Source organism: Laceyella putida, from assembly GCF_042665195.1.
Classification (GTDB): Bacteria; Bacillota; Bacilli; order Thermoactinomycetales; family Thermoactinomycetaceae; genus Laceyella; species Laceyella putida.
Genome location: NZ_JBHTBW010000031.1, coordinates 1 through 55184, shown reverse-complemented (window position 1 = coordinate 55184; position 55184 = coordinate 1). Strand labels below are relative to the sequence as shown.

At 50.5% G+C, this 55184-nt stretch carries 54 protein-coding genes, 12 tRNA genes, 1 rRNA gene, 2 pseudogenes and 1 riboswitch (1 of these 70 running past the window's edge); of the genes and pseudogenes, 55 read left to right on the top strand and 14 right to left on the bottom strand.

The annotated features are described in order from the left end of the window. From ACFQNG_RS10860 to ACFQNG_RS10815, 10 genes are all read left to right on the top strand, one after another. Positions 1–391 carry the 3' portion of a hypothetical protein gene (locus ACFQNG_RS10860; RefSeq protein ID WP_379864951.1) on the top strand. The gene continues 41 nt to the left of window position 1, outside the view, so the window shows 391 of its 432 coding nt (coding positions 42–432); its start codon lies off the left edge, out of view; it ends in the stop codon at positions 389–391. Then, entirely contained in the window at positions 372–1565 is a 1194-nt protein-coding gene (gene alr, locus ACFQNG_RS10855) for an alanine racemase (RefSeq protein WP_379864949.1), read from the top strand. Before ACFQNG_RS10860 ends, alr begins: the two co-directional genes overlap by 20 nt. A gap of 242 nt (positions 1566–1807) precedes the next feature. Then, positions 1808–2059, top strand: coding sequence for a CopG family ribbon-helix-helix protein (locus ACFQNG_RS10850; RefSeq protein WP_181735445.1), 252 nt, complete (start codon positions 1808–1810; stop codon positions 2057–2059). A gap of 5 nt (positions 2060–2064) precedes the next feature. Then, entirely contained in the window at positions 2065–2415 is a 351-nt protein-coding gene (locus ACFQNG_RS10845; protein ID WP_054095634.1) for a type II toxin-antitoxin system PemK/MazF family toxin, read from the top strand. Positions 2416–2583: 168 nt separating this feature from the next. Next, a complete protein-coding gene (locus ACFQNG_RS10840) occupies positions 2584–3588 on the top strand; it encodes a PP2C family protein-serine/threonine phosphatase (protein WP_379864948.1) in 1005 nt (334 codons plus the stop codon). 26 nt (positions 3589–3614) lie between these two features. Then, positions 3615–3947: an STAS domain-containing protein gene (locus ACFQNG_RS10835; protein WP_379864947.1), complete on the top strand. Its 333-nt coding sequence runs from the start codon at positions 3615–3617 to the stop codon at positions 3945–3947. Then, complete coding sequence (gene rsbW, locus ACFQNG_RS10830; protein WP_379864945.1) at positions 3944–4432, top strand: anti-sigma B factor RsbW; 489 nt, start codon at positions 3944–3946, stop codon at positions 4430–4432. The genes ACFQNG_RS10835 and rsbW overlap by 4 nt, the downstream gene beginning before the upstream one ends. Beyond that, positions 4395–5183 carry an RNA polymerase sigma factor SigB gene (gene sigB, locus ACFQNG_RS10825; protein ID WP_379864943.1) on the top strand — a complete coding sequence of 263 codons (789 nt, stop codon included), beginning with the start codon at positions 4395–4397 and terminating at the stop codon, positions 5181–5183. Before rsbW ends, sigB begins: the two co-directional genes overlap by 38 nt. A 191-nt stretch (positions 5184–5374) precedes the next feature. Further along, positions 5375–7537, top strand: coding sequence for a Tex family protein (locus ACFQNG_RS10820; protein ID WP_379864942.1), 2163 nt, complete (start codon positions 5375–5377; stop codon positions 7535–7537). A 156-nt stretch (positions 7538–7693) separates the two neighbouring features. Next, positions 7694–8089 carry a cupredoxin domain-containing protein gene (locus ACFQNG_RS10815; RefSeq protein WP_379864940.1) on the top strand — a complete coding sequence of 132 codons (396 nt, stop codon included), beginning with the start codon at positions 7694–7696 and terminating at the stop codon, positions 8087–8089. Positions 8090–8154: 65 nt separating this feature from the next. Here the strand turns inward: ACFQNG_RS10815 and cmpA are convergent, their stop codons facing one another. After that, entirely contained in the window at positions 8155–8271 is a 117-nt protein-coding gene (gene cmpA, locus ACFQNG_RS10810) for a cortex morphogenetic protein CmpA (protein ID WP_379864938.1), read from the bottom strand. Between the two features lie 77 nt (positions 8272–8348). On the opposite strand from cmpA, the gene ACFQNG_RS10805 reads away from it, so the two are divergent. The 3 genes from ACFQNG_RS10805 (at position 8349) to ACFQNG_RS10795 (ending at position 10389) form a co-directional block, all read left to right on the top strand. Continuing rightward, positions 8349–8798 carry a SprT family protein gene (locus tag ACFQNG_RS10805; protein WP_379864935.1) on the top strand — a complete coding sequence of 150 codons (450 nt, stop codon included), beginning with the start codon at positions 8349–8351 and terminating at the stop codon, positions 8796–8798. Positions 8799–8830: 32 nt separating this feature from the next. After that, positions 8831–9388, top strand: coding sequence for a thioredoxin family protein (locus ACFQNG_RS10800; protein ID WP_379864981.1), 558 nt, complete (start codon positions 8831–8833; stop codon positions 9386–9388). A 98-nt stretch (positions 9389–9486) separates the two neighbouring features. Beyond that, positions 9487–10389 carry an NAD(P)-dependent oxidoreductase gene (locus ACFQNG_RS10795; RefSeq protein ID WP_379864933.1) on the top strand — a complete coding sequence of 301 codons (903 nt, stop codon included), beginning with the start codon at positions 9487–9489 and terminating at the stop codon, positions 10387–10389. A gap of 63 nt (positions 10390–10452) precedes the next feature. Here ACFQNG_RS10795 and ACFQNG_RS10790 read toward each other — a convergent pair whose 3' ends face one another. Further along, positions 10453–11490 (bottom strand): ThiF family adenylyltransferase, encoded by a 1038-nt coding sequence (locus ACFQNG_RS10790; RefSeq protein WP_379864931.1) that lies wholly within the window; start codon positions 11488–11490, stop codon positions 10453–10455. Positions 11491–11604: 114 nt separating this feature from the next. On the opposite strand from ACFQNG_RS10790, the gene ACFQNG_RS10785 reads away from it, so the two are divergent. From ACFQNG_RS10785 to ACFQNG_RS10735, 11 genes are all read left to right on the top strand, one after another. Further along, positions 11605–11928, top strand: a complete 324-nt coding sequence (locus tag ACFQNG_RS10785; protein ID WP_379864929.1) for a hypothetical protein — start codon at positions 11605–11607, stop codon at positions 11926–11928. A 191-nt stretch (positions 11929–12119) separates the two neighbouring features. Continuing rightward, positions 12120–12821, top strand: coding sequence for a Bax inhibitor-1/YccA family protein (locus ACFQNG_RS10780; RefSeq protein WP_379864927.1), 702 nt, complete (start codon positions 12120–12122; stop codon positions 12819–12821). 203 nt (positions 12822–13024) lie between these two features. After that, a tRNA-Asn gene (locus ACFQNG_RS10775) sits at positions 13025–13099 on the top strand. Between the two features lie 4 nt (positions 13100–13103). Continuing rightward, a tRNA-Ser gene (locus tag ACFQNG_RS10770) sits at positions 13104–13196 on the top strand. Between the two features lie 15 nt (positions 13197–13211). Continuing rightward, positions 13212–13285: transfer RNA gene (locus ACFQNG_RS10765), tRNA-Glu, on the top strand. A 7-nt stretch (positions 13286–13292) separates the two neighbouring features. Beyond that, a tRNA-Val gene (locus ACFQNG_RS10760) sits at positions 13293–13368 on the top strand. A 15-nt stretch (positions 13369–13383) separates the two neighbouring features. Then, positions 13384–13460: transfer RNA gene (locus ACFQNG_RS10755), tRNA-Asp, on the top strand. 11 nt (positions 13461–13471) lie between these two features. Further along, positions 13472–13547: transfer RNA gene (locus tag ACFQNG_RS10750), tRNA-His, on the top strand. A gap of 3 nt (positions 13548–13550) precedes the next feature. Further along, positions 13551–13625, top strand: a tRNA-Gln gene (locus ACFQNG_RS10745). A gap of 12 nt (positions 13626–13637) precedes the next feature. Next, positions 13638–13713, top strand: a tRNA-Lys gene (locus tag ACFQNG_RS10740). Between the two features lie 288 nt (positions 13714–14001). Beyond that, complete coding sequence (locus tag ACFQNG_RS10735; protein WP_379864979.1) at positions 14002–14490, top strand: SgrR family transcriptional regulator; 489 nt, start codon at positions 14002–14004, stop codon at positions 14488–14490. Between the two features lie 64 nt (positions 14491–14554). Here ACFQNG_RS10735 and ACFQNG_RS10730 read toward each other — a convergent pair whose 3' ends face one another. The 4 genes from ACFQNG_RS10730 to ACFQNG_RS10715 all read right to left on the bottom strand — a co-directional run bounded on the left by ACFQNG_RS10730 (position 14555) and on the right by ACFQNG_RS10715 (position 17879). Further along, positions 14555–15529 (bottom strand): glycerophosphodiester phosphodiesterase family protein, encoded by a 975-nt coding sequence (locus ACFQNG_RS10730; protein ID WP_379864924.1) that lies wholly within the window; start codon positions 15527–15529, stop codon positions 14555–14557. A gap of 249 nt (positions 15530–15778) precedes the next feature. Further along, complete coding sequence (locus ACFQNG_RS10725) at positions 15779–16375, bottom strand: hypothetical protein (RefSeq protein ID WP_379864922.1); 597 nt, start codon at positions 16373–16375, stop codon at positions 15779–15781. A 648-nt stretch (positions 16376–17023) separates the two neighbouring features. After that, positions 17024–17308: a DUF4183 domain-containing protein gene (locus tag ACFQNG_RS10720; RefSeq protein ID WP_379864919.1), complete on the bottom strand. Its 285-nt coding sequence runs from the start codon at positions 17306–17308 to the stop codon at positions 17024–17026. A 79-nt stretch (positions 17309–17387) separates the two neighbouring features. Next, positions 17388–17879 carry a DUF4183 domain-containing protein gene (locus ACFQNG_RS10715; RefSeq protein WP_379864917.1) on the bottom strand — a complete coding sequence of 164 codons (492 nt, stop codon included), beginning with the start codon at positions 17877–17879 and terminating at the stop codon, positions 17388–17390. Positions 17880–18407: 528 nt separating this feature from the next. On the opposite strand from ACFQNG_RS10715, the pseudogene ACFQNG_RS10710 reads away from it, so the two are divergent. Then, a pseudogene (locus ACFQNG_RS10710) lies at positions 18408–18878 on the top strand (IS5 family transposase); the annotation flags it as partial. A gap of 129 nt (positions 18879–19007) precedes the next feature. On the opposite strand, the gene ACFQNG_RS10705 reads toward ACFQNG_RS10710, so the two are convergent. After that, complete coding sequence (locus ACFQNG_RS10705) at positions 19008–19502, bottom strand: hypothetical protein (RefSeq protein WP_379864915.1); 495 nt, start codon at positions 19500–19502, stop codon at positions 19008–19010. 707 nt (positions 19503–20209) lie between these two features. After that, positions 20210–21490 (bottom strand): right-handed parallel beta-helix repeat-containing protein, encoded by a 1281-nt coding sequence (locus tag ACFQNG_RS10700; RefSeq protein WP_379864913.1) that lies wholly within the window; start codon positions 21488–21490, stop codon positions 20210–20212. Between the two features lie 306 nt (positions 21491–21796). Here ACFQNG_RS10700 and ACFQNG_RS10695 point away from each other — a divergent pair. From ACFQNG_RS10695 to ACFQNG_RS10655, 9 genes are all read left to right on the top strand, one after another. Then, a tRNA-Leu gene (locus ACFQNG_RS10695) sits at positions 21797–21880 on the top strand. A 10-nt stretch (positions 21881–21890) separates the two neighbouring features. After that, positions 21891–21976: transfer RNA gene (locus ACFQNG_RS10690), tRNA-Leu, on the top strand. Positions 21977–21984: 8 nt separating this feature from the next. Further along, positions 21985–22061 (top strand) — tRNA-Pro (locus tag ACFQNG_RS10685). Between the two features lie 23 nt (positions 22062–22084). After that, positions 22085–22158, top strand: a tRNA-Gly gene (locus tag ACFQNG_RS10680). Between the two features lie 212 nt (positions 22159–22370). Next, a complete protein-coding gene (gene tsaE, locus ACFQNG_RS10675) occupies positions 22371–22829 on the top strand; it encodes a tRNA (adenosine(37)-N6)-threonylcarbamoyltransferase complex ATPase subunit type 1 TsaE (protein WP_379864912.1) in 459 nt (152 codons plus the stop codon). Then, positions 22826–23560: a tRNA (adenosine(37)-N6)-threonylcarbamoyltransferase complex dimerization subunit type 1 TsaB gene (gene tsaB, locus ACFQNG_RS10670; protein ID WP_379864911.1), complete on the top strand. Its 735-nt coding sequence runs from the start codon at positions 22826–22828 to the stop codon at positions 23558–23560. Before tsaE ends, tsaB begins: the two co-directional genes overlap by 4 nt. Continuing rightward, the gene (gene rimI / locus ACFQNG_RS10665) at positions 23544–24056 is read left to right on the top strand and encodes a ribosomal protein S18-alanine N-acetyltransferase (protein WP_379864910.1); all 513 of its coding nucleotides are present in this window, start codon (positions 23544–23546) and stop codon (positions 24054–24056) included. The genes tsaB and rimI overlap by 17 nt, the downstream gene beginning before the upstream one ends. Then, positions 24004–25026 carry a tRNA (adenosine(37)-N6)-threonylcarbamoyltransferase complex transferase subunit TsaD gene (gene tsaD, locus ACFQNG_RS10660; RefSeq protein WP_379864909.1) on the top strand — a complete coding sequence of 341 codons (1023 nt, stop codon included), beginning with the start codon at positions 24004–24006 and terminating at the stop codon, positions 25024–25026. Before rimI ends, tsaD begins: the two co-directional genes overlap by 53 nt. A gap of 348 nt (positions 25027–25374) precedes the next feature. Beyond that, entirely contained in the window at positions 25375–25623 is a 249-nt protein-coding gene (locus tag ACFQNG_RS10655) for a hypothetical protein (protein WP_379864908.1), read from the top strand. Between the two features lie 29 nt (positions 25624–25652). Here the strand turns inward: ACFQNG_RS10655 and ACFQNG_RS10650 are convergent, their stop codons facing one another. Continuing rightward, positions 25653–27569: an ABC-F family ATP-binding cassette domain-containing protein gene (locus tag ACFQNG_RS10650; protein ID WP_379864907.1), complete on the bottom strand. Its 1917-nt coding sequence runs from the start codon at positions 27567–27569 to the stop codon at positions 25653–25655. Between the two features lie 150 nt (positions 27570–27719). On the opposite strand from ACFQNG_RS10650, the gene ACFQNG_RS10645 reads away from it, so the two are divergent. The 4 genes from ACFQNG_RS10645 (at position 27720) to ACFQNG_RS10630 (ending at position 30341) form a co-directional block, all read left to right on the top strand. Then, complete coding sequence (locus ACFQNG_RS10645; RefSeq protein WP_379864906.1) at positions 27720–28292, top strand: 5-formyltetrahydrofolate cyclo-ligase; 573 nt, start codon at positions 27720–27722, stop codon at positions 28290–28292. A gap of 88 nt (positions 28293–28380) precedes the next feature. Continuing rightward, positions 28381–29046 (top strand): redox-sensing transcriptional repressor Rex, encoded by a 666-nt coding sequence (locus ACFQNG_RS10640; RefSeq protein WP_379864905.1) that lies wholly within the window; start codon positions 28381–28383, stop codon positions 29044–29046. Between the two features lie 33 nt (positions 29047–29079). Continuing rightward, positions 29080–29841 (top strand): twin-arginine translocase subunit TatC, encoded by a 762-nt coding sequence (gene tatC / locus ACFQNG_RS10635; RefSeq protein WP_379864904.1) that lies wholly within the window; start codon positions 29080–29082, stop codon positions 29839–29841. 131 nt (positions 29842–29972) lie between these two features. Then, on the top strand, positions 29973–30341 hold the full coding sequence (locus ACFQNG_RS10630) for a hypothetical protein (protein ID WP_379864903.1): 369 nt from the start codon (positions 29973–29975) through the stop codon (positions 30339–30341). Between the two features lie 175 nt (positions 30342–30516). Here ACFQNG_RS10630 and ACFQNG_RS10625 read toward each other — a convergent pair whose 3' ends face one another. Genes ACFQNG_RS10625 through ACFQNG_RS10615 form a run of 3 tightly spaced genes read right to left on the bottom strand, consistent with a single transcriptional unit; the run spans position 30517 to position 35825 of the window. Next, entirely contained in the window at positions 30517–30762 is a 246-nt protein-coding gene (locus ACFQNG_RS10625; RefSeq protein WP_379864902.1) for a hypothetical protein, read from the bottom strand. Positions 30763–30783: 21 nt separating this feature from the next. Beyond that, the gene (locus tag ACFQNG_RS10620) at positions 30784–31038 is read right to left on the bottom strand and encodes a hypothetical protein (RefSeq protein WP_379864901.1); all 255 of its coding nucleotides are present in this window, start codon (positions 31036–31038) and stop codon (positions 30784–30786) included. Between the two features lie 26 nt (positions 31039–31064). Then, the gene (locus tag ACFQNG_RS10615) at positions 31065–35825 is read right to left on the bottom strand and encodes an HAD-IC family P-type ATPase (protein ID WP_379864900.1); all 4761 of its coding nucleotides are present in this window, start codon (positions 35823–35825) and stop codon (positions 31065–31067) included. 147 nt (positions 35826–35972) lie between these two features. Between ACFQNG_RS10615 and ACFQNG_RS10610 the strand changes: the two genes are divergently transcribed. From ACFQNG_RS10610 to ACFQNG_RS10570, 9 genes and pseudogenes are all read left to right on the top strand, one after another. Beyond that, a complete protein-coding gene (locus ACFQNG_RS10610; protein WP_379864899.1) occupies positions 35973–36365 on the top strand; it encodes a hypothetical protein in 393 nt (130 codons plus the stop codon). Further along, the gene (locus ACFQNG_RS10605) at positions 36343–36726 is read left to right on the top strand and encodes a glycine zipper domain-containing protein (protein WP_379864898.1); all 384 of its coding nucleotides are present in this window, start codon (positions 36343–36345) and stop codon (positions 36724–36726) included. The genes ACFQNG_RS10610 and ACFQNG_RS10605 overlap by 23 nt, the downstream gene beginning before the upstream one ends. Before the next feature lie 182 nt (positions 36727–36908). Beyond that, positions 36909–37193 carry a co-chaperone GroES gene (gene groES, locus ACFQNG_RS10600; protein WP_379864897.1) on the top strand — a complete coding sequence of 95 codons (285 nt, stop codon included), beginning with the start codon at positions 36909–36911 and terminating at the stop codon, positions 37191–37193. Positions 37194–37261: 68 nt separating this feature from the next. Next, the gene (groL, locus tag ACFQNG_RS10595; RefSeq protein WP_379864896.1) at positions 37262–38899 is read left to right on the top strand and encodes a chaperonin GroEL; all 1638 of its coding nucleotides are present in this window, start codon (positions 37262–37264) and stop codon (positions 38897–38899) included. Between the two features lie 179 nt (positions 38900–39078). Continuing rightward, complete coding sequence (locus tag ACFQNG_RS10590; protein ID WP_379864895.1) at positions 39079–40119, top strand: murein hydrolase activator EnvC family protein; 1041 nt, start codon at positions 39079–39081, stop codon at positions 40117–40119. Positions 40120–40302: 183 nt separating this feature from the next. Then, positions 40303–41325, top strand: a complete 1023-nt coding sequence (locus ACFQNG_RS10585; protein ID WP_379864894.1) for a murein hydrolase activator EnvC family protein — start codon at positions 40303–40305, stop codon at positions 41323–41325. 160 nt (positions 41326–41485) lie between these two features. Next, complete coding sequence (locus ACFQNG_RS10580; protein ID WP_379864893.1) at positions 41486–41926, top strand: hypothetical protein; 441 nt, start codon at positions 41486–41488, stop codon at positions 41924–41926. Further along, positions 41904–42254 carry a hypothetical protein gene (locus tag ACFQNG_RS10575; RefSeq protein WP_379864892.1) on the top strand — a complete coding sequence of 117 codons (351 nt, stop codon included), beginning with the start codon at positions 41904–41906 and terminating at the stop codon, positions 42252–42254. The genes ACFQNG_RS10580 and ACFQNG_RS10575 overlap by 23 nt, the downstream gene beginning before the upstream one ends. Continuing rightward, positions 42227–42355 (top strand): annotated as a pseudogene (locus ACFQNG_RS10570) (M23 family metallopeptidase); the annotation flags it as partial. The gene ACFQNG_RS10575 and the pseudogene ACFQNG_RS10570, both read left to right, overlap by 28 nt. Before the next feature lie 62 nt (positions 42356–42417). On the opposite strand, the gene ACFQNG_RS10565 reads toward ACFQNG_RS10570, so the two are convergent. Beyond that, positions 42418–43371, bottom strand: a complete 954-nt coding sequence (locus ACFQNG_RS10565) for a phosphotransferase enzyme family protein (protein WP_379864891.1) — start codon at positions 43369–43371, stop codon at positions 42418–42420. A 245-nt stretch (positions 43372–43616) separates the two neighbouring features. Between ACFQNG_RS10565 and ACFQNG_RS10560 the strand changes: the two genes are divergently transcribed. Beyond that, positions 43617–44516 (top strand): cation diffusion facilitator family transporter, encoded by a 900-nt coding sequence (locus ACFQNG_RS10560; protein ID WP_379864890.1) that lies wholly within the window; start codon positions 43617–43619, stop codon positions 44514–44516. Between the two features lie 109 nt (positions 44517–44625). Here ACFQNG_RS10560 and namA read toward each other — a convergent pair whose 3' ends face one another. Beyond that, a complete protein-coding gene (namA, locus tag ACFQNG_RS10555) occupies positions 44626–45645 on the bottom strand; it encodes an NADPH dehydrogenase NamA (RefSeq protein WP_379864889.1) in 1020 nt (339 codons plus the stop codon). Between the two features lie 240 nt (positions 45646–45885). Between namA and ACFQNG_RS10550 the strand changes: the two genes are divergently transcribed. From ACFQNG_RS10550 to ACFQNG_RS10520, 7 genes are all read left to right on the top strand, one after another. After that, on the top strand, positions 45886–46860 hold the full coding sequence (locus ACFQNG_RS10550) for an AAA family ATPase (protein ID WP_379864888.1): 975 nt from the start codon (positions 45886–45888) through the stop codon (positions 46858–46860). Between the two features lie 10 nt (positions 46861–46870). Then, positions 46871–48043, top strand: a complete 1173-nt coding sequence (locus tag ACFQNG_RS10545; RefSeq protein ID WP_379864887.1) for a DUF58 domain-containing protein — start codon at positions 46871–46873, stop codon at positions 48041–48043. Continuing rightward, positions 48030–50234: a transglutaminase-like domain-containing protein gene (locus ACFQNG_RS10540; RefSeq protein ID WP_379864886.1), complete on the top strand. Its 2205-nt coding sequence runs from the start codon at positions 48030–48032 to the stop codon at positions 50232–50234. The genes ACFQNG_RS10545 and ACFQNG_RS10540 overlap by 14 nt, the downstream gene beginning before the upstream one ends. Before the next feature lie 25 nt (positions 50235–50259). Further along, positions 50260–50361, top strand: a riboswitch (purine riboswitch). A 119-nt stretch (positions 50362–50480) separates the two neighbouring features. Next, complete coding sequence (gene guaA, locus ACFQNG_RS10535) at positions 50481–52019, top strand: glutamine-hydrolyzing GMP synthase (RefSeq protein WP_379864885.1); 1539 nt, start codon at positions 50481–50483, stop codon at positions 52017–52019. A gap of 44 nt (positions 52020–52063) precedes the next feature. Further along, positions 52064–53362 carry an NCS2 family permease gene (locus ACFQNG_RS10530; protein WP_417498501.1) on the top strand — a complete coding sequence of 433 codons (1299 nt, stop codon included), beginning with the start codon at positions 52064–52066 and terminating at the stop codon, positions 53360–53362. Positions 53363–53464: 102 nt separating this feature from the next. Beyond that, the gene (locus ACFQNG_RS10525) at positions 53465–54598 is read left to right on the top strand and encodes a peptidase MA family metallohydrolase (RefSeq protein WP_379864883.1); all 1134 of its coding nucleotides are present in this window, start codon (positions 53465–53467) and stop codon (positions 54596–54598) included. Positions 54599–54942: 344 nt separating this feature from the next. Next, positions 54943–55184 (top strand): 16S ribosomal RNA (locus tag ACFQNG_RS10520); the annotation flags it as partial.

Here is a 55184-nt window from a genome sequence, read left to right as displayed (position 1 = left end):
AACGTTACTGTATCGTAAGAACCGTTTGCTCAGGCTGCTGGAATCGGGTGTTTTTGCGCTTGAACTGCTGATTGTGTTAAGCGTTTTTCCATTTCGTAGCCCGGGATTCATTGCTGGAATGATTCTATCTGCCATTCTTGCGATTCTCATCGTGCCCGCGTTGTACTTGTGGTGGGCGAAGCCAAGCTATGAGCTATACCAGGATCGCTTGCTTGTCAAAGTGGGCGGGAAAGAAGAAAGCATTTGGTTGCATGAGATAGAGAAAGAATACGACTTGCCGTATATGATCAGAGTCAAAGGGAAACGAATTCCACTCTTGGTCAGTGATTCGTTTCTGGAAGAAATAAATGCCCGGCTGGAAGTGGTGCGACGTGGTTGGAAGAAGTCTTGATTGGATCTATGGTCGAAATACGTGGATTGAAGTAGATATTGAAGCGATTATGAATAACGTCAGAGAGTTTCGGCGTTATTTGCCGCAAGATACCAAGGTCATGGCCGTCGTCAAAGCCAATGCCTACGGCCATGGTTCGGTGCCCGTGGCCCGTGCGGCCTTAGAAGCCGGCGCAAGCCATTTGGCAGTCGCTTTTGTCGATGAAGGAGTGGAACTTCGCCAGGCAGGAATAGAAGCGCCGATCCTGGTGTTGGGATACACGCCCCCACATGCCGTCCCTTATGCCCTGCAGCACCGTTTGACGCTTACCGTTTACCGACCCGAGAGCTTGCCGGAGGTGGAGCGGGAAGCGGCTCGCTTGGGGATGGTGGCGCAGGTGCATATCAAAGTGGATACCGGAATGGGCCGGTTGGGGTTATCGCCTGAGGAGGTTCAACCCTTTCTTGCACAAATGGCGAACCTTCCACATGTGGAAGCGGAAGGGATTTTCACCCACTACGCGACGGCGGACGAAGCGGACGAAGCGTATGCGCGCTTTCAATTGGAACTGTTTACCGAAGTGGTCCGACAAGCGAGGACACAACATGCCATCCCCCTCGCTCACATCGCCAACAGCGCCGGAGCGATTCAATTAGCAGAGGGCGCGTTCGATATGGTGCGCATTGGCATCAGTTTGTACGGCTTCTATCCGTCCGCGGAAGTGGACAAAAAAACCGTTGCCTTGCGACCCGCCCTTTCGTTGAAAACCCGCATTGCCCATGTGAAACGGCCTCCGCGCGGCATGGGGGTAAGTTATGGCAAGACTTACACCGTGTCCGGGGAAGAATGGATTGCCGTCCTGCCGATTGGCTATGCGGATGGAATCAACCGCCACCTATCCAACTCAGGGCAGGTGCTGGTAAAGGGAAAACGGGTCCCCATTGTGGGAAGAGTCTGCATGGATCAGTTAATGATCGATGTGACGGACGTGATGCCCGTTGAGGTGGGGGACGAGGTGGTCATCTATGGAGAACAGCTCGGGGAGCGGATTTCCGTGGATGAAGTGGCTGAGCGACTGAAGACGATTCACTATGAAGTGGTTTGCAATTTGAGTCAGCGATTGCCCCGTTTTTATGTGAAAAAGGGTGAAACCGTTGACTTTATTAACCGTCTTCAATACCATCCACCTGAATAGAAGAACAATCGGGGCTGGACAAGCGTGAACAATTTTAGTATTACAATTGAAAGAGAAGGAATTTAAATGAAGGGGACGAATACATTTAACTATGTCTGTTCGATTCCTTCTCTTTTGAGCTCATATAGCTTATAAATAAGTATATTTTTGCAACATCCACGACATAATGGTAGTATTGATTGGGAGATGCTTACGGTGATGATTGGTTGGGGGTGCTTCATTTGTCCGGTACAAAGAGAATTATGATCAGCCTGCCAACAAATTTGCTTCAAGAAGTAGATGGTATGGTGGCGAGGGATAATTCCAATCGCAGCGAATTTATTCGCCAAGCGATGAAAATGTATCTCCAAGAGCGGAAAAAACGTCTCATCCGCGAAATGATGCAAAGAGGCTATATGGAAATGGCTCGCATCAATCTCAACATCGCTTCTGAAGCATTTGTAGCGGAAGAAGAGGCTGAAGATACTTTGGATCGATTAGTTAGCGGGGTGTAACTGATTTGATTGTCAAGCGTGGCGATGTGTATTTCGCAGATCTTTCCCCTGTGGTCGGATCCGAACAGGGTGGGGTTCGGCCTGTCTTAGTGATACAAAATGATATTGGGAATCGGTTTAGCCCCACCGTTATCGTCGCCGCGATTACAGCCCAAATCCAAAAGGCCAAGTTACCTACGCATGTGGAAATCGATGCCAAGGCGTATGGATTTGACCGTGATTCTGTTATTTTGTTAGAACAAATCCGGACCATCGATAAACAGAGATTGACCGATAAAATCACGCATCTCGATGATGAGATGATGAATCGAGTCAATGAAGCGTTGATGATTAGCTTGGGTATGATTGATTTTTGATAGGGAATGGTATGTGATGCCATTCTCTTTTTTTGTTGAGCTTATTCAATTCTGTGTCCTTCTGTGATATTTTAAATTTGAAAAAGAGGCTCATAACAATCAGGTTCTAATAGATTGCTTTTGAATATTGGAGCAATTCAATCGGGCTCTAGCAAGGAGAACTTTCATATGGACATTCATCTGAAAAAGCTATATGAGAAGCTGCTCGCTTCCTATATGACGGATCCCAAGGAAGACCATCTTTATAGTGCGCAACAGTTGAGTAAGTGGTTTATGGAGAAACGCGTCTCACCGGAAGAGGTAATCAATGTTCATATCGGTTCGATCAAGCGAATGATACCGGACCTGCCCAAAGAGGTGAAAGCCTCGTTGGAAATGTTGCTGGAGGTAATGGTCGGGTATGGTGTGGCTTATCAAGAGCGGGAGCAACTGATGAGTCGGCAACGCGAATTGGAGAACGAAATTGAAGTGGCGGCAGGCCTGCAACAAACGTTATTGCCGCAATCACCCCCCACGCTTCAGAGTGTGGATATCGGGGTGGTCAGTGTGGCATCCAAGCAGATGAGCGGAGACTATTACAACTTTGTCGATCACGGGATGCAACAGTTGGGCGTGGCCATTGCCGATATCGTGGGCAAAGGGATTCCCGCCGCCTTGTGTATGTCGATGATTAAATATACGATGGATCGCCTGGATGCCAAATCCCTCTCACCGGGGGAGATATTGCGGGATCTGAACACGATCGTGGAACGCAATGTTTTGCCGAGCATGTTTATCACCATGATCTATGGGGTATATGATACGTTGAATCATCAGTTTCGTTATGCGACAGCTGGGCATGAACCTGGACTCATCTATTCTGCCAAAGAAGATCGCTTTACCAGCTTGGAGACCAAAGGGTTGGTGCTGGGTGTCCTGCGGGATATTGAATACCCGGAATATGTGGCCGACCTGAAACCGCAAGATGCGATCATCCTGTTTACCGATGGGGTGACGGAAGCGAGAGTCGAAGGGCAGTTTATTGAGAGAGAGACGATCAAAAGCATGATTCGTGATCATATGCACTTGCCTGCCCAACAAGCAGTGGAAGCCATTCATCAGAAATTATACGAGATGACTAACTATATAATGAGAGACGATCAAACCATTTTAATGATCAAACGCGTCGATTGATCGAGCTAGGCAGGAGGGGAAGAGAAATGAATTTGAGCGTCCAAGAAAAGATAGAGAACGAAAAAGAGATCACTTTTGTTGTTTCAGGGGAAATCGATGTGTATACAGCACCCAAACTGCGGGAAAAATTGTTACCACGCTGTCAGGACGGGACGAAGATCACCATTGACTTTACAGATGTGGAATATATCGACAGCACAGGGCTGAGTGTGCTGATTGGTGCTTATAAAGCACAAGGCCAAACGGGTGGCAAATTGATTTTGACTGGTATGAATGCTCGTTTGCAGCGTATTTTTAGGATTACTAATTTAAATGTGATCATGCTCGAAGAAAAAGTGCAGGAGGATGGCCGACAATGAGTGAAAAACCCTTAGATTTGGTGAATTTGACAATTCCAGCCAAGCCGGACTATGTGGGAATAGCCCGGCTGGCCGTTTCCGGAATTGCCAATCGCATGGGTTTCTCATATGACGATATCGAAGATCTGAAATTGGCAGTTTCCGAAGCGTGCACCAATGCCGTAGACCATGCTTATTGTGGCGGCGACGGGGAAATCGAAGTCAGTTGCAATATCTTCCCCAACCGGCTGGAAATCGAAGTGGTTGACCGCGGAAACAGTTTTAACATTGACGAGATCGAGAAGCGTACAGGCCCGATCCAGGTGGGACCGACGATGAACGCGCTTCGTGAAAGAGGGTTGGGTGTCTTTCTGATGCGGTCTCTGATGGATCATGTTGATATCAAGGGAGACAATGGTGTCATTGTGACGATGACCAAGTATATCCGAAAGGACGTGGTGGAGTCACATGTCAAGTCGTCCACATCCTTCTACACTAACCGATGAGCAGGTGTTTGACCTGATAGAGAGATTCCAAGAGGATGGGGATGCAGAGGCTCAATCGGTTTTGGTTGCACACTACCGTGAGCTGGTGGAGACGTTAGCCTTTAAATTTGCCCATGGATCAGAGCCATATGAAGATCTCGTTCAAGTGGGGATGATTGGGTTAATTGCTTCATTGAAGCGATTTAATCCCGAGTATGGACGGAGTTTTGAAAGTTTTGCTGTACCGACGATCGTGGGTGAAATCAAGCGCCATATTCGTGACAAGACATGGAGTGTGCACGTGCCACGGCGCATCAAGGAATTGGGGCCACGAATCAAGACGGCGGTCGAAGAGCTGACGACCAAACTGCAGCGTTCCCCGCAGGTACAGGAGATTGCGGAATACCTCGGAGTCTCGGAAGAAGAAGTGCTGGAGACGATGGAAATGGGACGGAGCTACAATGCCGTTTCCGTCGACAGTCCAATCGAAGCTACCAATGACGGAAGCCAAATTACCTTGCTTGATTTGGTGGGAACGGAAGATAGCGGATATGAACAAATTGACCGCAAGATGCTATTGGATAAAATCTTTACTGTACTAACGGATCGGGAACAAGAGATCCTGCGTCTCACCTTTTTTGAGAATCTCAGCCAAAAACAGGTTGGGGACCAACTGGGAATCTCCCAGATGCATGTCTCCCGCCTGCAACGCAGGGCCCTTGCGAAGTTGCGGCAGGCGATTCGCATGGAGCCGTCTGAAGTGATAGGATAAGAGAGGGAAAGGTGTATCGGATCGTGAGCGGCAGGCGATTCGGTACACCTTTCGTCGTTCTGGGTTGTTTGCGGATCAACACGAACCTTTCACATAAAATTCTTCGATATTTTGGTAGAATTTCGTTATCTTTATATATTGGGGGAAGAATTTTCCTCAAGTGGTTGATGGTCAGGAAAGAAGGGTTGAATATGAATCAACAACAGATGTTCCAACTGATTGCCACCGAGTTGGAAGTGAAGCCGACACAGGTGAAAGCGGCGGTTGAATTAATGGAAGAAGGCAATACGATTCCCTTTATCGCTCGCTACCGCAAAGAGCGCACAGGGGAATTGGATGAAGAGAAATTAAGGGAGATTGAAGAACGTTATCACTATCTGACTCAACTCCACCAACGCAAAGAAGAAGTGATTCGCCTGATTGATGAGCAGGGCAAGCTGACGGAAGAGCTGCAACAAAAAATCATGCAGTCCACCAAGTTGCAAGAGGTGGAGGATTTATATCTCCCTTATCGTCCGAAACGGAAGACACGGGCTTCCATTGCGCGGGAAAAAGGGTTGGAACCGCTGGCGCGCCTCATGGCAGAGTCCACCCAAGTCGAGTCCATCCAAGCGGCGGCGATAGAGTGTGTGGATGAGGAAAAAGGGGTGCCGTCGAGCGACGCCGCTTTGCAAGGGGCCATGGATATCTTGGCGGAAGAGCTTTCCGAAGATGCCGAGATTCGCAAATGGGTGCGGGAGTACACCTGGAAACACGGCTTGCTTGTGTCCAAGGCCAAAGATGCGGAAGCGCGCTCCGTATATGAGATGTATTATGATTACAGCGAACCTGTACATAAAATGCCGTCGCATCGGATTTTGGCGGTGAACCGCGGGGAGCGGGAAGAAGTGTTGAAAGTGAAGATCGAGGTGAATGAGGAAAAGATTTTTCTCCGTTTGGCCAAATGGTTCACGATCCCGGCCCATGATTACTTGACCCAAGTGGTTCAAGACAGTTATAAGCGCCTCATTGCCCCGTCGATTGAGCGGGAAGTGCGGGCGCAGATGACAGAGTATGCGGAAGAACAAGCGATACGCATTTTTGCCGAGAACTTGCGCCATTTGCTGCTCCAGCCGCCGGTAAGGGGCAAGATGGTATTGGGGGTGGATCCCGCTTATCGGACAGGCTGCAAATGGGCGGTGGTTGACGACACCGGCAAAATGTTGGAAGTGGGAGTGATCTATCCGACTCCGCCGCAACAGAAAGTCGCTGAAGCGAAGGCGGAAGTGCTCTCCCTGCTCGACAAGTATCCGATTGATATCATCACCATTGGGAACGGAACGGCTTCCCGCGAGACCGAAGCCTTTATCGCCGATGTGATCAAAGAGGCGAAACGGCCTGTCTATTATATTATCGTCAATGAGGCGGGGGCCAGTGTCTACTCCGCTTCCAAAATAGCGAAGGAAGAATTTCCTGACCTCGACGCGGCCCGCCGCAGTGCCGTGTCGATTGCGCGGCGTCTGCAAGACCCGTTGGCCGAATTGGTGAAAATCGATCCCAAATCGGTGGGGGTCGGCCAATATCAACACGATGTATCGCAAAAGCATTTAAGTGAAAGCTTAACCCAAGTTGTGGAATCCGCCGTCAACTATGTGGGGGTGGATGTGAATACCGCTTCGCCATCCCTGTTGTCCTACGTGTCGGGGATCAGTGCTTCCGTGGCCAAAAACATTGTGAAGCGCCGGGAAGAAGTGGGCCGTTTTACCACGCGGGAAGCCTTAAAAGAGGTGCCGCGTTTGGGAGCCAAAACGTATGAGCAGTGCATCGGCTTTTTGCGGATTCACGATGGGGATAATCCGCTTGATCAAACGCCGATTCACCCGGAGTCCTATCCGGTGGTGGGGCAATTGTTAGCCGAGCTGGGATTGGCGTCGGAACAAATCGGCAGTGACGGTTGCAAGGAGCGGCTCAAACAGGTGGATGTGGAAAGCATGGCCGATCGATTGGGCTGTGGTGTGCCGACGTTAAGGGACATTATTGAAGCTCTGTTGCGCCCAGGCCGTGACCCGCGCGATGAACTGCCAAAGCCTCTCTTGCGCTCCGATGTGTTGAAGCTCGAAGACTTGCATGTGGGGATGCAGCTGCAAGGCACGGTCCGAAACGTCGTGGACTTTGGCGCCTTTGTGGACATCGGCTTGAAGAATGATGGATTAGTTCATATCTCGCGCATGAGCGAACGGTTTGTCAAGAATCCGATGGATGTCGTAACCGTCGGCGACATTGTAGATGTCTGGGTATTTAACGTGGATGTGGAACGGGAGAGGGTTGGGCTCAGCATGGTGCCGGTCAAGCCCGGCGACGAAGAAGGAAAATGATGGTGGGAAGCTACTGATCGCGTATCAGTAGCTTTTTTGTTAGGGCAGACTAAGGGACAGCCGTTATCCGACCTTACGGGTGAGCGGATGGAGATGATTCATTTGTTCTGGGGACGGGTATGTGAATAGTGATGAAAACGAAAAGGTGGGATAACCATGAAACGTTCCCCTCTTCCCTTCTTCTGTTGCGTGTTGGCGATGATCTTCCTCTGTTCCTTCAGCGCCGTGGCCGAGGCGAAAACCGTTTATCCGTTGCAATTGAAAGCGGGCACCCCCTCCGTTTGGACCCAATGGCGGACACTGCCTGCGGGTGATTTAAAGGTGTCCATCGATAACAAAGGGCCCGGGCCCATTCATTTTTATGTGTTGACGCATTGTGGCCATCTTGAGTGCCCCACCCTGGTGAGCGGTGAGGTGAAGGCGGGGGAACATCTCCGGATTGAGATTCCGCATCCGTCCGGAAAATACATGTTTAAGTTGGATAATGATGAAAAACTCTCTTCTTTTGCTGATGCCGTGTTTAGTCAGGAATCACCAAAGATGGCGCCATGACTTATTCCTGTCCGCTGGGGTGAGCTGGAAGGGATGCGGATGACCCCAGCCTTCCTGATCGCGGTTCAGCTGTTCCCGTGGTTGAGGCGGTAGTGGAACCAGCAATGGTTCAACAACAGAATCTGCCGACGATCTTTGGTGTAAAAGGCATGCATCAGTTGTTTGATCAACCAGCTCGGCATTCTTTCTTCCTCCCTTAAAGCAAACGGATATGTTAATCTATGTGATAGGAAAGTTGTCCGTGTCAGGAGAGATGACCTTGACAGATGCAGAATTGCAAGAATGGGTGGAGGAGCTGTCCTTGACCCGTTTCGGGAAGGCGTTTCGGCACGAAGCCCGGTTTAACCCGCGCTTGAAGACGACGGGTGGGCGTTACCGCTTGGATGATCACCGGATTGAGATGAATCCAAAGTATTTGCCTTATGGGCGAGAGGTTTTTGGTAAAATCATTTTGCATGAATTATGTCATTACCACTTGCACTTGGAAGGAAAAGGGTATCGGCATCGGGATCGGGAGTTCAAGTCGCTTCTCAAAGCGGTTGGCGGCTTGCGTTATGCGCCGGGACTGCCTGGGCAAGCGAAGCCGGCCTATGTGATCACTTGCCTGGCATGCGGGAAACGCACCGTCCGGCAACGAAAGATGCAAGTGGAACGCTATCGTTGCGGTCTGTGCCAAGGCATGTTAAAGCAAGAGCGAATGGAAGGCTAACCTATCACACGAAGGGAATGACATCCATGGCGATGACGCTGGAAGATTGGTTTGCGAAAGGCATGACGTATGAAGAGTATGTGGACAGCATGCAAGTGAATCGCGCTGAATTGCTGTCCATTTATGAGCGAGTCACCTTGTCCGAAGAGGAAAAATTGTTTTTTGCGCAGGGACAAGTTGAGCCATGGCGCGTGATCGTGCTAACCGCGGACTGGTGTGGCGATGCCCTGTTATGCGTGCCCATCGTGAAACGGATTGCGGAAAGCGCCGGCATGGAGATGCGCTTCCTGATCCGGGACGAAAACCTGGAACTGATGGACCAATATTTGACCAACGGCACTTCCCGCTCCATTCCCATCTTTATTTTTATTGATGAAGCGGGGGTGGAACGGGCGGTATGGGGACCGCGTTCTCCCGAGGTGCAGGCGTTGGTCGACGAGATGCGCCGGGAGCTGCCGTCGAAGGAAGATCCCGCGTTTGAAGAGAAACAGCGGGCGATGTATAAGGGATTCCGCGCCCGCCTGACTACGGATCGGGAGCTTTGGCAAACGGTGATCAACAGTGTCCGGGAGCGGATCGGTTCGGCTTGAAAGGCAAGCCTCATGGGGGATTGATTGGAGTTTGCCGACCCGAGTCTGGGGTTCGACAAGGGCTTTTTATGGAAGCTAATACGTAAGGGGATGAGGCGATGGCTGATCTGAAAATTGGCTTCATTGGCTTGGGAATCATGGGAAGATCGATGTCACGCAATTTGCGCCAAGCGGGTTATGACGTGACGGTATGGAACCGGACGGCGGCGAAGATGGCGGAGGCCGAAGCGGAATGGGGGGCCAAAACGGCCGCTTCGCCCAAAGAGGTGGCGGCCCATAGCGATGTGGTGATCACCATGGTTGGTGATACGCCCGATGTGAAAGAAGTGGTTGCGGGGGAAGAAGGAGTCTTGGCAGGAGCCCGTCCCGGAACGGTCTTGATCGATATGAGCACCATTTCCCCTGAAGCGACACGAGAGCTGGCTGGACTGGCGCAAGAGAAAGGCGTGGCGATGCTGGATGCGCCTGTCAGCGGCGGGGATGTCGGTGCGCGGAATGGCACGCTCTCCATCATGGTGGGGGGCGAAGAAGAGGTACTGGGCAAGGTGCGTCCCATCCTGGAAGTGATGGGCAAGACGATCGTTCACTGCGGCCCGATTGGCGCGGGCCAAACGGTGAAGGCGTGCAACCAGATTTTGTGCGGGCTGAATCTGTTGGGCATGGTAGAAGCGTTGGCGTTTGCCAAGAAAGCGGGTGTCGACCTGGAGAAAATGATCCAGGTGACCTCACAGGGGGCGGGCGGCTCTTGGGCGTTGTCCAACTACGGTCCCCGTGTGATCAAAGGCGATTTGGACCCGGGCTTTTCGGTCCGCTTCCAACAGAAAGACTTGCGGATCGTGTTGCATGAAGCGGAACGGATGGAGCTGCCTCTGTTGGGTACGGCCACGGTCCAGCAATTGTTGCGTTCCGTTCAGGCGCACGGCGGCAATGAGGATGGCACCCAATCGTTGATCCGGGTGATGGAACAGTTGGGCAATTTGGATATTACGCCAAAAACATAAAGAAGCGAAAGGCGAAAACACCCTCTGATGATGATGGAGGGTGTTTTTTGTTGAAATGGTTTTCTAAAAACCGATATATTTGGCGGCCATGTTTTTTGCCAAGGCCGTATCCGTAGTGCCTTGGACGAGGATGCGCCCATCCGGAAAAATGGCCAGGCGATGCTGCTCATCGATCTGCACACGCAACATAAACGGATTGCGCTCAGCGGCTCCCACTTGGCCCAAACGTTCAGCCAGGCGGTCCAAATCCAAGGCCACGTGGCGTCCCAAGGAGATTTGGACGGAATGGCGACCGCACAAGGAGATTTCTTGCGTCTCTTTATCCGCCGGATCGAGATAATCCCATTGCCTTAATCCGCAACACGGACAGTGGGGGTTTTTTTGGGCGGACACTTGCAAGGCCTGCGCTTGATTGTGCCAAAGGTCGACATGGCGCATCCGCGTTTCCAGCGCATCTTCCGCCCCACTTAATATTTTCATCGCTTCCACCGCCTGATAAGCGGCGATCACATGGATAATCGGGCCGATGACCCCGGCGGTGTCGCATGTTTCCGTGGTGCCGGGAGCCGGGGCTTCAGGAAATAAGCAGCGGAGGCAAGGTGTAATCCCCGGACGAATGGTGTAACTCATGCCACGCGCACTCACCGCGCCGCCATAGATCCAAGGAATGCCGTGCTTGATGCTTAGGTCATTGATCAGATAGCGCACTTGGAAATTGTCCGAACCATCCAGGATCAGGTCGACATCTGTCAACAACGCCTCCGCATTCTTCCAAGTCAGATCGGTGACGTGGGCTTCCAAGGTGACAGTGGAGTTGATCGCCCGCAGTTTCTGTTCCGCGGCGATGGCTTTGGGCATGAAGCCATTGGCGTCCGCCTCGTCAAACAGCATCTGCCGTTGAAGATTGCTCTCTTCGACAAAATCGCGGTCAATCAGGCGCAACATCCCCACTCCGGCACGGGCCATATGATTGGCGAGGGCTGTGCCGAGCGCCCCCAAGCCGACGATGGCCACCCGTGCGCGGGAGAGTTTTTCTTGTCCGGTTAAGCCGAGGGGAGTGAATAAAATCTGACGCGAATAGCGGTTCATCTCTGTAGTCATCAGTGGAAACTCCTCCTTTTAACCAAATTATAGCTGATTTTGCGTGAAATCTGACCGAATAAGAATGAATTTCTGCTTTGTGGGGAAGGGTTAAACAAGGAGGTGGATGATATAGTGGAGAAAACGAGGTATTATGTCACGGTCGATATCGGGCCGCGAGCGGGCGAAATCCGTGAAACGCTGGAAGTGAATGATCCGAATTATGACTTTGAGATTGAAGCGACACGGGAAGAGATCGAACGTTTGGAAAAACTGTTCAACGAAGTGGGAGATACTGACTTTTCCACTTTTGTTTTGGCGCATATCCCTTTTTTGAATAATGAACGCAAGGAAAATGTGACGGAAGACCAGAAGATCCAGGAAATCTATCGGATGATTTATCAACTGGGGACACCCGCGACCAAGGAGCGGATGAAGGAAGCCGGTTTGGTGCATTAGGGTGTCCGGCATCTCCACCAAACAAATGAAACACAATGGAAGGCGAAAATCGGTTGTAACCGCTTACGCACGGACAGTTCCCCTTCGCAAGTGAAAATGCTTTTGTTATACTTAGGCTGAGAAGAGCTCCTCAATCCGAGGGGCAAACACTTATCCAAAATAAAAAGAATGTTCGGAGGGGAACGTTCAAAATGAATCAATCACAATTCAATAATGGAGCGAACAGCGCTGTTGCCACGCGCACCAATTCCATGCTGTCTCGCGTATTTTTCTTGATGTTTTTGGGTTTGACCATGACCGCAATCATCGCGTACGTTCTGGGAACAAATCAAGAAGTTGTGCAAGCGCTCTTGCAAAATTCCGGCGTGTTCTGGGGCATCTGGGTTGTGCAACTGGTTCTCGTCTTCGGCTTGTCGGCCTTGATCAACCGCATTAACTCATTTGTGGCCAACATTGCTTTTTTCCTGTACGCGGCCGTGACCGGCGTCAGCTTCTCCGTGTTAATGGTTTTCTTTAGCTTGGATTCGATTGCCGGGGCCTTCTTCATCACGGCAGGCATGTTCGGAATCAGCGCGTTGATCGGCTATACCACCAAAATGGACCTGTCGCGCATCGGCTTCTTCGCATTGATGCTGGTGTTGGGCCTGATCTTGGCGTCGCTGGTGAACATCTTCTTCCTGAAGAGCGGAATGATCGAACTCATCATTTCCTATGCGATGGTGATCCTGTTTACGATCGTCACCGCCTTTGACATGCAGAACATCAAGCATATGAGCCAAATGAACCTGGATGAGGAAACCTTGAACAAGTACGCGATCTATGGTGCGTTGATGCTGTACATCGACTTCATCATGATCTTCAGAAACTTGCTCACCATCCTGAACGATGACTGATATGCCAAAAATCCCTTCGCCAGCGCGGAGGGATTTTTTGATGAAAAAGTTCTTGACTCCGATTCATCTCCATGCTAAATTATTAATTGTCACTGCTCCCGATGCGGTGACAAAAAGAAAAAAAGCAATTCGGCATAAGAAGTTCTTGCAAAATGAAATCAAGCGTGCTAAAATAAAAAGCGTCGCTGATAATTTTAAAATATTCCTCAGTAGCTCAATGGCAGAGCAACCGGCTGTTAACCGGTAGGTTGTAGGTTCGAGTCCTACCTGAGGAGCCAACGCGGAGAGATACTCAAGAGGCCGAAGAGGACGGTTTGCTAAACCGTTAGGGGGCTATAAAGCCCCGCGAGGGTTCGAATCCCTCTCTCTCCGCCATTATCATGCCTATATGGCCCGTTGGTGAAGCGGTTTAACACACCAGCCTTTCACGCTGGCATGCAGGGGTTCGAATCCCCTACGGGTCACTATCATGGACGCTTAGCTCAGCTGGGAGAGCATCTGCCTTACAAGCAGAGGGTCGGCGGTTCGATCCCGTCAGCGTCCACCATGAACTTCATATTGCGGAGCTGTGGTGTAGAGGCCTAACATGCCTGCCTGTCACGCAGGAGATCGCGGGTTCGAATCCCGTCAGCTCCGCCATTTTCTTCTTGGCGGCCGTGGCGAAGTGGTTAACGCACCGGATTGTGGCTCCGGCATTCGAGGGTTCGATTCCCTCCGGTCGCCCCACGCTGGGGAATAGCCAAGTGGTAAGGCAACGGACTTTGACTCCGTGATGCGTAGGTTCGAACCCTACTTCCCCAGCCAATTTACTTTTATGAGCCATTAGCTCAGTTGGTAGAGCACCTGACTTTTAATCAGGGTGTCGAAGGTTCGAGTCCTTCATGGCTCACCAAATTGAATCGTGAAGTGTAGCGAGGATGACAAGTGTGGCAGACTCGCTTTGATTGCATAGAGGACTGGGGTTCAGTTAGAGAACGCCGTTTTTTTTATATCTTAAAACGCCTCACTGTTGGGATGACGCCAACCGGTGGGGCGTTTTTTAGAACTGGGGAATCCGTCGATTTTCTGTCGCTCCGATATGGCATAATAAATAGGATGGTGGATTGACAGCCACGTTTTTAGCCCGGAAAAAAGCGAGTGAATGGAAGACACAAGATGTCAGGTGATTCATGTGAAAACGATGGAACATTTCATGGAGCTGCGGTACAGATTGCGGTCGGTCGCCAACCACCATTCGATCTATGTCAGCTTGGATGAATTGGCGAACATCCTCTATTGTTCCACACGCAATGTGAAACGGATTTTGAAAAACATGGAGGATGAAGGGCTGATTTATTGGAAACCGGGTGGAGGGCGCGGAAATCGATCCAAGTTGTTGTTCAGGAAGTCATTGGAGGAAATGCTCCCATCGCATATCCATGCTTTGGTGGATCGCGGGGAGTACAGGCAAGCGATTCGTTGGCTCAAACGGGAGGGCATCCCCGGCCATGTGCGTGAGCGATGTTACAAATATGTGCTGAGAGAACTGAGTTTCCCCCGAATCGACGTGAGCGAAATGGATCAGTTGAACCGAAATCGGCCAGCGGCCATTACTCCGGCCATCATCTCGACGAGTACGGGAAGATGGTTTTTTGTGGACGGGGGGCAGGGGCGCAAGCGAGATAAATAGCGACTTGAAGAGGAACCCGGCTTCTCCGAAGAGGCCGGGTTGGTCATTTGCGTTTGTTAGCGGGTTATTCCCGGTTGATGAGAGGGGCGATGCGATCGATGCGGTTGGTCCAGATACCGCCGGAATAGCCGTCAGGCAGTCGTTTGAGGTCTTCGGCCGTATCAAAGCCGCTGGAAAAGCCGCCGCCATCAATCACCAGGATCGTGCGGGTGTCGACCTGATCCATGCGGCTGAGAAAACGGTGGGGCCAACCCCAGAGCCATGGTGCCACATTTTCCGGGATTTGAAGTTGGGTGTGTTTGCAGGCTTCGGGGACGATGCCTGTCCAGCCGATGGCGATGTAGGGGAGCAGGCAGGCCTTCATTGAATCTACGGACATGGTGCGCAGCTGGGGAAGTTGTTTCTCCAGTGCCGCGATGGGCTCATTCCCACCGTAAACCGTGATGAGATGCAGGCGGTCAGCGGGCAAGGAAGCTAGCCTCTGCGCCAGTTTGGTCCCTTCATCGGGGTCATTGCTTTTCACATGGATGAGCAACGATCGATCGGGAAAAGCTGACAACACTTCATCAAGCGATGGCATGAGTCCCACTCCCTTGCCGCGGAACGGAAAGGTTTTGCCGCCATCAGCAGTGTACCCATACCCGATGTCCAGCTTTTTCAATTCGGCCAAGGTATGATCACGCGTCACACCGGTGCCATTGGTGCGGCAATCGAGTGTCCAGTCATGAAAGACGGCGAACTGGTTATCCTTGGTGATATGGACATCCAGCTCCACCATGTCGGCCCCTGCCGCAAAGGCGGCGCGCATGGACGGCAATGTGTTCTCCAGATAGGGATGTTCAGGCGGATAGATCCGTTCCGCTGTGCACGTGTCATTGGTCAGGCCTTCCATATGAAACGTTTGGCCAAGTCCGCGGTGGGCCATTAGCCATGGCTTGTCATCGGGCGGCTGGACCAAGAGAGAGCTATTGTTAAGATACACGAATGCGAGCAGGGCGAGAATGACCCAGAACCGCTTGCGTTTGAATAGTCGTTTCATCTTGTCAACCCTCCATCGGGAAGCAAATTCAGTTGATTCCTGGGTGTTGGAACGGATGCCAACATCCGTTCCAACACCCATTTTACTTGCGGAGGGATGGATAAAAAGATCCTTTTTTTCTGATCGGTGTCCCCTTTTTTGATAAGGGGAATGGCAGGGCAAAGAAAAAAGCGGCCGGGCCAATGCCAGCTGCTTTTTGCCTTCGGATCGTCACTTCAAATCAATATACCGTGCATGGGGAAGCGTTGCCTATAAATAATGGTGTTGAATATGATGCTGCACCACATGGTTATGGTCGGGTGTGGCAAACAGCGTGGCCGCGCCTTCGCTACCGTCGGCATCACCGCTTACGCGGAACTGGTGCAACAATTCGTGGGACACCCATGCCAAAGCGATCGATTCAAGTTGATAGGCGAAGGTGGCTTGCTCTTGGTCCCCAATCATAAAGGTGAGCTCCATGCGCAAGCGATCGCCCGGGTTGATGCGCCCTTGCTGTTGCAGATGGTGGTGCGCTACATGAAACGGGAAGGTGAAACAAAATGTTTCGCCCGCGTCCACTGGTTGGCTACACGCCCATTCCCGTTGGTATGCCGATGTTCCATTATGTATCCGCACATGAATGCGCTCCATGCTAAACGGGAGCGATTGGGCATGGGACAAGCGGAATGTCAGCGTGGGGCTGTGTTCCTGATTTTCACGCTCTTCGAGAGTCAGGTGGTATAGCGGGCCCTTTTCCGGTTCTTGCCCCTTTGGCGTTTCTTCGCGCTTTTTGGTCGAGAGGACCAAGATGAGCGCGATCAAGACCAATCCGCCGAGAATGAGTAATATGTCATGATTCCACTGCAAGGGAATCCCCCTTTCCGCCGAAAGCCTTTTTTACAACAACATTCATTGTATATGGGCGTGCGGGAACTTTCCATTACAGTTTCATGGATTTTTACCGATCAAGCTAGGCTCTTGTCCAGGTGAAATGATCTCTAAACGAATGGGTTTTTGAAATAACAAAGCGCTATGGCCTTATGGAAGATCAGCGAGCTTGATGAGTCCAGTAGGTCCTTGGGGTCCGGCTTGGTCCTTGAGGACCCTGAGGCCCTTGGAATCCTCGGGGTTCTTGTATTCCTCGAGGTCCAGGAGGTCCAGGGAAAACGGCGCATTCATCCACGATGACTTCACGGCACTTTTTTGGTTTGAAGTTGCAGAAGCGTTCCCATTTTCGTTTTCTCTTCAATTCGCTCACCTCGACTCAATGTAATGATCAGGATCAATTTATTCGTTGCTCGCTATCGATGGATAGGTATTGCAACCAGATTGACAGGAAAACGGGCGAGTTTCTTGTTAGTTTTGTAGGTGAAAGTACATAGGATACGAGGCTTTCAACGCGAAGAGGGCCAAAGTTCATATGGGAACGGAGCTCTAATTAAAGAAAAACTCCACCAGAATCGCAACGGCATCTAGCGGAGAAGAAGTGAAAACCATCGAATTTTTATAAAAAATCTAAGTTACAATAAACTCAACTAAAATCGGGGTCGCCGGGTCGAGTAGATCGCCACCTGGAATGGTAATGGCAGTGGTTGTAACAGTTGAAACGTCCCCTGTCTGAGGTATTCCATTAATATAAAGAACGTAAGCTGAAAATAATGCTGGAAATGCTGTAGCGGCTGCACCAGTGTCATCGGTAAAAGTTGTAGCGGCAATCGCAAATGTAGCGCCTGTACCTGTTCCGGCACCTGCTGTAGAAGAAAACTTCCTGCTACCTACAAAGGGTCTAACAATAGGCATGTTAGTTCCACCTTCTTTCTTTTATATATTTATATTAATATGCTACAAATAGAAAAAGTGAAAGTGCTCATGAGCCAGTTTATTTATACATTTTTGACGGAATTAGGTTGGAAGATAGTTGAACTGTTTCTAATATAAGTGAGGTTCCGGAATAAATAGTGTCTCCTGTAGAATTAATGGTCAAGCTATTTGGAGTTACCTTGTATAAACTGCTCGGTTGCATTATCCCATTGATATAAAAATTAACTATGCTATTTTCATCTAAATTCGGGAAACTGGATATATTATTTCCATTATCATCTACAAATTGATCTGCTGGAATTGTGATAGGGGTTGTTAGATTTGAGGTTGGAATCAGAAAAAACCTCATAGCAGTAGCTTCAATTTCGATATTATTGCATGGACAACAAGGATTTGGGGGAATACAGAGCATTGGGGGAATGCAGGGATTTGGACATCGATTTCGACATTCTTTCAATTTGTATTTTTTTACTATTATATATTTTCTTATGATGTATTTTTTTCTTTTATTCTTTCTACATTTTAACGTTTTCCGATGTTTTGGAGGCATATCAACCCCCTCCTTTTGAAAAATTCATACATTATAAATATTGAGCATGGAGTCGATTTGAAAGGTACAAATAGGAAAAATGTGCTGATTTAACCATTTCCAACGACCTACACCCCTGTATTCAGAGATACCAGATGACTGCGACGATAGCCGAAATATTAGCTCTCCGGGGCAATTTCGTTTCAGGTCAAATATGGGTAGATGTAGCATCCGGTCATTTTGTCGCTATTTGTCCAAGGAATGGAAAAATGACTTGAGACGCCATATAAAAAACTCAAATCATTTCGTGTTTATACAGGAAACTCGGGGATGACACGTTCATATTCATTCTTGCGCTTCAGTAATAGCTATAATGATGGGCAGTGGCCTTCGCCTATGATCGGCCAGCAGGGGGACATGTCCCCCTACTTACTCCTTGGCATACATTTGGCGAGCCCTTCTTTCACAATTAGACACACAATCAAAAATAGAGTGGGCTCAAGCCTTCCTCGACGGTAGCTTCGTACCGTCAAAAAAAGGGGGTCTCATGTAGGCAAAACCAAGTCGGGGAAAGGCTCCAAAGTTATGGTTGTGGCAGACGAGAACGGTTTGCTTATAGAAGTTTGTGTAACAAGTGCTCAACCTCATGAAAGTAAGCTCGCCCAGATGACAATGGAATCCATTTCCGTCCCCCAAAAAAGAGGCCGTCCTAAAAACCGTCCAAAAGAATTGATTGCTGACAAAGCCTATGATAGTCGTGCTTTCCGGACTTGGTTAAGAAGTCGTGGAATTAAAATCTGTATTCCCACTTTCGAGCGTCGAAAACGACGCTCGCCTAAGCGTGGTCGTCCTATCAAACTGAGTGCAAGCTACCGACACCGCTGGAAAATTGAGCGTTGTTTTGCATGGGTGGATAATTACCGACGTTTAGTTGTGCGTTACGAACGTCGAGATGTGATTTATTTAACGTTTTGCCTACTTGCGCCCATTTTGTGGTGTGTTGACCGACTTTTGAAATAACTTCTAGACAAGAATAACTTGTGATCGTAGATTGATTAACGCATGGAGTGTGGATAGGCTGCTTTTAAGATTAGGCTAACAAAAAAAGCCCCTTCCAGGAGCTAAACAGTTGGTACAAGAAGACATTGCCTAACCGATTTTGGCTGTAGGGGTATGTACAGTAAGCGACTGAGCGATTGCTCGCACTTCACGCAAATCACCATACTTAACAGGTAATAGAGCGGTTTCAACTCGAATGTGAAGCAACCCATCATACTCGTATCGTTCCCAGAGCCACAGGACATTTTCTTCCAAATGATCCATGCTTGATGAACAATGAATACCGCAGTATTGGAGACCGATACGTTTGGCTTTCATTTCTTCCAGACGTACGGGGTCGTGTCCGTTTTCTTGCAATTCGACAATGGATGCGTAGTGCGCAACGGCTTTTGGAGGAAAACCAAGTGCATGACCCAACGCCCTGTGAAACTGGGGCGATTTTGCAGGTGCTTCATCTCTTTCAAGTAAAAATGCCTTTTTGATTGAGTTGTTTTGAAAAAACAAATAGAAATATGAACCCTCAAAGATCGCAATGTCTTCTGTCAGATACGTATAATTCGCTGATAATTTTGGCAAAATTTCCACAAAACTCCTTCTTTTTGTGTTATCGTATAAGGCTGGTTTTTCCTTTAAGAAAGGCTTCGATTGGATTCATTGTGTCACCCCTCAAAAGAAAATGGAGACTTAAATCGTCTCTATTGATTATATTTCGAATTTTTTTAACATTACACTCGTTGATTAATCACCGTGTACATAGTCGCAGTCTCGACAAATCCACTTTCCGTTCGCTGCTTTCTTCAGATCAGTACCGCCACAACCATGACAGGCATCGGGCTTACCGAACCGAATGAAGATAATTTTTAGTAGTTTACCCCACTACAAACACCTCCATCAGTTAATTTTTAATTGCGGTGTTCTTCGAATAAAGAACATGCATTGCGGTAACAATATTAGTATAAAACATATAATCTGATAATTATATAAATTGCAAAAAAATAGATCGTGAAACAGGTTTTTACTGTACTTTTCCAAATCAACCATCTCTCGGCTATAAAAAATATTATGATTGCCCATCCGTAGGAGTTTTGGGGTGGGCGATCATCATGTTGTTTAGAGTGACCAATAGTCAAAGGATACAGATTGAACCAGAGAATCATCGGGATCAAAAATTGTCTGTTTTTAAACAAAAAAGCCCCTTTTTCATGGAGCAAAACAGAGGGAACAAACCGCGTTTCTTTTATATCGATAAGTAAAAGAACCAGTTGCCAAGGCCCTTTTTACTGAATTCACGTTCACCTTTCAAAAAAATTCCCATGCTTGCTTCGAAGACAACAGATCTTTTTCCGGGCATTCTCCAGTCTGCAGCAACACTCCTTTAATCTGCACAGGGCATCAGCAAGTTGATGGCGACAGGCATCGAGCGCTCTTTGCGTTCTGCCAAGGTCAGTGCGGTCAGCGGCAAGCAGCCTTTGCAATGTGGCAACTTCAAGGCGGCATGCGGCAAGTAACTCTTGGCAGGTCGGGCCGATCGGGTCTTGGAGTAAAAACGGGATAAACTCCGATACGTTGTCAGGATCAACCACAGCGTCCCCGGTTCCGCCCGGATTTAAGGGGTTTGTGGGCCCGGTGGGGCTTCCCCACCAATTGTTGGTGGCATCCAATCTTCTTGGCGTGATGGTATAAGCGCCCGGGTCAATGCGCAGCCCCGCACTGGCATTTCCTTGGATGCTGTTGTTTTTCGCCCGAATGTTCGCATTGGGTGTCCCCGAGAAAATCGTGTTTACATAGATTCCATTGCTGATGCTGTTGTGCAAAACATTTCTTTCGATTTCCGTTAAATTATTTCCCCCAGCTATAAAAATCGCGCTTCCCTGCGTGTTGGTCATTCGATTTCCTGTAATCTTGACATTGGTCGTATTGGTAAGGGCAATGGAGTTATCGGTGATCATCTCATTGTTGGAGATGATGATGTTTCTTTGGGACAGGGAAGCAGGCGCGGCAAAGTTGATCGAAGCGGCGGGATCATGTCCGGTAAATCTGTTGCTCTCGATGAACACATTGATCGAACCCAGATCGGTATAAATTCCGTTTCCCCCGGCGCCTCCGGGACCGTTATTGGCATCGAAAAAATTGAATTTCGCTTGCGAAATGGTATTGTTGACGGTGGTATCGTTATTGAAATACAGTCCACCCTCGTTGTTGCGGATGATGTTGTTAAAGATCCAGTAACCGGAAAAAGCGTTCGATGTGGTCACTCCAAACCCAACCGTATTATTCCGCACGGTGAACCCGTCAAAAACGACATGATTCTGGTTTATCTGAACGCTGCCGTTAGGGTCCACAATTTCGATCACGGATTCCTGGGACGGATCCCCTGAACGGGTCCTGGCATCCACCCCCGCCTGCGCGCCGAGAAGTTGCACCATTTTCGTTATGATAATGGGCCCCAACTCGCTGGCATTCGTGTACAAACCGGGAGCGACACGGATGGTGTCGTAATCTTGAACCATTGGGCTCGCCAAAGCGGTGTTGATTGTCGCGAAATCACCCGGAACTCTCCATTCATTGGCCATATGGTTTTCACTCCTTTTGAAGGTATTTCATATTATTGTATTTTGAGTCGAATTGAATTGATTAGATAAATATCTTTGCCTTGATAAATAAACTTTGAGTTCCATATCGAAATGAGCCATCTGCGCAGATGGGAAAGGGAACGCCAAATGAAGGGGTTAAGTCGGTAGGATAGAGCGAGAACTTTGCTTCAAACAAAGAATATGGCCGCTCTCATTTTTTTGTTGACAACCACCGCGCTACGTGTTAAATTAATTCTTGTCGATATGAGACGCAGTTGAAAAATCCTCAGTTTGATGTTACAATAAGCGGGTGTGGCGGAATTGGCAGACGCACTAGATTTAGGTTCTAGCGCCTCTGGCGTGGGGGTTCAAGTCCCTCCACCCGCACCATATAGAGCATGCGGTCGTGGTGGAACTGGCAGACACGCTATCTTGAGGGGGTAGTGGTCCCTGACCGTGCGAGTTCGAGTCTCGCCGACCGCACCATTTTATTACGGGGTGTGGCTCAGCTTGGTAGAGCGCCTCGTTCGGGACGAGGAGGTCGCAGGTTCAAATCCTGTCACCCCGACCAAGTGAATCAGCGCAATAACGTATGCGGGTGTAGTTCAGTGGTAGAACATCGGCCTTCCAAGCCGAATGCGAGGGTTCGATTCCCTTCACCCGCTCCAATGCACTTATGAGGGACCGTGGCACAGGCTGCGGTCCTTTGTTTATTGTATAGCTTCCCGGCAGGGAAGGAAAAGCTGTGAAGAGATGGATGGGATGCGGGCGAATGCGTTCGTTTGTATGGCTGGTTGAAGCGGTTCCGTTTCGCGCAGGGAATGGGACGTCCTTACCGAAGTGATGTGAGTGAGCCAATTTCTGAAGTTTGGGTGATCGTATGGAAAAGGTGTGCGTACTGACAACGGCAAGTGAACAAGAGACCAGAGCGGTGGCGCTCAAGCTGGTGACCTTGCTCGGCACGGGCGATGTGTTGGCGCTCGAAGGAGACTTGGGTGCCGGGAAAACCACGTTTGCCAAAGGGATTGCGGAAGGACTCGCGATCGAAGAAGAAGTGGACAGCCCCACCTTTACGATAATTAAAGAATATGAGGGGACGCTTCCGCTCTATCATATGGATGTGTATCGCTTGGATGGTTTTGAAGAGTTGGGACTTGAGGAATATTTTTATGGTGATGGCATTTGTTTGGTCGAGTGGGCGTCGCGGGTGGAAGCGTGGCTGCCTGAAGAAACGCTGTGGTTGCGATTCTCCGTGCGCGGAGACGGGACGAGGGAGATTGCGTTTTATGCAGGGCATTCGCGGTGGGAGTCGATCTGTAAGGAGTTGGGGATCGGATGAAGTTATTAGCCATGGATACATCCACGTTGGTGTTGGGTGTGGCCGTTTATGATGCGGAAGAGAATCGGGTGCTGGGCGAACTGACGACCAATCTGCACAAAAACCACTCGGTCCGGTTGATGCCCGCCTTGGACCAGTTGCTCACCGATCTCGATTTGTCGCTCGAAGAGATCGGCGCGTTGGCCGTCACGTCGGGTCCGGGGTCTTACACGGGCATCCGCATTGGCGTGACCACGGCGAAGACGATGGCCTGGGCGAGAAAGTTGCCGCTTTACAGCGAATCCAGCTTGACGGTGCTGGCGATGAATGGGCGGCCCTTCCCGGGCTTGATCGTGCCGATGTTTGATGCGAGAAGGGCGCGGGCTTATACGGGCGTGTACAAGCGGGAACAGGGCGGCTTGGCGGAAGTGCTGCCCCAGCAAGTGATGGAGGTGGCCACCTTGCTTGACCGATTGCGGGAGCGGGATGAGCCGGTCTTGTTCTTGGGGGATGATGTAGCCAAGTTCCATGAGGGGATCGTGGGTGTCTTGGGCGACCGCGCGGAATTTGGCAACCCGGCTGACCATGTCCCGCGCGCCGCTCAACTGGCTTGGTTGTGCGGCCAGAAATGGCGCGCGCATCAACCGCCCGAACATGCCGATTTCACGCCGAATTATCTCCAGATCACCGAAGCGGAAGCCAATTGGTTAAAAAAGCAAGGAAAGGCAGAGACCAATGAGCAGAAAGCATGAGGGCACCGTCACTTTTCGCCCGATGGAGTTGGTGGACCTGACGCGCATCGAAGAAGTGGAAAACCTCTCTTTTCCCACACCTTGGCCAAGAAAAGCTTTTTATAACGAGTTGGTGCTCAATCAGTTTGCCCACTATACAGTGGTGTCGGTTGACGGAGAGATTGCGGGATACTGCGGATTTTGGCTGATTTTGGATGAAGCGCACATCACCAATGTGGCGATTCATCCGGATTACCGTGGGCGAGGATTGGGGAAAGCGATTTTGCTTCATGTGATGCAGTTGGCGCGGGAGTTGGGAGCCGCTTCGATGACATTGGAAGTGCGAGTCTCCAACCATGTGGCCCAGAGACTGTATGAACATTTGGGCTTTGTCCGTTCTGGATTGAGAAAAGAGTATTATACCGATAATAAAGAAGATGCCTTTATCATGTGGGTGACATTACATGAACAAGAAGAACAGCGAACTTCTCATATTGGGAATCGAAACGAGTTGTGACGAGACGTCGGCCTCTGTGGTGCACGGGGGGACGGAATGTCTGTCCAATGTGATCTCGTCGCAGATGGACGTGCATAAGAAGTTCGGCGGGGTGGTGCCGGAAGTGGCTTCGCGGCGCCATGTTGAACGGATTACCCTGATTATCCAAAAGGCGTTGGAAGAGGCGCAAGTGGAGATGGAAGACATCGATGCCATTGCCGTGACGCAGGGCCCCGGTTTGGTCGGCGCCTTGCTCATCGGGGTGGCGGCGGCCAAAGCGTTGGCTTATGCGACGGGGAAACCGCTGGTCCCGGTCCATCATATTGCGGGGCACATCTATGCCAACCATTTGGTGGAACCGCTCACGTTTCCGCTCGTCTCCCTTGTCGTCTCGGGCGGGCATACGGAATTGATCTACATGGAACGCCATAATCAGTTCCGGCGTCTGGGCAAAACCAGGGATGACGCCGCGGGGGAAGCTTTTGACAAAGTGGCGCGCCTGATGAAGTTGCCCTATCCGGGCGGTCCGCATATCGACCGTTTGGCCATGCAGGGAGAGCCGAGCTATGAGTTGCCGCGGGCCTGGTTGGAGCCGGAATCGTTTGACTTCAGCTTCAGCGGGTTAAAGTCGGCGGTGATGAATCTGGTGCATAATGCAAACCAACGCAAAGAAGAGATCCGCTATGTCGATTTGGCGGCCAGTTTCCAGACCGCGGTCTTGGATGTGCTGGTGGAGAAGTCGATTCGCGCGGTGAAAGAAACGGGTGTTGGGCAACTGGTGTTGGCTGGCGGGGTGTCGGCCAACAGCGGACTGCGGATTCGGCTCTTGGAACGTTGCAAGGAAGAAGGGATCCGGTTGGCGATTCCGCCGCTGGAGTTATGCACGGACAATGCCGCGATGATTGCGGCGGCGGGGACATATCAGTTTTTGGATGGGCAGTTCGCCGATTTGAGTCTCAATGCCGACGCCAATCTGGCGCTGATTAAATGAAGTAGACAGAAGAGAAGCTATCGTTTGGGCGGTAGCTTATTTGTGGGCAACCTGTGGATAACCTTGTGGATAAACGCATAACTGTGAGTGAGTTGTGACTTTGCTGTGAATAACTTGTGAATAGTTGTGGACAAGGATGCAATCGCCGGGTAAACATCATGAAAGGAGGTCACAGACATGTAACTGTGACCTCTTTCATTTTTTAAGGGTTATTTCTTTTTCTAAAGGTAAGATAGAAGTTCTTTGCGCCAACGATTCATTTAGGACCTGTTTTCGTGTATCATAAATAAAAAGAATATATCGATGATTATTAATGAAAAACGTGTTTAAGAAAAGAGTTGGGTTTCCATGCAGGTGCGTTTGTTGGGTGATCAGGCTTTGTGGCTCGAATGGGGCAAAGAAAGTTCCCACCGGCTTCATGATCAGGTTTGGAACGTTGGATTTATCCCGAAGCGCCCAAGCATTGCCGGGCGGCCGTCTTCGCTTTCAGGTCGTCCCGCTGAACGAAGCGCAACGGTTACTGCAAAAACAAAGGCAAATCATGCGATTGTTGCAGGTTCATGCGGGGAAATTACCAAAGGAACAGATGCCGGTTGACACCTGTTCCATGAGGCGGGGACATAGGCTTATTCGGCCCACTCCGCCCACTCATCGGTTTTTTGGGCAAGCTCCGCTTCCAGCGTCTGCAGCTCTTGTTGCAGGGAGGCGCTTTTGTCGGGATCACTGAAGACTTCCGGTTTGCAGAGTTCGTCGTGAATGGCGGCGATTTTCTCCTCGCATTGCGCGATTTCCCGTTCCAATTGTTCAACCAGCTGCTGTCGTTTCTTGCGCTGTCGTTTCTCCTCTTTTTCGCGCTGGCGGTACACTTCCGCTTGTTTAGTTGAAACGGTTTCCGCTTCGGTTGCCGGTTTCTCTTTTTCCTCCAACGCTTCCAATGCCTTTTTCTCGAGATACCGTTCGTAGTCGCCTACATAATCTTTGATCCCATCAGGGGTTAACTCCCAAATCCTTGTGGCCAAACGGTTGATGAAGTAGCGGTCGTGGGAGACAAACAACAGGGTGCCCGGATAATCTTCCAAAGCCTCTTCCAACCGTTCTTTGCTCACCATGTCCAGATGGTTGGTCGGTTCGTCCATCAAGAGGAAATTGGCTTGGTTGAGGAGGCGTTTGCATAAGGAAAGACGCGCTTTTTCGCCGCCGCTCAAATCGCCCACCCGCTTATGCACATCTTCACCGCTAAACAGAAATTGTCCCAGGTAGGTGCGAATCGCCGTCTGGTCCAAATTGGGGTAATCATCCCAAAGTTCGTCGATCACCTGTTTCTCCGGATGCAACTCTTTTTGTTCTTGGTCATAATAATCCAGTTCGACTTGGACGCCCCATTTAAGGTTTCCCGCAAGGGGAGGGAGCTTGCCCGCGATTGTTTTCAAGAGGGTGGATTTACCCATGCCATTGGGACCGAGCAAGGCGATATGCTCGCCCCGCTCTATCTGAAAACGAAGCCCGCTGACCAGCGGCTGATCATAACCGATGGCCAGATCGCTTGCGGCAAGGACTTCTTTGCCGCTGGTCACCGCTGTTTCAAATCGGATGGCCGCTTCACGGCGGTGGTTGGCGGGCCGTTCCAAGCGCTCCATTTTTTCCAGGGCTTTGCGTCGGCTTTGCGCCCGTTTGGTGGTTGAGGCGCGCGAAATGTTCTTTTGGATGAAGTCTTCCATTTTCTTGATTTCCGCTTGTTGCTGTTCATAGCGTTTGAGATCAAGTTGCCTTTTTTCTTCTTTCAATTGCACGTACTTGCTGTAATTCCCCACATAACGGGTGAGGTGGTGATGCTCCAATTCATAGATCACGGTGACCAGGCGGTCGAGAAAATACCGGTCGTGCGAGACGATGAGGAGCGAACCGTTGTAGTTGCTCAAGGTTTGTTCCAGCCAAGCCACCGCCTGCATATCGAGATAGTTGGTCGGTTCGTCCAAAATGAGCAAGTCCGGTTCTTCCAATAACATCTTGGCCAAGGCCATGCGGGTTTTTTGCCCTCCGCTCAGCTCATTGACACGGGTATGCTTCCAGTCGAAACCACCCAGACCCAACCCATGCAATGCGCCGCGAATCCGGGCTTCAAACGCGTAACCGCCCCTCTCTTCAAATTCTTCCTGCAATTGGGCATAGCGTTCTATGGTTTTCTGATAGCGCTCGGCATCCGAGTAAACCCGTTCCATTCCCATTTCTTGTTCCAAGGCGCGCAGCTGTTTTTCCAGATCCAACAGATCGGTGAAGACAGACAAGAGCTCGTTCCAGATGGTTTCTTCGGAGTGTAAGCCAGTGTTTTGCGCGAGATAACCCAGGCGTGCTTTTTTGGCCAACTGGATTTCTCCGCGATCCGGGGTGGTTTCACCGATCACGATTTTGAGCAGGGTGGATTTGCCTGCGCCATTGGGCCCGATCAGTCCAACACGTTCATGATCGTTCACCTGCAAATGGATATCTTCAAGTACAGTGGTTCCACCAAAAGATTTATCGATATGTTTAGCTTGTAATAGCATGGATGTCACCTCGTTCATTCGTTCACTTTCCAGTGTAATGGAGACGCGGAGTGAGAGCAAATCAGTTCGAGGCCAAGTTTTGGAGAACGGGAAGAAATGTTTTCTGGTAAAATAATGAGGATTAACATAAAATTGAAGGATGAAGCACTCATGTCCAACAAAGAAATGTTACGCAAGCGACAGCTGGAGCGCAGAAACCGGCTGGCTCCCGAATATATGCAAGAAAGTTCAGAAGAAATTTGTCGAAACTTGATTGAACATCCTGTTTTTCAACAGTCTACCACGATCTGTTTTTACATGCCATTTCGAAATGAAGTGGATGTGCGGAAAGCGATGGAGACAGCTATTCAACTGGGAAAGCAAGTGGTCTTGCCCAGAGTGGATCGGGCAAGCCGCCAGCTTCGGGGATATCGGGTGGACTCCTTGTGCGATTGTGAAGTGGGAGCCTATGGCATCCTGGAGCCTCCGGCGATCAAGGAGCGCTTCGTTGCGGGAGAGGAGCTGGAAGCCGTGATTGTGCCGGGGGTGGCTTTTGACCTGCAAGGTTACCGGTTGGGTTATGGCGGAGGCTATTATGACCGGTTGTTTGCCCAGCCGCTGAAGGCTTGGCGCATCGGCGTGGCTTATCCCGAGCAGATTGTGCCGACGGTCTATCCCGAAGCGCATGACCAACCCCTTCATCTGTTGGTCAGTTCGCAGCAAGTGGTGTCGTTTGTGAAATAGTTTTTTAAAGTATGAATGATTTGTGGTATGATTGGACATGCATGCTCTTTGTTCGGAAGTTCACAATATGGAGGTGTAGGGGAACAAGATGGCTGAACAAAAGATTCCTCAGGTGACAGCCAAACGTTTGCCTTTGTATTATCGATATTTGGAGAAATTGCACGCGATCGGGAAACAGCGCGTCTCCTCATCCGATTTGAGTGACGCGTTGCAGATTGATCCGGCGACGATCCGGAGGGACTTCTCTTATCTCGGTGAACTTGGGAAAAAAGGATATGGCTATAATGTGACGTATCTGCTCCAGTTTTTGCGCGACTTTTTGAAGCAAGACGAGGTGACCAACGTTGTTTTGATCGGTGTGGGAAACCTCGGAACGGCTTTATTGCGGTATAATTTTTATCGTAGTCATAATACCAAGATTGTGGCCGGGTTTGATCAAGATCCGGGCAAAGTGGGATCCGACATCGACGGGATTCCCGTCTATTCGATGGACCGGCTCCAAGAAGTGATCGCGTTGCACAATGTGGAAGTGGCCATTTTGACGGTTCCGGTCAATGTGGCCCAAGCGACGGCCGATTTCTTATTCGAAGCGGGCATTCGCGGGATCCTCAACTTTACGCCGGCCCGGTTGATCGCGCCGCCCAAAGTGCGGATCCATAATATCGATTTGACGATTGAGTTGCAGACCTTGATTTATTTCCTGAAAAATTTCCCGGATGAAGAGAACATTGAACTGCCTGATGTGAAAGAGTAACCCGCAATCTTATGTCAAGGGAGTCGTCTTGAGATGAAGAATGATGAGTTGCAGCCGCTGTCTGACCACTTGGGTGAGTTGCGTCGCAGAATCATTTGGTGTTTGCTGTTTTATGTCATCGCCTTGGTGGTGAGCTTTTCGTTTTCCATGGAGATATTCGGATACATCAAGAATGACCTGATCCCGAAAGAAGAGCTGAATACCATGGGCCCCACCGATGGCTTGCGCATTTATATGAACATCTCTTTTTTGCTGGCCTTCATCATTACGTTACCCATCCTCTTGTACCATGTCTGGCAATTTGTCCGTCCGGGACTGCATCCGCGGGAGCAACGGGCGGCGCTCTTGTACATCCCGGTCGCTGTTGGGTTGTTCCTGCTCGGGATTGCGTTTGGTTATTTTGTCATTGTTCCTTATCTGCTTGAGTTTTTGTTGGGGATCAGCAAGCAGATGCAATTGGGCACCTTATTTAATGTGAAGGATACCTTCAGTTTCTTGTTTGGCGTGATTTTGCCGCTGGGTGCTTTTTTCGAGCTTCCGATCATCATCCTGTTCCTGACCCGCATCCGGCTTGTCACCCCTCAGTTGTTGGTGAAGATGAGACGATATGCCTACTTCATCATGGTGGTGATCGCGGCGGTCATCACGCCGCCCGATTTTGCCAGCAATATCTTGGTGGCCATTCCACTGATCGTGCTGTATGAGATCAGCATCTGGTTGTCGGTATGGCTGGCGAAGAAGATGGAACGGGAAGAGGCCGAGCAGGAAATGGAAGCGAGCCAAACCAGGGCTTGAAAAATTGCCGTTTGCCGAGCGGGAACCATCTCGACTTGTCCGGATGTCACCTGCGGCAACGGCTTTTTTTACATAACCTTTGTTGTTTGGGGCAAACTTCAACATGAGGACAACATGTTGGAGGTTTTGTCATGAATTACTGGAGAAAAGAACGCGGCGGGGCTGGTAGCATGCTCTTGTGGCTGGTGGTCATCGGCATACTGGTTTATTTGCTGGCCCCCTCCATCCGCCGCCTGTTGGCCAAATCGCAGGAGCAGGGAATGGTGGTCACCATGTCCAACCTGGCGGCGCAAACGAAGGAACAGATGGGGCAGTATATCGATTTGACGAAATTCTTGAAACGGAAGCCAAAGGCACAAAATGGGAAACCGACAGAGAATCGCGGGCAAACGGATGACAAGAATATTCCGTTGACTCCTGGCATGGGGGATATGGGCAACTTGATGGATGAGAACTTATTCGGCAGCCAACCGGAGCGACCCAAGCGCGAGCATGAGTGAGCAAACCATTTTTTATTCCATTGAAGGCGCCTCCTTCTCATTCCCGCCAGGGAAGAGAAGGAGGTATTTTGTTTTGTTCCGGCTGTTTGTTTCTTAATATTCAGATTATTATTGCCGCAATGATGCAATTGGCCCATAAAAAATGGGCAAAAAAACACCGCTGGCGGGGCGGTGTTTACTTAAATAGAAATAGTTTGGTCAGTTTCGTCTTGGGAATCCAACCGAGCATATCGAGGTTGTTTATTTTCCCTTGTTTTTTCACATAATCAAAAAATTGCACGAGGAACGCTTCCCACATGGCGCCCAGGCGTTGTTTGGCATCCTCGTTTTGCATCACTTGCTGCAGGCTTTGGTTCACCGCCGTGGTCAGATGGTAAAACGCTTGCTTTAAGTGTTGTTCAATCGTTGCTTGCGATTCCATGTCAGGTGTGACTCCCTTCGGTTATATATAGAGTTGGCTGGAGGATTTTCTGCTCCGGTTTTTCTGCATGCGTTCCACCTGCGCTTCCAACCAAATGTCTTCCAATTCATGCCTTAGTTTGACTGACAGGATTTTGGCCTGTTTCCCCGTGTGTTTGATCCATTGGCTACCCTGGTTGATCAACGGGCCAGCCGTTTTTTTGAAGATGGGCAACAGTGTGGGTAAGGCCACGGCCAATGCCGCGGCAACAATCCACTTTTCAGCTTGCGATTTCAATATGAACACCTCCCGTACGTGCTTGCTTAAGCAGCGAGTGATTGAAGGATAGGGGGGCCAGCCGGGGAAGCTGGCCGATTAAGAAAGGGGTAAAGGATCTTTGATATCCCCGCGACTCCCAAAGTCATCAGTAAGATTTTGCCCCAGTGTGACATCGTCAATGGAGCGGTGTGGAAAAATGCTTGCAGCGGAGGCAGATAGACGGCACTGAGTAAAGCCAAAGCTGAAACGGCCATCGAGCCAAGCAGGAACCGGTCTTTCATCCATCCTCCTGCGTGGTCGGATTGTTGATTGCGCCAGAAGAAGGTTTGCACCAGTTGACCGACCACCAAAGCAGAGAAAGCGATGGTTTGCGCTATCGGCAACGGGATTCCGCTGGCCAAGCTGCCAATAAACAAGCCCAAAGAGCCAACTCCCAACAACGTCCCACTCAGGAGGACTTTCGCGTACAGCGAGCGGTCTGCAATGCGCCCCAGCTCCCGCTTCTGATTCTTGCCATCTGGGTTCATGGCCAATACCATGGCCGGAAGGGCATCTGTCAGCAAATTCATCAACAAAATTTGGATGGGGATGAGCGGCAGTGGGAGTCCGGTAATGACAGAAATGCCTGTGACGAGAATTTCCGCCAGATTCCCGGTTAAGAGGCAGCCTAACGCTTGCCGGATGTTGGAGACAATGGTTCTCCCTTCTTTGATTCCTTCAACGATCGAGCCGAAATCATCCTTTTCCAACACCATATCAGCGGTTTCTTTGGTGACTTCCGTCCCGGTTTGCCCCATGGCGATACCGACATTGGCTTGCTTGATGGCCGGCGTATCGTTGATGCCGTCCCCCGTCATGGCCACAATATGCCCCAAGTGTTGGTACATCTGCACAATCCGCAATTTATGCTCAGGCGTGACGCGGGCGAAGACGGAGATGTGGCCGATCCGTTCCTTAAGCTCTTCATCGGTGAGCCGGTCCAACTCATTGCCTGTCATGATGAGCGGTTCTTCACTCAGTCCAATCTCTTTGGCGATGGCATAGGCCGTTGTTGGATGGTCGCCTGTAATCATCACGGGGCGTGCGCCCAACTGAATGGCCTGCTGAATGTCCAAGTCAATTCCCGGTTTGGGCGGATCGATCATGCCGACGAGACCGACAAAAATGGAATCGTTCTCAATCCCATCTCGATTTCCATCCCAATCGATTGGGCGATAGCTGAAGGCCAATACCCGCAAGGAGTCCTGGGCCCATGCTTCGTTCAGCTTGGCGATCCGCTGCTTATGCTGTTCTGTAAGTGGAACAACCTGGCCATTGATTTGCGCAAACGCACATTGCTTTAATACCGACTCAATCGAACCTTTGGTCAGCACATAACAGAGTTTGTCTTGCTTTTTGTCGGCTTCGCGACACACCACGCTCATCTTCGCCGTTTCCGAATCAAACGGGATTTCATGTTCACGGCGCCAACAAGTGGGATCACCAATGGAGACGCCCGTCTTGTGAGCAAAAGTGAGTAAGGCACCTTCCGTTGGGTCGCCTTGAATCGTCCAAGTGCCATCTTGTTCAATTAACTGGGTATTGTTGCAGAGGGTTGCGACCTGCACCAATTTGGACAAATCCGCTTCCGCCTCGGGTGAATGGGATGTCTCGCTTACCAACTCCCCTTGTGGTTGATACCCTTCTCCCGTTACGTCCCACGTATGGGAGAGCGTGGCCGCCTTTCTGACGGTCATTTCATTTTTGGTGAGCGTGCCGGTTTTGTCTGTGCAGATCACCGTTGCCCGGCCCAGTGTTTCCAATGTGGACAGCTTGCGGATCAGCGTGTGTTTTTTGGCCATCCGGAATATGCCCGCACTCAGGGCGATGGTTACCGTCACGGGAAGCCCTTCGGGAATGGCCGAGGCGGCAAGCGCAATGGTGACGGGAATCATCTGTAGAATCGGGTTACCCCTTAACAGACCGACACCAAAGATGGCCAAGGCAATGCCCAGCGCACCCAAAACAAAGGTTTTGCTGATGGAGGCGACTTCTTGTTGCAGAGGCGTCGCTTCTTGGCTTCTTTCATTCATCAACGACATGAGGTGGCCCATTTCCGTTTCCATGCCTGTGGCGACCACAACCCCGATCGCCCGGCCACGGGAAATACCCGTCCCTTTGTAGAGCATGTTTCCACGTTCGGCTAACGGAGCCGATGCGGGAAGCGGTTGGGAATGCTTGGCTACAGGTATCGATTCGCCGGTCAGCATGGATTCGTCCACTTCGGCGTTCCAGCTGTCAATGACACGCAGATCGGCGGGGACCCGATGTCCCGCTTCCAGTAAAACCAAATCACCGGGCACCACCTCTTCACCAGTGATTACCTGCTCTTTGCCGTCGCGCAAAACGGTGCAGGAAGGAGCCTGATACTGATTTAACGCTTCCACCACCTGTTCCGCCTTGCGCTCCTGAATGGTGCCGATTGCGGCGTTCACAAGCAGTACGGCCAGAATGGCCACTCCATTGAACGCGTCTCCCGTCAAAAAGGAAATCAGTGTGGTGCCGAGCAACAAAAGAGAGGTGAACTCTTTGAATTGACCGAGATACGACTTCCACCATGGGGGAGAGGTTTGATGATGAAGTGCATTTTTGCCATACATCCGCCGATACTCTTGCTCTTGTTGTGGATGCAAGCCCCATTTGGGGTTTACACCAAAATAATTAACCACTTCTTCCACGCTCAGCGCATGCCAATCGATGGATGCTGTTGGTGAAAGCGGCGTCGTTTCCTTTGCCAATGCCGCAGAAACTTCCGCTGCCGCAGGGGTAAAGGGAAGTGAAGCGGATTCGGGTTTGACCCGGGCGAAAAAGATCAGCGAAAGGGCATCAGCCAACAAATTGACCATCATCGCACTCACTTTAAACGGAATCGCCAGACAGACGCCGATGAGGTTAAACCAGCGCGTCACCGCAAACTGTTTATTGATTTGTCGCTGTACATGGTCGGCTTTTTCCAACATCTCGGGCAACCCTTTAAGTTGGGCCTGTGTGATGATAGGCGATGGCAGGTTGAGATCAGTCCAATCGGCTGTTACATCGTTGAGTGCCAACAGCACTGGCTCGCTTTGAGATTGGAGAAGCTGTTGCAACTGTTCCCGCTTGTTCAACAGGAGCCATGTGGCATCAATTTGGAACCGTTCCAAGACATGCGCTTCTATCCCCAAGCTGTTATTCAACACCGCCAATGAGCGGCCCATCCGTTGCAAATGTTTTGTCAGGCTGAGCAATTGGCGGCTGGGGGGATGATTTTCTTTGTACAGGATGCCAAGGCACTCCACATCGTTTCCTTTTTTCCGCACGAAGATCGCATGCTCCGTCCCTTGTTTTTGAAGCCGTTTGCACTTGAGCAAGAGGGGATCCATCGCGATGCGATGCTTTTGCATATAGGACAAGGTTCCCAAGTAGTAAGTCTGTTGGTTAATTTCACCGCAAATCCCGTCTGTTTCCTCCCGAACATGAAAGGCCGTGCGGGTGGTGTGCTTGGTTTGTCGCGCGAGTTCCTCCATTTCCTTCCGCCAGGGATGCTTGGTTTTGGCCACAAGGGAGGCGGCGAGCATCCATAGGCGCCCTTCTTCTTGTGCGGGGGACAGGATCCGCAAGCCCGGTTCCGATGCTTCAAATAACTGGGCAGTATCTTCCACCAGTACGGTTTGCGCATGAGCACACTGGGCCAAGCTACCGTGAACAGGAAGTGTTCCTCCGTTCGCGGCGAGATCCGATTCGGCCTGTTTCCAAGCGGCGATCGTGGGCATGATCGTTGGCCGCGGATTCATCGCCAACAACACGGCTAACCCAACCAGCGGATCGCGGGTGATGGCCCAACTCGCTCCAGCGATCGGAAAAGCCCACTTACTCATCTTTTGGGCATAACGCTTGATTTCCGGAGAAAGATAAGCCTCGCTATCATCAACCCCGGTATGCGCCAGTGACTGTTCTCGCTTCCAGTGCACATATTGGAGAATGCCCAATCCAGCCAATGAGAGGAGGTTTTCCCTCATCAAACCCAGGCCCAGCGCAGCGGTACCCAGGATCAAGTCCGCATTCCAATGGCGCTTGCTTCCTAAATCGCGAATGCCTTTGCGCAGAAAGGGATAGCCCGTCACCACTGACAAAATGCCGGATAAGGCGAAAAGAGCAGGATGACGGGCAATTGCCGATTTGCCGAACAGCCACTGCTTGGCTCCCAAAAAAACAAGGCCACCCAGGGTAACGGCGAGTCCAAGCGGTAACTGTCGGGTGGATGGATTGGGTTCTTCCGCCAGAAGGTGTTGGAAAGAGTCGGGAATCGAGATCGGCAGAAGTGACCCTTCCTGGGAGGCGGCCACTTCATCCAAACCGGCAATAAGAGAAGAGAGAGAGTTTATCCGTTCCGGGCATCTTTTTGGGGTCTCAATCTCCTTGCTATCAACTGTTTCTTTTTGGGAAGACAGGACAGGTTCGACAGAAGGGATGTCTTTTTCTGCCTGTGCCTGTCGCCCCGAGGTTGAAACATGACAAGCAGGAGGCAGGCCGGTCGAAGTTGGAGTCAACGTTTGCTCCAATGTTTGTATTTGATTGCAAATTTGTTCCACAGATACGCGGTTACAATCAAATTGAATAAGCACACGACCCGTCGTTATGCAGGGTTTAATTTGTTGAACTCCTGCGAGTGTGGACAGTTCACGCACGAGCGTTTGGGCCACGGTGGGATTGTCCTGCAAATGGGCCACTTCTGCTCGCAGATGTCCAGGAAATATTCGGATGTATCGTTGTTTTGTCTGTTTCATTTACGATCACCCCACAAAAGATAACAAAGGTAATTTGGTCTTGATTTGTACAAAATATGTATGGAGGGCATTATATCGATTTACATAAATCATCCAGCTTGGGACAGAATGTGCATAGAAAGGTTGAATTAGGTTGGAGGGATGAGCATGAAGTGGAATAAAATGTTGCCGGTTAAATCGCCGCTGGGCTGGATTGCCGTGGCTGGGGTGGCGCTGTTCGCCGGTTCACCAACGGTGCGAAATGCAGTGCGCAAAGCGGTAGTGAAAGGAACAGCCGCCTTAATGGAAGTGACAGATCAGTTCAAAAAAACGATGAAGCGTGCCGAACCTTCGATGGCACAGGGAGAAATGGCGTTTGATTTTACAAGTGCCGTGTCTGAGCCTGACGTTCCTGCCTTCCCATCACCATCGGTTTTGAAAACAGACCACAAGGTTAGTGATGAGAAACATGGCATGCTTGAGGCGGCGGACAAAGAGTCGCAGGCGCCGGATCATCATGAGAGGGAGGGAAATGAACATGAAGATCGTAACGAAAAATAGCGGCGCACTTTGGGCAGGAGTGATCAGCGGACTTGTCACCCAAGTGTGCGACACCGTTGCCTTGTGCAAAGGGAAGATGGAAAAGAAGGAATACGCCCTGCAAACGGCCGAAAACGTATCAAGCGCGGTCGGGATCACCATGGGTGTGGAATATGGCGCCATGCTGGGGTCAGCGGTCTTTCCGGGTGTAGGAACGGCAATCGGTTCGATTGTCGGGGGAATTGTGGGGGATCAGTTGGGTCGGTATGTGGGTCACCACACCGGGAAAATCGTCTATAACCAGCCCGTTGTCAAAGTGAAGGCAGAGAATGTGTCCGTGATCAACAACATGGAAGGCGATCAAACAAGCATAAAAGAGTGAGAAAGAGCGTAACAGTATGGAGATAGGTGGACTTATTTTTTTGCTGGGAATTTTTTTGCCAACATACTTGAAAAATGAAAACGAGATGAATATCATTATAATTGATGTTAGCACTCGAACGAGATGAGTGCTAACAACACCAAACTATCACATACCACCTCATATGAAGGAGGGTTATCACAATGATCAAACCATTGGGTGATCGTGTCGTTTTGGAAGCTGTTGAGAAAGAAGAAAAAACCGCCAGCGGGATCGTGCTGCCAGAGACCGCAAAAGAAAAGCCGCAAGAAGGGCGGATCGTGGCTGTCGGTGCGGGCCGCATCGATGAGAAAGGAAATCGTATCGCGTTGGAGGTAAAAGAGGGCGACCTCGTCATCTTCTCCAAATACGCCGGCACCGAAGTGAAATACGGTGAGAAAGAATATCTCATCCTTCGCGAAAGCGACATTCTCGCTGTTGTAGAGTAATCAAACAACATCTAAGCGATGCTTTGACATAAATCAATACCCTACATAGGAAAGGGGACGTAATGATCATGGCGAAAGATATCAAATTTAGTGAAGACGCTCGTCGTGCGATGCTGCGCGGGGTGGATGCCCTGGCCAACGCAGTGAAAGTGACCATCGGACCAAAAGGCCGCAACGTTGTATTGGAAAGAAAATTCGGTTCTCCGCTCATCACCAATGACGGGGTGACCATCGCAAAAGAAATCGAATTGGAAGATCCTTTTGAAAACATGGGTGCGCAACTGGTTAAAGAAGTTGCAACCAAAACCAACGATGTGGCAGGGGATGGAACCACCACCGCCACCGTATTGGCGCAAGCGATCATTCGCGAAGGCCTCAAAAACGTAGCCGCCGGCGCAAACCCAATGGTTGTGCGCAAAGGGATCGAAAAAGCAGTAGCGACCGCTGTTGCCGAAATCAAAAATATCGCGAAACCAATTGAAGGCAAAGACTCCATTACCCAAGTAGCCGCTATCTCCGCCAACGACGAAGAAACCGGCAAACTGATCGCCGAAGCAATGGAAAAAGTGGGCAACGACGGAGTAATCACCGTTGAAGAATCCAAAGGTTTCACCACTGAGCTGGAAGTGGTGGAAGGGATGCAATTCGACCGTGGTTACATCTCCCCATACATGATCACGGACACCGACAAAATGGAAGCCGTTCTGGATGAGCCATACATCCTCATCACTGACAAGAAGATCGGCAACATCCAAGATGTGCTGCCAGTTCTGGAGAAAGTCGTACAACAAGGCCGTCCGCTCTTGATCATCGCTGAAGATGTGGAAGGCGAAGCGCTGGCTACCCTCGTAGTCAACAAATTGCGCGGTACCTTCACCGCCGTTGCTGTAAAAGCACCTGGTTTTGGCGATCGCCGCAAAGCGATGCTCGAAGATATCGCGATCCTGACCGGTGGTCAAGTCATCACCGAAGACTTGGGATTGGATCTCAAAACCACAGGTATCGAATCCCTCGGTCGGGCGCGCCAAGTTCGCGTAAACAAAGAAAACACCATCATTGTCGACGGTTTCGGCGAGCAAGCTGACATCCAAGCCCGCATCAAACAAATCCGTCAACAACTGGAAGACACCACTTCCGAGTTCGATAAGGAAAAACTGCAAGAGCGTCTGGCCAAATTGGCTGGCGGTGTCGCAGTGATCAAAGTCGGTGCGGCAACCGAAACCGAACTGAAAGAGAAAAAACTGCGCATCGAAGACGCATTGAACGCAACCCGTGCGGCAGTGGAAGAAGGAATCGTATCGGGCGGCGGTACCGCTCTGGTGAATGTGATCCGTGCGGTGGAAGACCTCGAAGCTTCCTTGCCGGTCGGCGATGAGAAGACAGGCGTAAGCATCATCAAACGCGCCTTGGAAGAACCTGTGCGTCAAATCGCTCACAATGCCGGCCTGGAAGGCTCTGTGATCGTTGAACGCCTCAAAAAAGAAGAAGTGGGCATCGGTTTCAACGCCCTCACCGGCGAATGGGTGAACATGATTCAAGTGGGTGTGGTAGACCCGGCGAAAGTAACCCGTTCCGCATTGCAAAACGCGGCTTCCGTGGCGGCTATGTTCCTGACCACCGAAGCGGTAGTGGCAGACAAACCGGAAGAAAACAAACCTGCGGCCCCAGACATGGGTGCCATGGGCGGCATGGGTGGCATGATGTAAGCTACCCAAAACCCTCGCTCCTGTGACCAGCTCACAGGAGCGTTTTCTTTTGCGTTGGCAAGTATCCATTTCCTGTACCATCTGACTCTTCGATTCGATTTCATCCTTTGCCGCGAAAGAAGGAATCGCGTCCAATCATGTAAAAATAAAACATAAATGGTTGGTTAGAGGAGAGTTGGATGGAAATACGGATGGGAAAGTGGATTCTTGTCGTGAGCTTGGTTGTGGCCTCATGGGGAATCAAGGGGCCATCAGTCGATGCGGCAAGAGTGATGAATGATAAAGTGGAGCAAAAGTTAAATAAAGTGCAGCTTGAAGCGAAAGAGACGATGACAGCGCTCGATCGATTGGAACAACAAGCGGCGAAGCACAATCAGTCGGTCGCCAAGATCGAGGAGAAACTTAGTCGCTATGATGAGGAAATGGGCCGGTTGCAAACAGAGATTGATGCCCGGCAACGGGAATTGGCCAGGGTGAAGCCCTTGTTGAAGCATAAATTGACGCGCATGTATTTGCAAGGGGAAGATAAGGATGTCATGAAGTTGGTAGGGGCCGATTCGTTTGGACAATTCCTGCATCGCTTGCAATTGCTAAGACTGATCGTCAAAAACGATATGCTTACAGTGAATCGCTACACGAAGGTGAAGCGAGACCTGGAAAAAAAACAACGGTCACTCATGGAGACCAAGAGGAAGCAGTTGTCATTGCTCAATGAATCGAGGAAACAGGTGGAGCGCATCACGAGGCAAATGGAACAAGGACAGGGGAAGCTGACCAAGCTGAAGCGGGAAAAAGAGCGGCTCATGCAAAAGTATCTGGGATTGTTCCATGGCGGAACAGGAAGATTGGGTTTTCCGACGACCCGGGGCAAAGTGTATTGGAATTACGGGCAAGACCGGGGCACCCATATCCATAAAGGGATTGATATTCCGCGTCCGATCGGCACCCCCATTTATGCTTCCGAATGGGGGGTTGTCAAAGCGATTCGCTATGATGAAGGCGGATATGGCGTCTATGTGATTATCCAGCATGCCCATGGGCTGGAGACGCTGTATGCGCACATGTGGCGATATCAAGTGGAAGTGAGCGTGGGGCAGCATGTGTTGCGAGGGCAATTGATTGCCCATGTCGGAAACAACGGGCGTTCCTCCGGACCGCATTTGCATTACGAGGTGCGCAAGGATGGCCGGCCTGTGAATCCGAAGCCTTATCTTCGATAAATGGTCACAATCAGGCAGAGTCCTTTTCATATGTGGAGTGCAGTGGACTGTTGGTGGGTGGTGCCAACAGTTTTTCATTTTTAAAAGACATAAAAACGTAATTTAAATCGAAAGAAAGAAACAGACGTTCTTTGAGTAGTTTGCTAAAATGCTAATAGAATCACTGGGTGGAAGGAGAAGATGATGAGAAGACTACTACCGATCAGTTTGATGATCTTGGCGTTGCTGGTATCGTCTTGGGGAGTCCACCGCAATGAGGCTGTGGCCGCCACCTCGCAAACGAAACAAAAACTGGATGAAGTTAAGAACGAAAAGAAGCAAACGAAAGAGGATTTGAAAGCGGTCGAAGCCAAGCTGGAACAGCATAAGAAAGATCTGGCCCAAGTGGATGAGAAATTGTCAGCCTATATACAAGAAGTGAATCGATTGAACAATGAGCTCGCCGCCAATGAGAAAGAGTTGAAAGCCGTTGAGCAGAAACTGAAGAAAAAGCTGCAGCGCCTTTATCTTCAAGGGGAAAATGAATACCTGGCCCAAATCTTGGCGGCTGATACATTCTCCGACTTTTTGAATCGATTTCAGCTGATTCGCATCATCGTGAAACAAGATGTGAATGACTTCAAGCGTTATGACGAAATCAAACAAAAGTTTGAAGATGATAAAGCAAAGATTATCAAGGCCAAAGAAGAGCAAGAAAAGCTCTTGAAAGAATCGAAGCAAAGAGTCGATGCGATGAATAAGGAAATGGCCAAATACAAGGAGGAATTGAAGCAGCTGGAGAAAGAAGAAGAGAAGTTGATGGGCCAATTTGGCTTTGCCGGCGGCGGCGTGTTGGGTTATCCATCCACTCCGGGCAAAACCTATTGGAACTACGGCCAGAATCGGGGCAGCCACATCCATGCCGGCGTGGACATTCCACGGCCGATCGGCACGCCGATTTACGCTTCGGAAGACGGAGTGGTGAAATCGGTGAGATATGATGCGGGTGGATATGCTTGGTATATCATCGTTCGCCACGACAATGGCTTGGAGACGTTATATGCCCATATGTACAGTTATCAGGTCAAAGTGAGCACGGGTCAACGGGTGTCCCGAGGCCAAGTGATTGGAGCGGTGGGAAATGCCGGTCGCTCGTCAGGTCCCCACTTGCACTATGAGGTACATAAGAATGGCCAACCCGTCAATCCAAAGCCGTATATCTCATAGTGCAACCACGCTGTCGGCAAGAAAGCCGACAGCGTTTTTTATATTTGTCCTGGAATGGAAATATATACTAAAGGAATAAGGTTGTCTATGTTTAATTTAAAAAGTGTGAATTAAACAGCAAAGGAGAATAAAATGAGCAAGCGGATGACCGATTCCCATATTGGTAGCGGGACTGCTGGTCACCTCGGCGGGAGCCAACCGCCCACTTACTTGGGCAGAAGTGACCCCGACGGAAGCCAAACAGAAGATCGATCAGATCAGAACGGACGCAAAGCAGAAAAAAATGGACATCGCCAAAGTGGAAGCGGAGATCAATGAGCATAAAAAAGTGATTGATGCCTTGGACAAAAAAACGATTCAGCTTGATAATGAGTTAGCCAAACTGAGAAAGCAACACGGTGAAAACCAGCAGCAACTGAAACGGGTGGAAGATAAGGTCATGCACAAACTGGTCACTCTTTATCTCAAAGGGGAGGATGCGCACCTGGCCAAGTTGGTTATGGCGGACTCATTTTCCGATTTTTTGCGCCGTTATGAATTGATCAGAATCATCGTGAAACAGGATCTGGAGGATTTTAATGAATTTGCGGATTCGACATAATCTTGAAGCTTCCCAAAAACGGCTTGCGGAGACAAAGCAAAAGCAACAACAGCTATTGCAACAATCAAAGCAAGAAATAGACAAGATGAGCCAGGTGTTGGAAAAAAACCAAGATGAGTTGAAAGATCTGGAGAAACAAGAGCGCAAATTATCAGGCTCGGGAGGCATTTTATTTTATCCCACCACACCCGGCTTTTTCTTCCCCAACTTTAACCAATGGCGCGGTTATCGCCATAAAGGGATCGACATCCCTCGCAAGACGGGAACGCCGATCTATGTGGCCGAGGATGGTGTGGTGGGGGGCAAAAGGTGGAACGGGGCGATGTGATTGGCGAAGTGGGGAATAACGGGAAATCAACGGGGCCCCATCTTCACTTTGAAGTGCACAAAAATGGCGTTCCCGTAAACCCCGCTCCTTATATCAGGTGAGCGAGCATCGCCAAATATCTTGTAAAAAAGCTGTTGGCCAGTCAGCCAACAGCTTCTGTTTTTCACATCGTGGGATATGCGAGGCGATCCATCCGTTCTTTGTATCGTTTGATGCGTTCCTCTTGATGATCGGTGATAAAATCGCGATCCAGATGAATCATCAGGTGCAAGTAAACAAAGTAAAGCCGGAATTCCACAAAGAAATCCAGTTGCTCACGCCAATCGTCTTCAAGGATATTCTCCAGGAAGTAACCCGACATAAATTCTTGGCTGAATAACTGTTTAAACGCTTCATGTTCTGCTTCTGGGATCGTTTCCAATGCATGAAAGAGAACAATCGCGATATCGTATGTAAACCAGTGGTATTTGACGCGATTAAAATCGACTACGATAGGGTTCCCCGTGCTGCTGATCAGAATGCTCTCGTGATGGAAATCATTATTGATCAATCCATAAGATCTGCTGGATTTGGGGAATTGGTATACCCGTTGCATCATGGCTGACCAGCGGTCGGCAATCGAGCGGTCGATGAAAGACCAGTCGCGATAGTAAATCTCCCCTTCGTCCCACTCCTCGAATGTGGTTGTCTGTTCCTGCTGCAAAAACCGTTGGGAAATGGAATGCATTTTGCCCATCACCTGTCCCATCCGGCGCAGCACGTAGGGGCTCCAATCATTGATGCTGGTGGCTTTCAACAGTTTCCCCACCCCTTTGCGGAAGGAAATCGCGCAACAGGGAATGGGAAGCTCGATGATCGTTTCAATCGATTGTCCCCGCGTTGACAAGATTTGTTTGGGTATCGCGATTCCATGGGAACGTAAAAAATTCACCCATTTTAACTCAGAGTGAAGTTGGCTTTTATCTTTGGTGGCGATGGGCATCAGCTTGAGCACACACGCTTCCCCATCACGTTCATATTCAAATACGTTGCGATAAAATCCCCCGAGCGGTTTGAGCGACTCTACCGTCCCTTTAAATCTCCGACATGCTTCTTCTACCAATTCTTTTTTCCACATGCATAAACCCACCTATCTCGGTTCAATCGTCATCAGTCTTCTTCCATGATAACATTGTTACCCTTTTCTTTCTATTATAGGGGATCGCAAAACATGGAAGATTGAAGCATTTGTCACGAATGTTTCCTTGCTCCAACATTGATGGGGGTTTTCAGTTTTCCTAAATGAGGTGAAAAACGTTTCTCTGGACTAAGATGGGGTCTCTTCCTTATCATAGAATGGCCAATAAGGGAAGGGGGATAAAAGTGGTTAAGTTACCTGAGGCCAAGCAAGCGGCTGAAGCGCAAAAAGGAGCCTGGCTCAGTATTTTTTCCTACCTCATCTTAAGTGTAACCAAGTGCTGGATCGGCGTGACAGCAAAATCGCAGGGGCTGTTTGCCGACGGGCTAAACAATGTCTCTGACATTTTGTTGTCCGTGGCGATCCTGATCGGTTTGCGTGTGGCCGTCCAGCCTGCAGATAAGAATCACCCGTTTGGACACAGCAAAGCGGAGACGGTGGCGACGTTAGTGGCGGCATCATTTATGGTATTAGTTGCTTTGGAAGTGTGGATCGGCGCCATCGAGGCATGGCTGCAAACACGACAGGAGAAGATTGACCCCGACGCACTCGTGGTGTCGCTGCTGGCGGCTCTCGTCATGTTTCTGGTGTCGAGCGTAAACTTTGCGTTAAGCAGGAAAACGAAAAGTGAAGCGCTCAAAGCGGCGGCACATGATAATCGGTCAGACGCGTTTGTCAGTTTGGGGGCGGCGGCAGGGATTGTCGGCACCAACTGGGGTTGGGCGTGGATGGATCCGTTAGCCGCATTTGTGGTGGGGCTCCTGATCCTGCGCACGGGATATGAAGTGGGGAAACCAGCAATTGATGTGCTGATGGATGGGTTTGATGAGGAAAGAACCAGCCAGATTGAAGAACGGGTTATTCAAATCAAGGGGATTCGCGAAGTGAAAGAATTGCGTGCCCGCAACCAAGGTTCCCATGTTTTTGTGGAACTCACGGTGGGCGTGGATGCCCATCTGTCGGTTGAAGCGAGTCATCGATTGACGGAGCGGGTCGAGGATACCCTGATTGGCTTTGCGGGGATTGCCCATGTTCATGTGCATGTGGAACCCGTTGAGCAACCGAAAGAGACGGTTTCTTCGTGACCCCGGAGGAAACCGCTTTGTGAACGGCTTTCGCTGAAGCGGTGAAGCTGCTTGCTCGCGATTAATAAAACGCCCAGCATCCATCATGGGGAGACTGAGCGTTCGTTTGTCAAAAGCCGCGCGCATATTGTCGGGGTCCGAGATAGTCCACCCCCAGTTGCTTGGCGGCGTGAATGGTCCAATACGGATTCCGCAACAACACGCGCGCCAAGAAAACCAAATCGGCTCGATCATTGGCGATGATCTCTTCCGCTTGTTCAGCGGTCGTGATCAGGCCGACGGCTCCAGTGGCAATCCCCGCTTCCCGTTTGATCGTTTCCGCATACTTGACTTGATATCCCGGGTATACATGCGCTGGCGGATGGGGAGTGGCCCCGCCGGAGGAGACATCCACCAGATCAACTCCCCATTCTTTCAGCATCCGTGCCAACGTGATGCTGTCGGACAGTTGGAACCCATCGGGATGATGATCGACAGCGGAAATGCGCACATAGAGAGGACGTGCTGTTCCCCATTCCGCTTTGACGGCATGGATGACCTCTCCCAGCAAGCGCGCCCTGCCGATCAGATCGCCACCATATTCATCCGTCCGTTTGTTGACTAAAGGTGACAAAAACTGGTTTAGCAAATAGCCGTGCGCGGCATGGATCTCAATGATGTCAAAGCCAATCTGCTTGGCGCGACGAGCCGCTTGGGCAAACGCTTCTATCACCTGAGCGATTTCGGTCGGTCCCATCTCCACAGGGATCGGGTCAGTTGGACGGAACGGACTGGCGCTGGGGGCGAGAATCGGTTCATCAACAAATGCTTTTCTGCCGGCATGCGCCAATTGAATCGCTGTTTTGCTTCCTTGCGCTTGGGCAAACGCGACAATCCGTTTGAATCCTTCCATATGCTCATCAGACCATAGACCTAAGTCTTTCATGCTGATGCGTCCACGCGGCTCGACCGCGGTCGCCTCCAGCATCAGCAATCCCACTTTTCCCGCCGCCCTCGTACCGTAATGGATGATATGCCAATCGGTTACTTTTCCGTCATCGCCTGCTGAATACATGCACATGGGGGAGCAGACAACGCGATTGGGCAAGGTTACCTCTTTTTGTTTAAACGGTTGAAAGAGAAATGACATGGGTCCATCCACCTTTGTTGCCTTTTTTCATTACAAAAAGAATGTGGCTTATCTTTCTCTATTATATTACCTTTAATTAGAATGGTTTTAAACCTGATGATGATCCGATAAGGAACGACAAAGCCTTTGCGCTGTGGTGAAAACGTCGAAGCGCAGCACTGGTGTAAGTGTCGATCTTTTATTCTGTTTAGATATAATAATATTAAGATTTGATCTATTCACTGTGAGTGGGGGAGACCAATGACAACAGAAGAGAGTAACCGCTTCAGCTGGGACGAAGGACATCCATTGGTGAATAAATTGGTCGAAAATATCGAAAAAGTGTTGGTTGGAAAAAAAGAAGCGATCCGGCTAAGCATCGCCGCCTTGTTGGCCCAAGGCCACGTTCTGTTGGAAGATGTGCCGGGAGTGGGCAAAACGATGCTGGTCAAAGCGTTGGCTCGTTCCCTGGGTTGTCAATTTAGACGGATTCAGTTTACACCTGACCTCCTGCCGTCGGATGTGGTCGGGGTGTCGATCTTTAACCAGAAAACCCTCGACTTTGAATACCGTCCGGGACCGCTGATGTCCCAAGTGGTGTTGGCGGATGAAATAAACCGCACTTCGCCCAGGACGCAAGCCGCTTTGCTGGAAGCGTTGGAAGAGGGAAATGTGACGGTTGACGGTCACACTTATCCATTGCCTTCTCCCTTTTTTGTGATGGCGACGCAGAATCCCATCGAATATGAAGGAACGTTCCCCTTGCCAGAGGCGCAGTTAGACCGTTTTTTAATTAAGCTGAGACTGGGTTATCCGTGCCAAACCGAAGAAGTGGAAATGCTTAAGCGCATCCAATTGGGACATCCCTTGATTGAGTTGGAGCAAGTGTGGACAGAAGCGGATTTGCTCAAGCTGCAAACTGAGGTGCCCCGGGTAAAGGTGGAACCTTCACTCACCCAATTCATCGTGCAAGTGGTGGGAGCGACCCGGAACCATGAAGACATTTATTTGGGGGCGAGTCCGAGGGCAAGCCTTGCGGTGTTCCGGGCGTCCCAAGCTTGGGCATTGATCCAGGGTAGGGATTATGTCTTGCCGGACGATATCGTGTTTCTGTTGCCGCATGTATTGGAGCATCGGCTCCTTCTCCATACGGAAGCGCGCTTGCAAGGGAAGTCGGCCTCTCGTTTGATCACTCAATTGCTGCAAGGGATTCCCGTGCCGATCGCGCCGAAATGAGGGGAAGAAGATGAGGCAGAATAAGGGCTGGTGGATGTTGGTTGCGCTGAGTGTGGGGTGGGGTGGTTTGTACTGGTGGTATGGCGGGAAAGTAACGGGCTTTTTCTTCTATATGTTCTTGGGACTGGCGGGTTATGCCGGAATCGGATCATTCATGGGACTGCGTGGGGTGCGGGTGCAACGGGCCTTGTCCACTCAGCGATGCGTGGCCGGGGATCGGCTTGAGGTTAAATTAACCGTCGAGCGGACAGGATGGATGCCTTGGGTGGATGTGATGATTTATGATCTCTATACGCCAGCCCAAGCCTCAAGCAAGGAACAGAAAGGATTCTTGCTCACCTCTTCTCGCGAACAGACCGAATCTTACTCTGTATATCATGCCAGAAGAGGACGGTATCGATTTCACGGGATCCAATGCCGAGTCGGGGATGTGTTTGGGTTTATGGAGCGGGAAGTCGTCCACCCACAACAAGAGACCGTTGTCGTCTACCCGCGCTTCCCATCACTCACTGTGCCCCTGTTTCCGTTCAGTCAGGGCAGGCGGATGAATATGCGCCATCAACAGGAAGATGCGAGTGTCGTCACCGGCTTGCGCCCTTACCAGCCAGGAGACCGCTTGCAGGAGATAGACTGGAAGAGCAGTGCCCGTGGGCAAGGGCTTAAAGTGAAAAAACGGGTGGACAACCAGGCGACGGAGCAAGTCGTGATCTTGCTCGACCAACGGGCAGAAGCGTATTGCGGACTTCCTGATGACGTGTTTGAATGGGGCGTTTCGGCAGTCGCCTCACTGAGCCACGAGTGGTTACACAACCACCTTCCCGTGACGGTTGCTTTTACGGGGGCCATTCCCCATGTGATGAAAGCCGAATCGGTTCAACCGCATTTTTTCTCTTTGATGGATCGATTGGTGGATGTGAAAGCGGATGGGGAGGGCGGACTGATGGCTTGGCGGGGACTCAGCTTCCCAATCCGATCCACGTTGGTCGCGATCACTCCCCAGCCGGATGAGGGATTTCTCCGCTTGATGATGGAATGGAGGCGGCACAGGGAAGTGATCGTTCTCCAACTTGCATGGAGGCAACATGGGCAGATAAAGAGAGACGCCCCCATCCCCATTTGGGATGTGTGGATCGAAGGCCAAGAGTGGCAGGTGGGAAGGAGGGGATGGCATGGACAAGTATGATGAGATGGTCAGGTCGAACAATATTCACTGGATTCTCCTCGCGTCATGTTTCACCTTTTTGGAGGTGCTCGCCCCGTTTGCGGGATTGACGGGAACGGTGGGGATTCCTTTGTTTTTTATCGGCTTTTGCTGCTTCTCCTTGCTGCAGTTGTGGAAACGTTCGCTCATCAAGCAATTTCCGCTCTGTTTGCCGCTGATCTATTGCTTGTTGAATATGCTGTTTTACTCTTCGTTCTTTTTGCGTGATCCGCGATGGTTTTATCAGATATTTTTGGACCTTTCGCAAGAACTGGCCAACTGGCAGTGGACCGCTATGTTTTCCTTGGATTATCTGCCTCATATTCGTTCATTTTTCTTTTTTCTCTTGCTTTGGTTGATCAGTGTCGGATGGACGCGATGCTTTTTCCGCCGCACCCCACGACTGCTGCTTTTTTGTTTTTCGTTTCTGTTTATTGTGCTCGTGGATTTCGGAACCGATCTGGATGTGGGGATGGCGCCGGTTCGCCTTTGCCTGTGGCTGTTGCTTTTGTCGATGCGGTTAAAGGCGGAGCGGATGTTGGCGGAGTTGCCGCAATGGGATCGCCTCCCCGCTCGCTGGTGGCGGTGGAGTTGGAGCTTGTTGCTGTTGTTGGGGCTGTTTGCGTGGCTGATGCCGAAAGTCCCGTCGACTTGGGAGTTGGATTTGACGCGCTACCTGCCGCAAGGACACATGGCGGCGAGCAAGCAGAAAGCCGGATACAGCCGGGATGAGGTCACACTGGGCGGCCCGTTGGAACAAGACATGCGCATCGTCTTCCGCGCGGAGATGGATACGCCTTATTATTGGCGTGGGGAAAGCAAGGAAATTTATACGGGAAACCGGTGGGTGCATGCGGATGGAAAAACGCCGCTTTCCCTGGAACACCTCCCCGCTTCTGCTATTTTCCGCAATCTCTTTTTTAACTTAACCACGAGCAAACAACAGGTTCGCATCACTGCCGCCAAACCGATGGGCAACATCCTGTTTGTGCCTGGACAATTGACCCGATTGCAAACGGTGGAAGGCAAGCCCGCTTTCTCTAACGGGGTGATTATAGCGAAGGGGGAAATGGTTCTCTATCAATCGCATGTTGAGATCGAATCATCCATTAACTGGACAAGGGTAACCATGGCAACTGAGGTGCCCGAAATCGATGAAGACCAACTCCGCCAAGGGCATTGGGTGTCGCCGGATGAGAAAAAATATATTCAAGCCCACCTCCAACTTCCCCCAAACATGCCGAAACGCGTCTTATCCTTGGCGAAGAAAGTGACGCGTGACGCCGATAATTGGTATGACAAAGCTGTGGCCATTGAGCGATATTTGAAATGGAATCAAACGTATCGTTACGATTTGTCCAATGTGCCGACCCTGCCTGAAGGGAGAGACTTTGTTGACCACTTCCTGTTTGATTCCAAAGTGGGTTATTGCGATCATTTCTCCACTGCGATGGTTGTCCTCTTGAGGGCCAACCAGATTCCCGCCCGTTGGGTCAAAGGGTTTGCTCCGGGGGAGCTTTCGTATTCCGCCGTCAGCCACCGCTACCAAGCCACCGTTCGCAACAAGGACGCCCACTCATGGGTGGAAGTTTATTTTCCCGGTGTGGGATGGTTGCCGTTTGAGCCGACACCCACTTTCACCAATCCGACAGCCAAGGAACGCGAGCAAGCGACGAACCGGATTGCGGATGGGGAAAAGCCGCAAAACACTCCGGCTACGCCGGGTCTCCCTTCGCCCACAAACAATCAGCTGAGTCTGTTTGAAGAGGACAACTCGACCCATGACCCCTCCCATCCGTTTGGGACAAAGGGGCAAGGGCGGTGGCTGTGGCCAGGACTTCTTCTTCTTGTCATGGGGGCGGCTGGGGCGGTTTGGTGGAAACGTCGCTTCTTTTTATGGATCGCCTGTCTCCTTTGTCTCCGCATGGGTTGGTTGATGGTGGGCTATCGACTGTATGGGCGGTTGAATCAAGAGTGGAGCGACCAAACGGGCCTTACTTTGCGCCAGGGTTGGGAAAGGAAAATGGGAATCGATCCGCAAGTGGACCAAGGGGTGAAGTTGTTAATTCATTGGTATGAACAAAGGAGATATGGGGCAAACGAAGAGGGACAGGCGATTCCGTTGACTTGGCGATCATTGTGGAAAATCATGGTTAACCGGCTGCAACCTTGACCGCTTTTTAACTGCTTGATATGATGAATTTTGGTTGTTGCCTACCCGTATATGTTTAGGAATAGGGCCTAAACGTCTCTACCCGGCTACCGTAAATGGCTGGACTACGGTGGATAGGTCGCCGGGAAGCCTTATATTTTCTTCATGATGAAGAAATCGGGGAACCGGGGTCCATATCGCCGGAGTAGCGGTATGGGTCGCCCGGGTTTTTTTGTACCTGAGATTTATTAAAAGAGGGGTTGTTTTATGGAGAAGCCATTAGAACGCGTAGTTGTTCTCGACTTCGGAGGACAGTATAACCAATTAATCGCCCGCCGAATCCGTGATCTGGGGGTGTTCAGTGAATTGTTGCCCCCCACGACAACGGCGGCGGAACTGAAAAAGATGAATCCAAAAGGGATTGTTTTTTCAGGCGGGCCCAATAGCGTATATGATGAGAACTCCCCCAAGTGTGACCCGGATATCTTTCATTTGGGGATTCCTGTATTGGGAATTTGCTACGGTATGCAAATGATTGCCCACCATTTCGGCGCCAACGTATCCCGTGCCAACAAGCGGGAATATGGAAAAGCGGAACTGGAAATCGTTTCCGATAGCGTCCTGTATAAAGGATTGGATGCGACGCAAACCGTATGGATGAGCCATAGCGACGTGGTCGTGGAACCGCCGGCGGGCTTCCGTGTTGATGGAAAGACGCATTCGGCGCCGGTTGCCGCGATGAGCAATCCAACCGCTAAAATCTATGCGGTGCAGTTCCATCCTGAGGTGCGCCATTCCGTCAACGGGAATGAAATGATCAAGCATTTTCTTTATGAAGTGTGCGAATGCGCGGGCAACTGGAGCATGGAAACGTTTATTGAAGATAGCGTGAGAGCGATTCGCGAACAAGTCGGCGATCAAAAGGTGTTGTGCGCATTAAGCGGTGGGGTGGACTCTTCCGTTGTGGCGGCTTTAATCCATAAAGCAGTGGGTGACCAGCTCACCTGCATGTTTGTAGACCATGGCCTCTTGCGTAAAGGCGAAGCGGAAAGCGTGGTAGAGACCTTTGGGGAAAACTTCAAAATGAACCTGGTCAAAATTGACGCCCGTGAGCGTTTCTTATCGAAACTGGCCGGTGTTTCCGATCCGGAACAGAAACGCAAAATCATCGGCATCGAATTCATCCGCGTTTTTGAAGAAGAATCTGCCAAGTTTGGCGATCATCACTTTTTGGGACAAGGGACCCTGTATACCGACATCATCGAGTCGGGTACGGCGACGGCACATACCATCAAATCCCACCATAACGTGGGTGGCTTGCCGGAAGATATGAAAATGCAGTTGGTCGAGCCGCTCAACACCCTGTTCAAAGACGAAGTTCGCAAAGTGGGGGAAGAGTTGGGCTTGCCGGCGGAAATCGTGTGGCGGCAACCATTTCCAGGTCCGGGACTGGCGATTCGCGTGATCGGGGAAGTGACCGAAGAGAAATTGGAGATCGTGCGCGAGTCGGATGCCATCCTGCGAGAAGAGATTAAAAAAGCCGGCTTGGACCGTGAAATTTGGCAGTACTTTACGGCGTTGCCAGACTTCAAAAGTGTGGGCGTGATGGGCGACGTGCGCACCTACGCATATACGGTGGGCATTCGCGCGGTGACCTCCATTGATGGAATGACGGCGGATTGGGCCCGCATCCCCTATGATGTGTTGGAGAAGATTTCCACCCGCATTGTCAATGAAGTGGATGGGGTTAACCGTGTGGTTTATGACATTACATCCAAACCACCTTCAACGATTGAGTGGGAATAATAGGGAAGAATAGGTGATCTCATATGTCCAAGCTTGCAACAGGATTGGCGCGCTACTTTGATTTTGATGGACACCAAACTAATCTTCGGACAGAGATCCTCGCTGGGGTAACCACCTTTTTCACGATGGCGTACATCTTGTTGGTGGCGCCATCGATCCTCGGCAAAACAGGCATGGATCTCGGCGCAGTCTTTGTGGCGACGGCCTTATCCGCGTGCATTGGGACGTTGCTGATGGGAGTTGTGGCCAATTATCCGATTGCGCTTGCGCCAGGAATCGGGTTGATCTCATATTTTGCGTTTGCCGTTGTGTTGGGACTGAAGGTACCGTGGACAGAAGCGTTGGGTGCGGTATTTCTGTCTGGAGCGGTGTTCTTTGTATTGACCGTGACGAAAATCCGGGAAATGATCATCAATTCCATTCCGACAGGGCTTAAATATGCGGTGTCATCGGGAATCGGCCTTTTTATCGCTTTTATCGGTCTCAAAAATGCCCAGATCATCCTCCCTTCGGAAGCGACGTATGTGATGATTAATCCCGACTTGACCAAAAAGCCTGAGATTTTGTTAACCTTGTTCGGTTTGTTAATCACCGCGATTTTGATGGTGCGCCGTGTGAAGGGGGCTTTTTTCATCGGCATGCTGTCCACCGCCATTGTCGGCATGGTGACGGGGCAAGTCGCTGTGCCGACCAAACTGTTTGCGATGCCGCCCAGCATGGCGCCGACCTTCCTGAAGCTAGATGTGATGGGTGCCTTGGAATTGGGCTTTGTCACCATTGTCTTTGCTTTCTTGTTTGTCGACCTCTTCGACAATGCCGGCACCTTGGTGGGGGTGGCAAGCCAAGCGGGCCTCATGAAAGATAACAAATTGCCGCGTGCGGGTCGGGCGCTGATCACCGACTCCATCGCGACGATGATGGGTGCGCTGTTTGGCACGTCAACCGTCACCTCCTATATTGAATCGTCAGCGGGTGTGGCTTCTGGAGGCCGAACCGGGATGACTTCCGTCACGACGGCAATCTGTTTTGCGGTGGCGTTATTTTTCTTCCCGATCGTCCAGACGCTCGCTTCCGTATCCGCCATTACTTCGCCGGCGTTGATCATCGTGGGGGTGCTGATGGCGAGCAATCTGAGAAACATTGAATGGGACTCCATGTCGGAAGCGATCCCGGCCTTCATCACTCTGATTATGATGCCGCTCAGCTTCAGCATCGCGACCGGCATCGCCGCTGGCTTTGTCTTGTATCCTCTATGCAAGTTGGCTGCGGGAGAAGGGAAGAAGGTACATCCGATTGTCTATGTGTTGGGGGTTGTCTTTATCCTGCGGTTTATTTTCCTGTGAAGTGTCCAAGTGACGGGGCCTCTCCAATTCGGGGGAGGCTTTTTTTGTTTAAATTTGGGGCAAACTCGCCATCTTAAAGGATAAGATGGAGGGTGAACAAAGATGAGAACGCGAATGAAGGTCCTATGGTTGGGGTTGTGGAGTTTGCTGGCGGCCGCTATTTGGCAGGCGCCATCGGTGGGAGCCGCGCCGGTGCCCGTGTCGGGACAAGAGTTGGAAGAAATGAAAGCAGTGCTTGAGCAAAAGGAGTGGGCATTGCGGGAAGAGAAGTGGCCCGAGTACAGAGAAACGTTGGATCCGCGGAAAAAGGCCTATCTTCATGAACAAAAAAGGTGGTTCCAAGATGCGGTCCGCACGATAGAGCAAGGATCGTTTCGGTTGCGGATGAAAAAAGTGAAGAAGCTCGACCAACAAACCGCGGTCATCCAAGTTCAACAACATTATCGTATGGGAAAGCGTCCCATTTCGTTTGAATATCCGTTATTGCTGAAAAAAACGAGGCTTGGTTGGAAAGATGCGGACTTGGCTTTTCACGTGCTGAAGAAACAACGAATCACCGTTTATTACACGCATCCATCGCTGCAACAGCAAGCGGAGTTGGCTTTGCGCACCTTGGAGCGGGCTTATGAGCGGCTGCACCGACGCTTGGGATGGACAACAAAAGAGGTCGTGGTCAAATTATATGACCGCCCAGACGTGTTTCGCCAATTTGTGAAACCATCGCTGCCAACATGGGCAGGGGGATGGCATGAAGCCAATCAGTCGATTAAGTTCATCGGCGGATGGGGGGAAGATCGCCTCTTCGCCGCCGGTTTGGTACACGAACTCACGCATCAGATGGTAAGTGAGCTATCGAATGACAATGCGGCTTACTGGTTGCAGGAAGGGGCGGCGATGTACTATGAAGCGCATTTGTTGCCCAGATTGATGGTACAGCATCACCTTGGCCAGCTTGAGCGGCGGATGACCCTGGTCGAGTTGGAGCGGGCCGAGTTGGAGAAATTGTCGTCAGAGGAAGCGGAACAATACTACCTCAATGCTTATCTTTCGTTTAAAACGGTAGTGGAACGATGGGGGGAACAGAGTGTTCAATCCTTATTGAAAGAATTGGCCAAGTATCCGTATATCGATGTAGACAGCAGCGAGAAGATGAGGGAAATCAATCAACGGACAAGAAACGCATGGCAACGAGCCTTTGGCCGCAGAATCGATGGAGTGGTAGGGGAGTCGGCTTAAGCTGTGGCGGAGTGGGGAGTGATGGAACCATCGCGGCGTCTGTTAGGGAAATATCATGATGAAAAAAAAGAGTTGACAATGATGAGAGGTTCTTGTTATATTAAGATTCGTCGCTGAGGCGACCCCTTTTCAAGCTTAACTGGTTATCACATCTAAAAAAGATGTTGACAAGCGAAAGGGTAAATGATAAGATAGAATACGTCGCCGCGAGAGCGACACTAAAGAATGAAGTGTTCCTTGAAAACTAAAGAGTGAACGTGACCTGTCAATTCGATGTGACACTTTGTGTGTTGCACATGAGCATAGACTCAAACCTCAAGTCTGGCGCCAAAGCGCCAAGACCTTTAACGGAGAGTTTGATCCTGGCTCAGGATGAACGCTGGCGGCGTGCCTAATACATGCAAGTCGTGCGGGGGTCTTCGGACCCTAGCGGCGAACGGGTGAGTAACACGTGGGCAACCTGCCCGTAAGACTGGGATAACTCCGGGAAACCGGTGCTAATACCAGATAATCTCCCTCTACGCATGGAGAGGGAGTAAAAGGCTTCGGCCACTTACGGATGGGCCCGCGGCGCATTAGCTTGTTG

What these genes read in the sequence shown, in the direction of transcription:
- ACFQNG_RS10850 (WP_181735445.1), top strand. Translation starts at nt 1,808, where the DNA reads ATGATCAGCCTGCCAACAAATTTGCTTCAAGAAGTAGATGGTATGGTG.
- ACFQNG_RS10840 (WP_379864948.1), top strand. Translation starts at nt 2,584, where the DNA reads ATGGACATTCATCTGAAAAAGCTATATGAGAAGCTGCTCGCTTCCTAT.
- ACFQNG_RS10835 (WP_379864947.1), top strand. Translation starts at nt 3,615, where the DNA reads ATGAATTTGAGCGTCCAAGAAAAGATAGAGAACGAAAAAGAGATCACT.
- rsbW (WP_379864945.1), top strand. Translation starts at nt 3,944, where the DNA reads ATGAGTGAAAAACCCTTAGATTTGGTGAATTTGACAATTCCAGCCAAG.
- sigB (WP_379864943.1), top strand. Translation starts at nt 4,395, where the DNA reads ATGTCAAGTCGTCCACATCCTTCTACACTAACCGATGAGCAGGTGTTT.
- ACFQNG_RS10820 (WP_379864942.1), top strand. Translation starts at nt 5,375, where the DNA reads ATGAATCAACAACAGATGTTCCAACTGATTGCCACCGAGTTGGAAGTG.
- ACFQNG_RS10815 (WP_379864940.1), top strand. Translation starts at nt 7,694, where the DNA reads ATGAAACGTTCCCCTCTTCCCTTCTTCTGTTGCGTGTTGGCGATGATC.
- cmpA (WP_379864938.1), bottom strand. Translation starts at nt 8,271, where the DNA reads ATGCCGAGCTGGTTGATCAAACAACTGATGCATGCCTTTTACACCAAA.
- ACFQNG_RS10800 (WP_379864981.1), top strand. Translation starts at nt 8,831, where the DNA reads ATGACGCTGGAAGATTGGTTTGCGAAAGGCATGACGTATGAAGAGTAT.
- ACFQNG_RS10795 (WP_379864933.1), top strand. Translation starts at nt 9,487, where the DNA reads ATGGCTGATCTGAAAATTGGCTTCATTGGCTTGGGAATCATGGGAAGA.
- ACFQNG_RS10790 (WP_379864931.1), bottom strand. Translation starts at nt 11,490, where the DNA reads ATGACTACAGAGATGAACCGCTATTCGCGTCAGATTTTATTCACTCCC.
- ACFQNG_RS10780 (WP_379864927.1), top strand. Translation starts at nt 12,120, where the DNA reads ATGAATCAATCACAATTCAATAATGGAGCGAACAGCGCTGTTGCCACG.
- ACFQNG_RS10735 (WP_379864979.1), top strand. Translation starts at nt 14,002, where the DNA reads ATGGAACATTTCATGGAGCTGCGGTACAGATTGCGGTCGGTCGCCAAC.
- ACFQNG_RS10730 (WP_379864924.1), bottom strand. Translation starts at nt 15,529, where the DNA reads ATGAAACGACTATTCAAACGCAAGCGGTTCTGGGTCATTCTCGCCCTG.
- ACFQNG_RS10720 (WP_379864919.1), bottom strand. Translation starts at nt 17,308, where the DNA reads ATGCCTATTGTTAGACCCTTTGTAGGTAGCAGGAAGTTTTCTTCTACA.
- ACFQNG_RS10715 (WP_379864917.1), bottom strand. Translation starts at nt 17,879, where the DNA reads ATGCCTCCAAAACATCGGAAAACGTTAAAATGTAGAAAGAATAAAAGA.
- ACFQNG_RS10700 (WP_379864913.1), bottom strand. Translation starts at nt 21,490, where the DNA reads ATGGCCAATGAATGGAGAGTTCCGGGTGATTTCGCGACAATCAACACC.
- tsaE (WP_379864912.1), top strand. Translation starts at nt 22,371, where the DNA reads ATGGAAAAGGTGTGCGTACTGACAACGGCAAGTGAACAAGAGACCAGA.
- tsaB (WP_379864911.1), top strand. Translation starts at nt 22,826, where the DNA reads ATGAAGTTATTAGCCATGGATACATCCACGTTGGTGTTGGGTGTGGCC.
- rimI (WP_379864910.1), top strand. Translation starts at nt 23,544, where the DNA reads ATGAGCAGAAAGCATGAGGGCACCGTCACTTTTCGCCCGATGGAGTTG.
- tsaD (WP_379864909.1), top strand. Translation starts at nt 24,004, where the DNA reads ATGAACAAGAAGAACAGCGAACTTCTCATATTGGGAATCGAAACGAGT.
- ACFQNG_RS10655 (WP_379864908.1), top strand. Translation starts at nt 25,375, where the DNA reads ATGCAGGTGCGTTTGTTGGGTGATCAGGCTTTGTGGCTCGAATGGGGC.
- ACFQNG_RS10650 (WP_379864907.1), bottom strand. Translation starts at nt 27,569, where the DNA reads ATGCTATTACAAGCTAAACATATCGATAAATCTTTTGGTGGAACCACT.
- ACFQNG_RS10645 (WP_379864906.1), top strand. Translation starts at nt 27,720, where the DNA reads ATGTCCAACAAAGAAATGTTACGCAAGCGACAGCTGGAGCGCAGAAAC.
- ACFQNG_RS10640 (WP_379864905.1), top strand. Translation starts at nt 28,381, where the DNA reads ATGGCTGAACAAAAGATTCCTCAGGTGACAGCCAAACGTTTGCCTTTG.
- tatC (WP_379864904.1), top strand. Translation starts at nt 29,080, where the DNA reads ATGAAGAATGATGAGTTGCAGCCGCTGTCTGACCACTTGGGTGAGTTG.
- ACFQNG_RS10630 (WP_379864903.1), top strand. Translation starts at nt 29,973, where the DNA reads ATGAATTACTGGAGAAAAGAACGCGGCGGGGCTGGTAGCATGCTCTTG.
- ACFQNG_RS10625 (WP_379864902.1), bottom strand. Translation starts at nt 30,762, where the DNA reads ATGGAATCGCAAGCAACGATTGAACAACACTTAAAGCAAGCGTTTTAC.
- ACFQNG_RS10615 (WP_379864900.1), bottom strand. Translation starts at nt 35,825, where the DNA reads ATGAAACAGACAAAACAACGATACATCCGAATATTTCCTGGACATCTG.
- ACFQNG_RS10610 (WP_379864899.1), top strand. Translation starts at nt 35,973, where the DNA reads ATGAAGTGGAATAAAATGTTGCCGGTTAAATCGCCGCTGGGCTGGATT.
- ACFQNG_RS10605 (WP_379864898.1), top strand. Translation starts at nt 36,343, where the DNA reads ATGAAGATCGTAACGAAAAATAGCGGCGCACTTTGGGCAGGAGTGATC.
- groES (WP_379864897.1), top strand. Translation starts at nt 36,909, where the DNA reads ATGATCAAACCATTGGGTGATCGTGTCGTTTTGGAAGCTGTTGAGAAA.
- groL (WP_379864896.1), top strand. Translation starts at nt 37,262, where the DNA reads ATGGCGAAAGATATCAAATTTAGTGAAGACGCTCGTCGTGCGATGCTG.
- ACFQNG_RS10590 (WP_379864895.1), top strand. Translation starts at nt 39,079, where the DNA reads ATGGAAATACGGATGGGAAAGTGGATTCTTGTCGTGAGCTTGGTTGTG.
- ACFQNG_RS10585 (WP_379864894.1), top strand. Translation starts at nt 40,303, where the DNA reads ATGAGAAGACTACTACCGATCAGTTTGATGATCTTGGCGTTGCTGGTA.
- ACFQNG_RS10575 (WP_379864892.1), top strand. Translation starts at nt 41,904, where the DNA reads ATGAATTTGCGGATTCGACATAATCTTGAAGCTTCCCAAAAACGGCTT.
- ACFQNG_RS10565 (WP_379864891.1), bottom strand. Translation starts at nt 43,371, where the DNA reads ATGTGGAAAAAAGAATTGGTAGAAGAAGCATGTCGGAGATTTAAAGGG.
- namA (WP_379864889.1), bottom strand. Translation starts at nt 45,645, where the DNA reads ATGTCATTTCTCTTTCAACCGTTTAAACAAAAAGAGGTAACCTTGCCC.
- ACFQNG_RS10550 (WP_379864888.1), top strand. Translation starts at nt 45,886, where the DNA reads ATGACAACAGAAGAGAGTAACCGCTTCAGCTGGGACGAAGGACATCCA.
- ACFQNG_RS10545 (WP_379864887.1), top strand. Translation starts at nt 46,871, where the DNA reads ATGAGGCAGAATAAGGGCTGGTGGATGTTGGTTGCGCTGAGTGTGGGG.
- ACFQNG_RS10540 (WP_379864886.1), top strand. Translation starts at nt 48,030, where the DNA reads ATGGACAAGTATGATGAGATGGTCAGGTCGAACAATATTCACTGGATT.
- guaA (WP_379864885.1), top strand. Translation starts at nt 50,481, where the DNA reads ATGGAGAAGCCATTAGAACGCGTAGTTGTTCTCGACTTCGGAGGACAG.
- ACFQNG_RS10525 (WP_379864883.1), top strand. Translation starts at nt 53,465, where the DNA reads ATGAGAACGCGAATGAAGGTCCTATGGTTGGGGTTGTGGAGTTTGCTG.